Annotated in this window: 51 protein-coding genes (1 of these 51 running past the window's edge); 37 read left to right on the top strand and 14 right to left on the bottom strand. The window is 63.3% G+C overall.

The window, feature by feature from the left end; all coding sequences use genetic code 11:
- The 7 genes from hisS to DXK50_RS21665 all read left to right on the top strand — a co-directional run.
- Positions 1 to 1082, top strand: the 3' portion of a protein-coding gene (gene hisS, locus DXK50_RS21695) for a histidine--tRNA ligase (RefSeq protein ID WP_212631706.1). 205 nt of this gene lie to the left of the window's left edge; 1082 of the gene's 1287 nt are visible here — the last part of the coding sequence; its start codon lies beyond the left edge, outside the window; it ends in the stop codon at positions 1080 to 1082.
- A gap of 32 nt (positions 1083 to 1114) precedes the next feature.
- A complete protein-coding gene (locus tag DXK50_RS21690; RefSeq protein ID WP_212631705.1) occupies positions 1115 to 1753 on the top strand; it encodes a tetratricopeptide repeat protein in 639 nt (212 codons plus the stop codon).
- Positions 1746 to 2897 (top strand): outer membrane protein assembly factor BamB, encoded by a 1152-nt coding sequence (bamB, locus tag DXK50_RS21685; protein WP_212631704.1) that lies wholly within the window; start codon positions 1746 to 1748, stop codon positions 2895 to 2897. Before DXK50_RS21690 ends, bamB begins: the two co-directional genes overlap by 8 nt.
- Positions 2898 to 2995: 98 nt before the next feature.
- Positions 2996 to 4471 carry a ribosome biogenesis GTPase Der gene (der, locus tag DXK50_RS21680; RefSeq protein ID WP_212631703.1) on the top strand — a complete coding sequence of 492 codons (1476 nt, stop codon included), beginning with the start codon at positions 2996 to 2998 and terminating at the stop codon, positions 4469 to 4471.
- Between the two features lie 136 nt (positions 4472 to 4607).
- The gene (locus tag DXK50_RS21675; RefSeq protein WP_212631702.1) at positions 4608 to 5756 is read left to right on the top strand and encodes a pyridoxal phosphate-dependent aminotransferase; all 1149 of its coding nucleotides are present in this window, start codon (positions 4608 to 4610) and stop codon (positions 5754 to 5756) included.
- 87 nt (positions 5757 to 5843) lie between these two features.
- Positions 5844 to 6626, top strand: coding sequence for an amidohydrolase (locus DXK50_RS21670; protein ID WP_212631701.1), 783 nt, complete (start codon positions 5844 to 5846; stop codon positions 6624 to 6626).
- A 16-nt stretch (positions 6627 to 6642) separates the two neighbouring features.
- Complete coding sequence (locus DXK50_RS21665; RefSeq protein ID WP_212631700.1) at positions 6643 to 7098, top strand: hypothetical protein; 456 nt, start codon at positions 6643 to 6645, stop codon at positions 7096 to 7098.
- Between the two features lie 162 nt (positions 7099 to 7260).
- Here DXK50_RS21665 and leuA read toward each other — a convergent pair whose 3' ends face one another.
- From leuA to DXK50_RS21640, 5 genes are all read right to left on the bottom strand, one after another.
- A complete protein-coding gene (gene leuA / locus DXK50_RS21660; RefSeq protein WP_212631699.1) occupies positions 7261 to 8931 on the bottom strand; it encodes a 2-isopropylmalate synthase in 1671 nt (556 codons plus the stop codon).
- Between the two features lie 304 nt (positions 8932 to 9235).
- Positions 9236 to 10534, bottom strand: a complete 1299-nt coding sequence (locus DXK50_RS21655; RefSeq protein ID WP_212631698.1) for a mechanosensitive ion channel family protein — start codon at positions 10532 to 10534, stop codon at positions 9236 to 9238.
- Positions 10535 to 10666: 132 nt separating this feature from the next.
- The gene (locus DXK50_RS21650; protein WP_212631776.1) at positions 10667 to 11479 is read right to left on the bottom strand and encodes a peptidoglycan DD-metalloendopeptidase family protein; all 813 of its coding nucleotides are present in this window, start codon (positions 11477 to 11479) and stop codon (positions 10667 to 10669) included.
- A 97-nt stretch (positions 11480 to 11576) separates the two neighbouring features.
- The gene (gene xseA, locus DXK50_RS21645; protein WP_212631697.1) at positions 11577 to 12956 is read right to left on the bottom strand and encodes an exodeoxyribonuclease VII large subunit; all 1380 of its coding nucleotides are present in this window, start codon (positions 12954 to 12956) and stop codon (positions 11577 to 11579) included.
- Positions 12953 to 13870, bottom strand: a complete 918-nt coding sequence (locus DXK50_RS21640; protein WP_212631696.1) for a LysR family transcriptional regulator — start codon at positions 13868 to 13870, stop codon at positions 12953 to 12955. The genes xseA and DXK50_RS21640 overlap by 4 nt, the downstream gene beginning before the upstream one ends.
- 88 nt (positions 13871 to 13958) lie before the next feature.
- Between DXK50_RS21640 and DXK50_RS21635 the strand changes: the two genes are divergently transcribed.
- The 5 genes from DXK50_RS21635 (at position 13959) to DXK50_RS21615 (ending at position 19154) form a co-directional block, all read left to right on the top strand.
- Positions 13959 to 14426 carry a multidrug/biocide efflux PACE transporter gene (locus DXK50_RS21635; RefSeq protein ID WP_212631695.1) on the top strand — a complete coding sequence of 156 codons (468 nt, stop codon included), beginning with the start codon at positions 13959 to 13961 and terminating at the stop codon, positions 14424 to 14426.
- 55 nt (positions 14427 to 14481) lie between these two features.
- On the top strand, positions 14482 to 15036 hold the full coding sequence (locus DXK50_RS21630; RefSeq protein ID WP_212631694.1) for a sugar ABC transporter ATPase: 555 nt from the start codon (positions 14482 to 14484) through the stop codon (positions 15034 to 15036).
- Between the two features lie 169 nt (positions 15037 to 15205).
- On the top strand, positions 15206 to 16675 hold the full coding sequence (guaB, locus tag DXK50_RS21625; protein WP_161867586.1) for an IMP dehydrogenase: 1470 nt from the start codon (positions 15206 to 15208) through the stop codon (positions 16673 to 16675).
- A gap of 128 nt (positions 16676 to 16803) precedes the next feature.
- The gene (gene guaA, locus DXK50_RS21620) at positions 16804 to 18384 is read left to right on the top strand and encodes a glutamine-hydrolyzing GMP synthase (RefSeq protein WP_212631693.1); all 1581 of its coding nucleotides are present in this window, start codon (positions 16804 to 16806) and stop codon (positions 18382 to 18384) included.
- Between the two features lie 143 nt (positions 18385 to 18527).
- On the top strand, positions 18528 to 19154 hold the full coding sequence (locus tag DXK50_RS21615; protein ID WP_212631692.1) for an SET domain-containing protein: 627 nt from the start codon (positions 18528 to 18530) through the stop codon (positions 19152 to 19154).
- A gap of 58 nt (positions 19155 to 19212) precedes the next feature.
- On the opposite strand, the gene DXK50_RS21610 is transcribed toward DXK50_RS21615, so the two are convergent.
- On the bottom strand, positions 19213 to 19728 hold the full coding sequence (locus tag DXK50_RS21610; protein ID WP_212631691.1) for a hypothetical protein: 516 nt from the start codon (positions 19726 to 19728) through the stop codon (positions 19213 to 19215).
- Between the two features lie 2 nt (positions 19729 to 19730).
- The gene (locus DXK50_RS21605; RefSeq protein WP_249186964.1) at positions 19731 to 19991 is read right to left on the bottom strand and encodes a hypothetical protein; all 261 of its coding nucleotides are present in this window, start codon (positions 19989 to 19991) and stop codon (positions 19731 to 19733) included.
- A 317-nt stretch (positions 19992 to 20308) separates the two neighbouring features.
- On the opposite strand from DXK50_RS21605, the gene DXK50_RS21600 reads away from it, so the two are divergent.
- The 10 genes from DXK50_RS21600 to DXK50_RS21555 all read left to right on the top strand — a co-directional run bounded on the left by DXK50_RS21600 (position 20309) and on the right by DXK50_RS21555 (position 37031).
- A complete protein-coding gene (locus DXK50_RS21600; RefSeq protein WP_212631690.1) occupies positions 20309 to 21085 on the top strand; it encodes a response regulator transcription factor in 777 nt (258 codons plus the stop codon).
- Positions 21082 to 23406, top strand: a complete 2325-nt coding sequence (locus tag DXK50_RS21595; protein WP_212631689.1) for a hybrid sensor histidine kinase/response regulator — start codon at positions 21082 to 21084, stop codon at positions 23404 to 23406. The genes DXK50_RS21600 and DXK50_RS21595 overlap by 4 nt, the downstream gene beginning before the upstream one ends.
- On the top strand, positions 23406 to 25361 hold the full coding sequence (locus DXK50_RS21590) for a 7TM-DISM domain-containing protein (protein ID WP_212631688.1): 1956 nt from the start codon (positions 23406 to 23408) through the stop codon (positions 25359 to 25361). Before DXK50_RS21595 ends, DXK50_RS21590 begins: the two co-directional genes overlap by 1 nt.
- Positions 25358 to 27712 carry a TonB-dependent receptor gene (locus DXK50_RS21585; protein WP_249186963.1) on the top strand — a complete coding sequence of 785 codons (2355 nt, stop codon included), beginning with the start codon at positions 25358 to 25360 and terminating at the stop codon, positions 27710 to 27712. Before DXK50_RS21590 ends, DXK50_RS21585 begins: the two co-directional genes overlap by 4 nt.
- A 763-nt stretch (positions 27713 to 28475) precedes the next feature.
- Complete coding sequence (locus DXK50_RS21580; RefSeq protein ID WP_212631687.1) at positions 28476 to 32060, top strand: DUF11 domain-containing protein; 3585 nt, start codon at positions 28476 to 28478, stop codon at positions 32058 to 32060.
- A 15-nt stretch (positions 32061 to 32075) separates the two neighbouring features.
- Entirely contained in the window at positions 32076 to 32591 is a 516-nt protein-coding gene (gene xrtH / locus DXK50_RS21575) for an exosortase H (protein ID WP_212631686.1), read from the top strand.
- Complete coding sequence (locus tag DXK50_RS21570) at positions 32591 to 33208, top strand: exosortase H-associated membrane protein (protein WP_212631685.1); 618 nt, start codon at positions 32591 to 32593, stop codon at positions 33206 to 33208. The genes xrtH and DXK50_RS21570 overlap by 1 nt, the downstream gene beginning before the upstream one ends.
- Positions 33209 to 34530: 1322 nt before the next feature.
- Positions 34531 to 35901, top strand: a complete 1371-nt coding sequence (locus tag DXK50_RS21565; protein ID WP_212631684.1) for a multicopper oxidase family protein — start codon at positions 34531 to 34533, stop codon at positions 35899 to 35901.
- A 164-nt stretch (positions 35902 to 36065) separates the two neighbouring features.
- On the top strand, positions 36066 to 36542 hold the full coding sequence (gene tadA / locus DXK50_RS21560) for a tRNA adenosine(34) deaminase TadA (RefSeq protein WP_212631683.1): 477 nt from the start codon (positions 36066 to 36068) through the stop codon (positions 36540 to 36542).
- A 33-nt stretch (positions 36543 to 36575) separates the two neighbouring features.
- Positions 36576 to 37031: a hypothetical protein gene (locus DXK50_RS21555; protein WP_212631774.1), complete on the top strand. Its 456-nt coding sequence runs from the start codon at positions 36576 to 36578 to the stop codon at positions 37029 to 37031.
- Between the two features lie 4 nt (positions 37032 to 37035).
- On the opposite strand, the gene mltF is transcribed toward DXK50_RS21555, so the two are convergent.
- On the bottom strand, positions 37036 to 38502 hold the full coding sequence (gene mltF / locus DXK50_RS21550; RefSeq protein WP_161897868.1) for a membrane-bound lytic murein transglycosylase MltF: 1467 nt from the start codon (positions 38500 to 38502) through the stop codon (positions 37036 to 37038).
- Between the two features lie 167 nt (positions 38503 to 38669).
- On the opposite strand from mltF, the gene purL reads away from it, so the two are divergent.
- From purL to DXK50_RS21535, 3 genes are all read left to right on the top strand, one after another.
- The gene (purL, locus tag DXK50_RS21545) at positions 38670 to 42566 is read left to right on the top strand and encodes a phosphoribosylformylglycinamidine synthase (protein WP_212631682.1); all 3897 of its coding nucleotides are present in this window, start codon (positions 38670 to 38672) and stop codon (positions 42564 to 42566) included.
- Positions 42567 to 42823: 257 nt separating this feature from the next.
- Entirely contained in the window at positions 42824 to 43198 is a 375-nt protein-coding gene (locus DXK50_RS25300; protein ID WP_349292197.1) for a CDGSH iron-sulfur domain-containing protein, read from the top strand.
- Positions 43199 to 43353: 155 nt separating this feature from the next.
- On the top strand, positions 43354 to 43671 hold the full coding sequence (locus DXK50_RS21535) for a YqfO family protein (protein WP_212631680.1): 318 nt from the start codon (positions 43354 to 43356) through the stop codon (positions 43669 to 43671).
- A gap of 122 nt (positions 43672 to 43793) precedes the next feature.
- Here DXK50_RS21535 and DXK50_RS21530 read toward each other — a convergent pair whose 3' ends face one another.
- Positions 43794 to 44297, bottom strand: a complete 504-nt coding sequence (locus tag DXK50_RS21530) for a L,D-transpeptidase family protein (RefSeq protein ID WP_161867908.1) — start codon at positions 44295 to 44297, stop codon at positions 43794 to 43796.
- A gap of 18 nt (positions 44298 to 44315) precedes the next feature.
- On the bottom strand, positions 44316 to 44870 hold the full coding sequence (locus DXK50_RS21525) for an NUDIX hydrolase (protein ID WP_212631679.1): 555 nt from the start codon (positions 44868 to 44870) through the stop codon (positions 44316 to 44318).
- 150 nt (positions 44871 to 45020) lie between these two features.
- Between DXK50_RS21525 and DXK50_RS21520 the strand changes: the two genes are divergently transcribed.
- From DXK50_RS21520 to DXK50_RS21500, 5 genes are read left to right on the top strand one after another with little or no spacing between them, the layout of a single operon-like run.
- Positions 45021 to 45626, top strand: a complete 606-nt coding sequence (locus tag DXK50_RS21520; protein ID WP_161867917.1) for a CoA pyrophosphatase — start codon at positions 45021 to 45023, stop codon at positions 45624 to 45626.
- 21 nt (positions 45627 to 45647) lie between these two features.
- Positions 45648 to 46172 carry a gamma carbonic anhydrase family protein gene (locus DXK50_RS21515; protein ID WP_161867915.1) on the top strand — a complete coding sequence of 175 codons (525 nt, stop codon included), beginning with the start codon at positions 45648 to 45650 and terminating at the stop codon, positions 46170 to 46172.
- Complete coding sequence (locus tag DXK50_RS21510; RefSeq protein ID WP_212631678.1) at positions 46165 to 46362, top strand: DUF1289 domain-containing protein; 198 nt, start codon at positions 46165 to 46167, stop codon at positions 46360 to 46362. The genes DXK50_RS21515 and DXK50_RS21510 overlap by 8 nt, the downstream gene beginning before the upstream one ends.
- A 22-nt stretch (positions 46363 to 46384) precedes the next feature.
- Positions 46385 to 47566, top strand: coding sequence for a formate-dependent phosphoribosylglycinamide formyltransferase (gene purT / locus DXK50_RS21505; RefSeq protein WP_212631677.1), 1182 nt, complete (start codon positions 46385 to 46387; stop codon positions 47564 to 47566).
- Entirely contained in the window at positions 47563 to 48297 is a 735-nt protein-coding gene (locus DXK50_RS21500) for an SGNH/GDSL hydrolase family protein (RefSeq protein WP_212631676.1), read from the top strand. The genes purT and DXK50_RS21500 overlap by 4 nt, the downstream gene beginning before the upstream one ends.
- On the opposite strand, the gene DXK50_RS21495 is transcribed toward DXK50_RS21500, so the two are convergent.
- Positions 48269 to 49555 (bottom strand): HlyC/CorC family transporter, encoded by a 1287-nt coding sequence (locus tag DXK50_RS21495; RefSeq protein WP_161897873.1) that lies wholly within the window; start codon positions 49553 to 49555, stop codon positions 48269 to 48271. The two genes, DXK50_RS21500 and DXK50_RS21495, sit on opposite strands and share 29 nt — an antisense overlap.
- Positions 49556 to 49565: 10 nt before the next feature.
- Complete coding sequence (locus tag DXK50_RS21490; protein WP_161897874.1) at positions 49566 to 50366, bottom strand: cytochrome C assembly family protein; 801 nt, start codon at positions 50364 to 50366, stop codon at positions 49566 to 49568.
- 157 nt (positions 50367 to 50523) lie between these two features.
- Here DXK50_RS21490 and ffh point away from each other — a divergent pair, with 157 nt between their 5' ends.
- From ffh to DXK50_RS21460, 6 genes are all read left to right on the top strand, one after another.
- On the top strand, positions 50524 to 51903 hold the full coding sequence (gene ffh, locus DXK50_RS21485; protein WP_212631675.1) for a signal recognition particle protein: 1380 nt from the start codon (positions 50524 to 50526) through the stop codon (positions 51901 to 51903).
- A gap of 142 nt (positions 51904 to 52045) precedes the next feature.
- Positions 52046 to 52297: a 30S ribosomal protein S16 gene (rpsP, locus tag DXK50_RS21480; RefSeq protein WP_003246162.1), complete on the top strand. Its 252-nt coding sequence runs from the start codon at positions 52046 to 52048 to the stop codon at positions 52295 to 52297.
- 9 nt (positions 52298 to 52306) lie between these two features.
- The gene (rimM, locus tag DXK50_RS21475; protein ID WP_161897876.1) at positions 52307 to 52843 is read left to right on the top strand and encodes a ribosome maturation factor RimM; all 537 of its coding nucleotides are present in this window, start codon (positions 52307 to 52309) and stop codon (positions 52841 to 52843) included.
- 5 nt (positions 52844 to 52848) lie between these two features.
- Positions 52849 to 53592, top strand: coding sequence for a tRNA (guanosine(37)-N1)-methyltransferase TrmD (gene trmD / locus DXK50_RS21470; RefSeq protein ID WP_212631674.1), 744 nt, complete (start codon positions 52849 to 52851; stop codon positions 53590 to 53592).
- A gap of 42 nt (positions 53593 to 53634) precedes the next feature.
- Entirely contained in the window at positions 53635 to 53985 is a 351-nt protein-coding gene (rplS, locus tag DXK50_RS21465; protein WP_003246155.1) for a 50S ribosomal protein L19, read from the top strand.
- Positions 53986 to 54065: 80 nt separating this feature from the next.
- Positions 54066 to 54479 carry an acyl-CoA thioesterase gene (locus DXK50_RS21460; RefSeq protein WP_212631673.1) on the top strand — a complete coding sequence of 138 codons (414 nt, stop codon included), beginning with the start codon at positions 54066 to 54068 and terminating at the stop codon, positions 54477 to 54479.
- Positions 54480 to 54484: 5 nt separating this feature from the next.
- On the opposite strand, the gene DXK50_RS21455 is transcribed toward DXK50_RS21460, so the two are convergent.
- On the bottom strand, positions 54485 to 55165 hold the full coding sequence (locus tag DXK50_RS21455; protein ID WP_212631672.1) for a hypothetical protein: 681 nt from the start codon (positions 55163 to 55165) through the stop codon (positions 54485 to 54487).
- A 232-nt stretch (positions 55166 to 55397) separates the two neighbouring features.
- Between DXK50_RS21455 and xerD the strand changes: the two genes are divergently transcribed.
- Complete coding sequence (gene xerD, locus DXK50_RS21450; protein ID WP_161897878.1) at positions 55398 to 56294, top strand: site-specific tyrosine recombinase XerD; 897 nt, start codon at positions 55398 to 55400, stop codon at positions 56292 to 56294.
- Positions 56295 to 56385: 91 nt separating this feature from the next.
- Here xerD and DXK50_RS25230 read toward each other — a convergent pair whose 3' ends face one another.
- Positions 56386 to 56505, bottom strand: coding sequence for a DUF2790 domain-containing protein (locus tag DXK50_RS25230; protein WP_349292199.1), 120 nt, complete (start codon positions 56503 to 56505; stop codon positions 56386 to 56388).
- Positions 56506 to 56516 lie beyond the last annotated feature (11 nt).

Genomic DNA, 56516 nt, shown 5'->3' with positions numbered 1-56516 from the left:
CCTTCCTCGACCGCAACGAAGAGTCGCTGACCCTGCGCCCTGAAGGCACTGCCGGCTGCGTGCGCGCCGTGCTCGAGCATGGCCTGAGCGGCGGTGGTCAGGTGCAGAAACTGTGGTACGCCGGCCCCATGTTCCGCTACGAGAAGCCGCAGAAGGGTCGCTACCGCCAGTTCCATCAGGTCGGGGTGGAAGCCTTCAACCTGCCGGGGCCGGATGTCGACGCCGAACTGATCGTGCTCACCTGGCGTCTGTGGAAGCAGCTCGGCCTGGCCGATGCCGTGACCCTGCAGCTCAACAGTCTGGGCTCCAGCGAGGCACGCGCTGCCTATCGCGACGCTCTGGTGGCCTACCTGCAGGAGCGCTTCGACCAGCTTGACGAAGACAGTCAGCGCCGACTGACCACCAACCCGCTGCGCATCCTCGACAGCAAGAACGAGGCGACTCAGGCCGTGCTGGTCGGTGCGCCGACCTTGGGCGACTACCTCGACGAGGAGTCGCGTCTGCACTTCGAGGGCGTCAAGGCGCGTTTGGACGCTGCAGGTATTCGCTATCAGATCAACCACAAGCTGGTGCGCGGTCTGGATTACTACAACCGCACCGTGTTCGAGTGGGTCACCAACAAGCTCGGCGCTCAGGGTACGGTGTGCGCCGGTGGCCGCTACGACGGACTGGTGGCGCAGCTGGGTGGCAAGGCCACGCCGGGTGTCGGCTTCGCCATGGGCGTCGAGCGCCTGGTGCTGCTGCTGGAAACCCTGGACTTGTTGCCGGCCGAGCTCAACCGCGCCGCCGATGTCTACGTCTGCGCCTTTGGCGAGGCGGCGGAGCTGGCGGCGCTGACTCTGGTGGAGCGTCTGCGCGACGAGCTGCCGGGGCTGCGCCTGTTGCTCAATAGCGGTGGCGGCAGTTTCAAGAGCCAGTTCAAGAAGGCCGACAAGAGTGGCGCGCGCTATGCGCTGATTCTGGGGGACGACGAATTGGCAGGGCGCGTGGTAGGTTGCAAGCCGCTGCGCGACGACAGTGAACAACAAAGCGTTGCCTGGGATGCTCTGGCTGAGCATCTGGCCGCCTGCCAGCAGGCCTGAGCAGGCTCTCGATTAGGAGTACGGGGTTAGACATGCAGACCGAAGACGAACAGATCGCGCAAATCAAGGACTGGTGGGATCGCAACGGCAAGCCTTTGCTGGCCGGCGGCGTATTGGCGCTGGTGGCTGTATTCGGCTGGCAGGGCTGGCAGAAGTACCAGGACAATCAGGCGCAAGGCGCTTCGGTGCTCTACCAGCAATTGCTGGAAACCGCGCTGGATCCGGCTGGCAAGCCCGATGCCGCGAAAGTCGCCGAACTGGCCGGCAAGCTCGACAGCGAGTTTGGCGGTACTCACTATGCGCAGTATGGCAGCCTGTTCGTCGCCAAGGTCGCGGTCGAAGCCAATCGTCTCGACGATGCCGCCGCTGCTCTGCAGCGCGTACTCGACAAGCCGGCCGATGCCACGCTCGGCGAACTGGCGCGTCAGCGTCTGGCGCGTGTCCTGGCTGCTCAGGACAAGGCCGATGATGCGCTCAAGCTGCTCGATGCCAAGGTCGAGGATGCCTACCTCGCCAGCCGCGAAGAACTCAAGGGCGACCTGCTGGCTCAGCTGGGTCGCAGCGATGACGCGCACGCTGCCTACCAGAAGGCCAAGGATGCGCTGGCCGAAGACGCCGCCGTTGGCGGTCTGCAGATGAAGCTGGACGACCTGGCAAAAGGGGATGCGTGACGTGATGCGTTGGAAGAATGCCGCACTGCTGGCTCTGGCCGTTCTGGCCGTGGGTTGCAGCAGCAATAGCAAGAAGGAACTGCCGCCCGCCGAACTGGCCAAGTTCGACGCTGAAGTCGAGCTGCGCACCGAATGGAGCCGCTCCGTTGGAGATGGTCAGGGCGAAACCTTCAACATGCTGGTACCGGCCATCGATGGCGAGGTGATCTACGCCGCCGACGTCGAGGGTCTGGTCATGGCCATGGACCGCACCAGCGGCAAGGTCATCTGGCGCAAGAAGCTCGACATCCCGGTTTCCGGTGCCATCGGCGTTGGCTACGGCCAGGTACTGCTGGGTACGCTCAAGGGCGAAGTGATCGCGCTGGACGCCAGCGACGGCGAAGAGCAATGGCGTTCACGCGTGACCAGCGAAGTGCTGGCTGCGCCGGCCACCAATGGCGATATCGTCGTGGTGCAGACCCAGGACGACCGCCTGATCGCCTTCGATGCCAGCACCGGCAGCCAGCGCTGGATCGTCGAGAACACCCCGGCCGTACTGACCCTGCGTGGTACCGGCGCGCCGCTGGTGACCAACCGCCTGGTAGTCGCCGGTCTGTCCAGCGGCAAAGTGATTGCGGTCGACGCCCAGCGCGGCCTGCCGGTCTGGGAGCAGCGCGTTGCCATTCCGCAAGGTCGTTCCGAACTGGAGCGCGTGGTGGACATCGACGGCGGCCTGCTGCTGTCCGGCGGCACCGTCTACGCGGTGAGCTACCAGGGCCGTGTCGCGGCCATGGACCTTGAGTCCGGCCGCGTGCTGTGGCAGCGCGAAGCCTCCAGCTCGGTATGCGTCGCTCAGGGCTTCGGCAACGTTTACGTCAGCCATGCCAGCGGTACCGTCGAAGGTATCGACGAGCGCAGCGCCTCGGCCCTGTGGACCAATGATTCGATGGCGCGCCGTCAGCTCTCGGGCCCGGCGGTGTTCTCCAGTTATGTCGCCGTGGGTGACTTCGAGGGCTATCTGCACCTGCTGAGCCAGGTCGATGGTCGCTTCGTTGGCCGTACCCGCATCGACAGCGATGGCCTGCGCGCCCAGCCGCTGGTGGTGGGGGACTGGCTGTATGTCTACGGCAATAGCGGCAAGTTGGTGGCTTTGACCATCAAGTAAGCCGACTATGCTGCCTTAACCTGGCAGCACGCAGTATCCCGGCCGCTGCCCATGCAGCGGCCTTTGCATTTTCTGAATCAACTCAAGTGGAGAGCCTGATGGTTCCCGTAATTGCCCTGGTGGGTCGGCCGAACGTCGGCAAATCCACACTCTTCAACCGCCTGACCCGCAGCCGCGACGCCATCGTCGGCGACCTGTCCGGTCTGACCCGCGACCGCCAGTATGGCGAGGCGAAGTGGCAGGGGCGTACCTACATCGTGATCGACACCGGCGGTATTTCCGGTGACGAGGAGGGCATCGACGCGAAGATGGCCGAGCAGTCGCTGCAGGCCATCGAAGAGGCCGATGCCGTGCTGTTTTTGGTGGACGCGCGTGCCGGCATGACCGCCTCCGACCAGATGATCGGCGAGCACCTGCGCCGTCGTAACAAGCAGAGCTTCCTGGTGGTGAACAAGGTCGACAACCTCGATGTCGATCTGGCCCGCGCCGAATTCAGTCCCATGGGCCTGGGCGAGCCGCTGGCGATTGCCGGTGCCCATGGTCGCGGCATCACCCAGATGCTCGAAGTGGTGCTCGGTGCCTTCCCCAAGGATGCCGGTGAGCCGGAAGAGGGCGCCGAAGAGGAGGAGGTGCTCGAAGGCCAGGAAGCCAAGCGCATCCCCGGCCCCAGCGAGAAGGACGGCATCAAGCTGGCCATCATCGGCCGGCCGAACGTCGGCAAGTCCACCCTGGTCAACCGCATGCTTGGTGAAGAGCGGGTCATCGTCTATGACCAGGCCGGCACCACCCGTGACAGCATCTACATCCCCTTCGAGCGTGACGACGAGAAGTACACCCTGATCGACACCGCTGGTGTGCGCCGCCGCGGCAAGATCTTCGAGGCCGTGGAGAAGTTCTCCGTGGTCAAGACGCTGCAGGCCATCCAGGACTCCAACGTCGTGGTGTTCGTCATGGACGCCCGTGAGGGCGTGGTCGACCACGATCTCAACCTGCTCGGCTTCGTGCTGGAAAGTGGCCGCGCCCTGGTCATCGCCCTGAACAAGTGGGATGGCATGGATCAGGGGCAGAAGGACTACGTGAAGACCGAGCTGGAGCGCCGGCTGTTCTTCGTGGACTTCGCCGATATCCACTTCATCTCCGCCCTGCACGGCACGGGCGTCGGCCATCTGTACAAGTCGGTACAGGCCTCTTTCAAATCGGCCATCACCCGCTGGCCCACCAGCCGCCTGACGCAGATTCTCGAAGACGCCGTCAGTGACCACGCGCCGCCTCTGGTCAACGGTCGCCGCATCAAGCTGCGCTATGCCCACCTGGGCGGTGCCAACCCGCCGCTGATCGTGATCCACGGTAACCAGGTCGACGCCGTGCCGCGCGCCTACACCCGTTACCTGGAGAACACCTTCCGCCGCGTGCTGAAACTGGTGGGGACGCCGATCCGCATCGAGTACAAGGGCGGCGAAAACCCCTACGAGGGCAACAAGAACAAGCTCACCGATCGCCAGGTGAACAAGAAGCGCCGCCTGATGAGCCATCACAAGAAGGCCGAGAAGAAGCGCAAGGACAAGCGCAAGTAAGCTCCGTGTGCACGCCGGACGAGCTTCGGCGTGCGCGGCATAAGCTACCAGCTTCTTTTCATAAGGGCTGCGGGTGCCGCCCGTGGCGCCCTTCGGCTATTCTCGCGGCTTGCCTTGTTCTTCGAAGGAAGTCGCGATGCTCGTCAGCAAACTGCCCAACGTCGGCACCACCATCTTCACGCGGATGTCCCAGCTCGCGCTGGAGACTGGTGCGATCAATCTGTCTCAGGGCTTTCCCGATTTCGATGGGCCACAGGCACTACGCGAAGCCGTGGCGCGCCACGTCATGGAAGGGCGTAACCAGTATTCGCCGATGACCGGCCTGCCCGCGCTGCGCCAGCAAGTCGCGGCGAAGATCGCCCGCAGCTATGGCGTGCAGCGGGATGCCGACAGCGAGATCAGCATCACCCCCGGCGCTACCGAGGCGATCTTCTGCGCGGTGCAGGCGCTGATCCGTCCGGGTGATGAAGCCATCGTGCTCGACCCTTGCTACGACAGTTACGAGCCGTCGGTGGAGTTGGCCGGCGGGCGCTGCGTGCACGTACCCCTGGCATTACCGGACTTCGCCGTGGACTGGCAGCGCTTGAGTGATGCCATCAGCCCGCGTACCCGCCTGATCTTTCTCAACTCGCCGCACAACCCCAGTGGCGCACTGTTGACGCGCGCTGATCTGGACAAGCTGGCCGAGCTGATTCGTGGGCACGATATCCATGTGATCAGTGACGAGGTCTACGAGCACCTGATCTACGACGGCGCCCGCCATGCCAGCGTGCTGGCGCACGAGGAGCTGTATCGGCGTGCCTTCGTGGTCAGCTCCTTCGGCAAGACCTATCACGTTACCGGCTGGAAAACCGGCTATGTGGTGGCGCCGCCCGCATTGACCGCCGAATTGCGCAAGATTCACCAGTACGTCAATTTCTGTGGGGTGACGCCGCTGCAGTTCGGCCTGGCCGAGTTCATGGCTGCCTGTCCCGAGCATGTCGAGGAGTTGCCGGCTTTCTACCAGGCCAAGCGTGACCTGTTCTGCGACCTGCTGGGCGGTTCGCGTTTCACCTTCGCCCGGGCGCCGGGGACCTATTTCCAGCTGGCCGACTATTCGGCCGTTCGCCCGGATCTGGACGATGTGGCCATGGCCGAGTGGCTGACCCGCGAGCATGGCGTGGCGGCGATACCGGTATCGGTGTTCTATCAATCCGCGCCCAAGGACATGCGCCTGGTGCGCTTCTGCTTTGCCAAGCGCGAGGACACCCTGCGCCAGGCCGCCGAGAAGCTCTGTGCGGTGTGAACCCCGGGAGCGAGCTGTGCTCGCGAAGCTTTCGTGGGCGTCATTCGCGAGCAGAGGACTAGACGTCCCCCATTCTGTGAGGCCCCAATGAGCAACAGACCCGATCTTGAACTGGCGCTGATCCAGACCACCCTGGCCTGGCATGACCCGGCCACCAATCGCCATCATTTCGAGCCCTTGCTGGAGCAGGCACGTGGCGCCGATCTGGTGATCTTGCCGGAGATGTTCAGCACCGGTTTTTCCATGGAGTCGGCGGACCTGGCCGAGCCTGAGAACGGCCCGACGACGCTCTGGTTGCGGGCACAGGCGCAGGCCATCGGCGCGGTGGTCTGTGGCAGCCTGATCATCCAGGCGGCCGACGGCAGCTACCGCAATCGCCTGCTCTGGGCGCGCCCGGACGGTTCGCTGGGGCATTACGACAAACGTCATCTGTTTCGCATGGCCGGCGAGCACAAGCACTACAGCGCGGGCGACCAGCAGGTGGTGCTGGAGCTCAACGGCTGGCGCGTGCGCCCGCTGATCTGCTACGACCTGCGTTTTCCGGTGTGGAGCCGCGATGCCGCTGGCACCGATCTGCTGCTCTATACCGCGAACTGGCCTGGCGCTCGCCGCCAGCACTGGAACCGCCTGCTGCCGGCGCGAGCCATCGAGAACCTGTGCTATGTCGCGGCTGTGAACCGCGTCGGCGAGGACGGCAAGGGCCATGGTTATACTGGCGATTCCCAGGTGCTGGATTTCCAGGGCGAGACGGTCCTGGCGGCCGGCGATGGCGATGGTGTGTTTCGCGCGACGCTTTCGAGCCAGGCCCTGGCCGCCTACCGCGAGCGGTTCCCCGCGCACCTGGATGCCGACGCTTTTACCTTGAATTGATCCGGAGTGACACGACATGGACGTGCAACAAAGCAATCCCTTCCAGACACCGCAGGCCGACCTGCAGCAAGCCACCACCAATCAGCAGCCGCTTTACAGCATCGCTGGCGTCGGTCTGGCGACCTTTATCGGCACGCCGCTGGCTGGTGCCTGGCTGCTGGCGCATAACCTGCAGCTGCTCGGTCAGGCGCATCGCGTGGCCATGGTCTGGGGCATTTCCGTCGTACTGCTTTTGGTTACGCTGGTGCTGGCATTCGTGCTGCCCGAGGAGGTGCCGGCGCTACCGTTCGCTGTCGCGCAACTGATGGCGATGATCATGCTGGCAAAGAATCTGCAGGAGGCCGACCTCAAGCAACATGTCGAGGCCGGCGGTGCGTTCCTATCCAACTGGCGTGCGGCCGGTATCTGCCTGTTGTTCACCCTGGGCCTGGCTGCGCTGATGTTCGCGGTGCTGATGATTTTCGATATCTGAATGCCGCTTCCCGGATTTCATCCGGGCTACCAACGTCGGTAGGGCGGGTGCGACCCGCCGGACCCATGTGGCGGGTTTCACCCGCCCTACGCTCGAGACGGCCACGTACGCACACAAGAACGCCGGGCATTGCCCGGCGTTCTTGTGTTCAGCGCTGATGGATCAGGCCGCTTGCGACTCGGCCTGGCTCAGGGCGCGGTTCAATGCACTGAACAGGGCGCGGAAGCTGGCCGTGGTCAGGTTCTCGTCGATGCCGATGCCGTGCAGGGCGCGGCCACCGTTGACACGCAGCTCGATGTACGCCGCAGCCTTGGCGTTGGCGCCGGCGCCGATGGCGTGCTCGCTGTAGTCCATGACCTCGACAGCCACCGGCAGGGCGGCGGCCAGCGCTTCCAGCGGGCCTTTGCCAATACCGCGCCAATGATGGTGCTCACCACCTTCGACGACTTCCACGTCGACGGCGCTGGTACCGTTCTCTTCCTGCAGGCGATGACCTTTCAGAGCGTAGGGACTGCGCGCTTGCAGATACTCGGTTTCGAGCAACTGGTAAATTTGCGCTGCGGTCATCTCCAGGCCAAGGCGGTCGGTTTCACGCTGCACCACCTGGCTGAATTCGATCTGCATGCGGCGCGGCAGGCTGATGCCGTATTCCTGTTCGAGCAGGAAGGTGATGCCGCCCTTGCCGGACTGGCTGTTGACGCGGATCACCGCCTCGTAGTCGCGGCCGATGTCGGCCGGATCGATCGGCAGGTACGGCACCTCCCAAAGCGCATCTTCCTTCTGCTGGGCGAAGCCCTTGCGGATGGCATCCTGGTGCGAGCCGGAGAAGGCGGTATGCACCAGGTCGCCGACGTATGGATGGCGTGGGTGTACCGGAATCTGGTTGCAGTCCTCGACCACCTTGCGCACGGCGTCGATATCGGAGAAGTCCAACTGCGGGTCGACGCCCTGGGTGTAGAGGTTCAACGCCAGGGTCACCAGGCAGACGTTGCCGGTGCGCTCGCCGTTGCCGAACAGACAGCCCTCGACGCGGTCGGCACCGGCCATGACGGCCAGCTCCGAGGCGGCGACGCCGGTGCCGCGGTCATTATGGGTATGCACGCTGATCAGCACGCTGTCGCGCTTGCTCACATGGCGGCCGAACCATTCGATCTGGTCGGCGTAGTTGTTCGGCGTGGCGCACTCGATGGTGGCCGGCAGGTTGAGGATCAACTTGTTCGCCGGGGTCGGCTGGAACACGTCGATCACCGCGTTGCACACCTCGACGGCGAAGTCGATCTCGGTGCTGCTGAACACTTCCGGCGAATACTCGAAGCCCCACTGGGTTTCCGGTGCGGCGTCGGCCAGGCGCTTGATGGTGGTGCCGGCGGCCACGGCGATGGCTTTGACGCCGGCCTTGTCCTGGTTGAAGACGATTTTGCGGAAGCTCGGCGCGCAGGCGTTGTAGTAGTGAACGATGGCCTTCTTGGCCCCCTTGAGCGACTCGAATGTGCGCTCGATGAGGTCGTCGCGCGCCTGGGTCAGCACCTGGATGGTCACGTCGTCTGGAATGTGGCCGCCTTCGATCAGCTCACGGACGAAGTCGAAATCGGTCTGCGAGGCGGACGGGAAGCCCACTTCGATTTCCTTCAGACCGACTGCGAGCAGGCACTTGAAGAAGCGCATCTTCTTTTCGGCGTCCATCGGCTCGATCAGCGACTGGTTGCCGTCACGCAGGTCGGTGGACAGCCAGATCGGCGCCTTGTCGATGATCTTGTCCGGCCAGGTACGGTCCGGAATCTGGATCTGGGTGAAGGGGCGGTATTTCTTCGAAGGGTCTTTGAGCATGCTCATGAATCAATCCTGAACGCGAAGGCCAGACTGGCCGTGCTGAAAAATGAAAGGAGAAAAAGCAGGGAGATTCGGGGTCGGCAGACCCTAGCGCAGTCGTTGCGCGACCAGGCAGAGATTGGCGTGTTGCCGAAGGATGATGAGGGTCTGCGAGATGTTCATGAGGCCAACCCTAACTATTGAAGAAAAACCTGGCAAGCAGGCAGAGAAAATTGGTGAAAAAATGCGCCTGTAGTCGGTGAGTGGTTTTTTGTTGCGTTAATTTGATGATCGGCAGGCTTTGATTGCGCAGTGCGCTCGCGCTTTATCAAGGCCTTGGCGGGAGCACGCTGGCTCCCGCTGCGGGCTGCGCCTGGTCAGGGGCTGGGTGCAAGGCCGGACGTAGTTCGCGCATGTCCGCACCGCTTGGGTGCTGGAATACGCGCAGACCGAATTCGGGGAGGATGGCCAGCAGGTGGTCGAAGATGTCCGACTGGATGCCTTCGTAGGCGCTCCAGGCCACGGTATTGGTGAAACAGTAGATTTCCAGCGGCAGGCCGTCGGCGGTCGGGCTGAGCTGGCGCACCATCAGGGTCATGTTCTGGTGAATGTTCGGGTTGTGCCGCAGGTAGTGCTCGATGTAGGCGCGAAAACTGCCGATGTTGGTGATACGACGGGTGTTGACCACTTGCTTGCCGTGTTCGGCCAGCTTCAGGTTCCAGTCGCGCAGTTCCTGATCCTTGTGATCCAGGTATTCGTCGAGCAGCATGAAGCGCCGCAAGCGGGCGATTTCCTCATCGCTGAGAAAGTGCACGCTGGTCTGGTCCAGATACAGCGCGCGCTTGATTCTGCGGCCGCCGGATTCCTGCATGCCGCGCCAGTTCTTGAAGGGGTCGGTGATGAAGCGCTTGGTCGGAATGGTGGTGATGGTCTTGTCCCAGTTCTGCACTTTCACCGTGTGCAGGGCGATGTCGATCACGTCGCCGTCGGCGTTCAGGTTGGGCATCTCCACCCAGTCGCCGACCCGGATGATGTCGCTGGAGGAGATCTGCACGCTGGCCACCAGCGACAGCAGGGTGTCCTGAAAGATCAGCAGCAATACGGCGGCCATGGCGCCGAGGCCGGACAGCAGGATCAGTGGCGAGCGGTCGATCAGCGCGGCCACGATGAGGATCGCAGCGATGGCGAAAATGGCGATCTTGATTACCTGCAGATAGCCCTTGATCGGCTTCAGGTGTGCGCTCGGTCGACGCTGGTAAAGCGTGTTGAGAATATCCAGCAGCGCGGCGATGGCCAGGGCGATGGTCAGCACGATGAAGGCGCTGCAGACGTTGCGGGTCACCTCCACGACGGCCACGGGCATGTTCGGTACCAGCATCACGCCACTGGACAACACCAGCGCCGGCACGACGTTGGAAAGACGCTTGATGATGCCACTTTCCTTGATCCGGCCATGCTGGCCGACGGTCGTAGCACCGATCACTCGATAGATGGCGCGCACCAGAATGTGCTTGACCAGCCAGTTCGATAGCCAGGCAGCCAGGATCAGTGCGAGGGTGGCGCTGAAGGTGAGCAGTTCCGGCTGTTGCTCCAGCCACTCCGTCCAGGTATTGAGCTCATTCGGCATATCCGGCTCCGACTCGGCTGTGGCGAAATAACGATAATCTTCGTTTGCGGATTTTCGGGGGCCGTACCTTAGCAAAGTTGCCTGACGTGCCCAAAGCGGCGGGGTGGGTTTTCCCGCTGCGCAGTGATGCGCTCAGGGCTTGAACGCACCGATGAAGATCGCCGGGTCGACCCGCGCGTCGTTGAGGCTGACGTTCCAGTGCAGGTGTGGGCCGGTGGCGCGGCCAGTGGCGCCAACCTTGCCGATATGGCCACCGCGGGGAATCTCGTCGCCTAGCTTCACGTCGATTTCAGAGAGGTGACAGAACATGCTGATCAGGCCCTGGCCGTGATCGAGAAACACCGTCTTGCCATTGAAGAAGTAGTCGCCGATCAGAATCACCTTGCCGGCTGCCGGGGCCTTGATCGGCGTGCCGCGGTTGGCGGCGAAATCCAGCCCCGAGTGCGGGTTGCGTTCTTCGCCATTGAAGAAACGGCGCAGGCCGAAGGGGCTGGACAGCGGGCCGTTGACCGGTTTGTCGAACAACAGGTTGCTCGGCTGGCGTGCGCTGAACTGCCGATAGGCGCGGGTCTGCTCGGCCAGTTCGCGCTCGATGCGTGCCAGGTTCTTGGCGTTGGGCGTGACCTGTTGCTGGTTCTTGATGGTGATGCGCTGCTCGGCGTAGTGCTTGGCGCCGACCTGGAAGGTCAGGCGAGCACCGCCCTCGACCTCCACCTGCTGGGTGCCGGGCTTGACGCTTAACGGGATGCCGACAATGGCGATCCAGCGCTGGCCGTCTTCATGCACGGTGAGCACCGGCTTACCCTGATAGCGGACCTTGGGCGCCTGCGCCGGGTTACCCAGATCGACCACTGCCACACCACCCGGCACCGGCTTGTTCAGCAGGCGGGTGATGAAGCCTTCGGCATGGGCGGGCAGGGCGAGGATAAGGGTCAACAGGCTTATGCAGGGTACTCGTAGACGCGAGCGCTGCTCGCGAACGTGCAGGCTGAAAAAACTTCGCGAGCAGAGCTCGCGCCTACGCAGGGATGCTGGCATTGGCTTAATCCAGTAGCGACAGGGTCGCCGGTTGTATGTGGTTGTCTTCGACGCGCACATCCAGCTCGCCTTCGCTCAGGCGCGCCTTGAGGCGTTGACCGGGCCGGGTCTGCGCAGCGCTGCGCACGGCCTGGCCGCGCTCGTCGAGAAGGATGCTATAGCCGCGGCCAAGGGTGGCCAGTGGGCTGACGATCTGCAGCTGTGCAGCCAGTGCGCCCAGTTGCTGACGCTGGCTGCGCAGTTGTGCCTGCATGGCGCGTGGCAGGCGTGCCGCCAGGCCGTCCAGACGCTGGCGCAGCAGGGCCAGGTTACGGCCCGGATGCTGCGCAGCGAGGCGTGCGTCGAGACGGGCCAGGCGTTCGCGCTGATTGGCAAATTGTTGGCTGAACGCGCGGCGCAGACGCATATCCAGATCGTCCAGGCGCTGGGCCTGCTGACGCAGGCGCTCGCCGGGATGACGCAGGCGCCGGCTGGTGCCCTCAAGACGCAGGCGTTCGCGGGCCAGGCGGCTCTGCATATGCAAGACCAGGCGACGCTGCAGGTTGTGCAGGCGCTGCACCAGTTCGCTGCTGTCCGGAGCCAGCAGTTCGGCGGCAGCCGAGGGCGTCGGTGCCCGTACGTCTGCGACGAAGTCGGCAATCGACACATCCGTCTCGTGCCCCACGGCGCTGACGATGGGCGTAACGCAGGCCGCTACGGCACGGGCCACCGCTTCCTCGTTGAAGCACCAGAGGTCTTCCAGCGAGCCGCCGCCACGGGCCAGGATCAGCGCGTCGAAACCTTGCGCGTCGGCGCGTTGCACGGCTCGCACGATCTGTGCGGTGGCGTCGCGACCCTGCACCGCTGTAGGGATCAGGTTCAGCTCCACTTGCGGCGCCCGGCGGCGGAACACGCTGATGATGTCGCGGATTACCGCGCCCGTGGGCGAGGTGACGATGCCGATGCGCTTGGGATGGGCGGGCAGGGCGATCTTGCGCTCGGTGGAAAACAGACCCTCGGCGCCGAGCTTCTCCTTCAGCGCTTCGAAGGCCAGGCGCAGGGCGCCATCGCCGGCCGGCTCGACCGCATCGAGAATCAGCTGGTAGTCACCGCGGCCCTCGAATAGCGAAACCTTGCCGCGTACCTTAACCGCCAGGCCGTCACGCAGCGCCTGGCGCACGCGCGCGGCGTTCTGGCGGAACAGGGCGCAGCGCACCTGGGCCTGGTTGTCCTTGAGAGTGAAATAGATATGCCCCGAAGCCGGGCGGGCGAGGTTGGATATTTCGCCCTCGACCCAGATGCCGGAAAACACGTCCTCCAGCAGCAGGCGGGCGCGGTTGTTGAGCTGGCTGACGCTGAGTACCTCTCGGTCGAGGTTCAGGCGCGCGAAGGGATCGTTGATCATGGGGCTGCATGATAAGCGGAGTCGATAGCAGGCGCGACCGCGTCATCGAGCAGGCGCTCCAGCAACCAGGCGGCGACCGGGCGCAGGGCGCGCTGGCGCGACCACACCACATCGACCCGCGCGTGTCTTGGCCAGCCGGGCATTGGCAGTTCGTGCAGCAGTCCGTTGCCATGGTTGGCGACCAGCTCACGTGGCAGTTCCGCCCAACCAAAGCCGAGCGCTGCCATCTCCAGCAGCAACAGGAAATCCGGCGCAGACCAGCAGCGGCCTCCGCTGCTGGGAAGGTCGTCGGATGGCCTGTCGCTGCTGGCCACACTGGTCAGGCGCAACACGCGCCAGTTGGTCAGATCCTCGGCCGTGATCGATTGCAGCTTCGCCAGCGGATGCTCCCGTGCCACGAACAGGCCGAACTGGGTGTTGGCTGCGACGCTGGCGTGGGCGATGTCGGGAGGATAGGCCGGCTGCGCTGCCAGCAAGCCGAGATGGGCGCGACCCTGGCAAACCAGGTCCAACACGTCGGCGTGCTCGGCAATCAGGCACTCGAACTCCAGGTCGGGAAAGCGCCGGTCCAGTTCGACCAGGCGCGCCTGGTACTGCTTGGGCTGGTAGGCGTCCGACAATACAAGGGTCAGCTTCGCTTCCTGACCAGCGGCCAGGCTGGCGGCATGGCGGGCCAGGCGATCACTGGCGGCGAGCACCTCTTCGGCGCGTGCCAGCAGGCTGCTGCCGGCTTCGGTCAACTGCAGCCGCCGCGGACCGCGCTCGAACAGTTCGACGCCAAGGTCCAGCTCCAGGCGGGCCACCGCTTCGCTGATGGTTGATTGGCTCTTGCCCAAGCGCCGAGCGGCTGCGCTGAGGGAGCCGCAGCTGGCGGCCTGAGCGAAGGCCTGAAGTGATTCGGGTGAAGGATTCATATCGGCTTTACCGATGGCAGCTGGTTTGTTGATAACAGAAAAGCCGATGATCATAGCGCCGGTCACATTTCTTCACGAGGCTTTATTCATGACTGAGTCCCTGCAGCGTTCCCTTTGGGAGCGGATAGGCCACGCGCTGGCCTTCGAGTTCATTGCGGTCAGCATCTGCGCGCCGACCCTGGCCTGGCTGATGAACAAGCCGCTCGGCCAGATGGGGGCACTGACGCTGATGTTCGCCACCATCGCCATGCTCTGGAACATGCTGTTCAACTATCTGTTCGATCAGGCGCAGCGGCGTATGGGCTTTCACCGTGGAGTCAAGGCGCGGCTGTGCCACGCACTGCTGTTCGAGGCCGGGTTGATCCTGGTGCTGGTGCCGCTGGCCGCCTGGTGGCTGTCGATCAGCCTGTGGGCGGCTTTCTGGCTGGACATCGGCCTGATCCTGTTCTTCCTGCCCTATACCGTGGCATTCAACTGGGGCTATGACGTGCTGCGGGCGCGCTGGGTGGCACGTCGTGAGGCGCAGGCAAGCGCTGCGATCTGTCGCGGGGCTTGATTTGCCGGCGGCAGCGCCTAAGCTGCCGCCTTTCTTCGCCATCCGTTCGAACGTCATGACCGCGCAACTGATCCTCGTCCCGCAGATATCCACGCTTCCCGCTCACGAGCAAAAGGCCCAGGCCACGCTGCGCTGGCTGGTCAAGCGGGAGATCGTCGAGGCACTGCCGACCACCTGCGGCCAGGGCGGCAACGGCATGGCCTATGCCATAGGACCTGGCGCCCGGCGCATCGCCCAGCGTCCCGAGTTGCTGCCCTATGGCCAGCCGCATAACGGCCTGGAAATCATCACCCACCGCTGCATCTACGTGCCGACGCGCGGTTTTCTCGAAGAGGCCGGCTGCGCCGAATGCCGCAAAGAGGTGGGCGTGCCGCTGTTCGACAGCCTGGAGGAGTGGTGGCCGGGGGAGACTGACAACTTCATCTGCCCCGAGTGCGGGCATGAGGATGACATCAACGGCTTCCTGTTCCTGCAGCCTTGCGGCTTTTCCAACCTGGGCTTCATCTTCAACGGCTGGATGGACGCTGGTCTGCGCCCTGCATTCGTCGAGGAGTTCGGCGAACGGCTGGGCTTTGCAGTCAGGCAGGTACGGGTCGACGATCCGGCCTGAGCCTGCATTCCCCAGGCCGTACGGAGCCCGTCGATATCGCCGTTTCCAGCACTCGCTTGCCGAGGGGGCGTTTCGTGATATGTCTATTTGAAAGCACACTTTGCATTGAGTGCAGCAGGCGCGCTGGGTATAATGCCGCGCTTCTTATTTTCCCGCTCGGGAGCCCGCCATGCTGCGCATCAGCCAAGAAGCACTCACTTTCGACGACGTCCTGCTCATTCCCGGTTATTCCGAGGTTCTGCCCAAGGACGTCAGCCTGAAGACCCGCCTGACCCGCGGCATCGAACTGAATATCCCGCTGCTGTCCGCTGCCATGGATACGGTCACCGAAGCGCGCCTGGCCATCGCCATGGCTCAGGAAGGCGGCATCGGCATCATCCACAAGAACATGACCATCGAGCAGCAGGCTGCCGAAGTGCGCAAGGTCAAGAAGTTCGAGGCCGGCGTGGTCAAGGACCCGATCACCATCGAAGCCGACGCAACCGTGCGTGACCTGTTCGAGCTGACCCGGCAGAACAACATCTCCGGTGTTCCGGTACTTTCCAACGGTGACCTGGTGGGCATCGTCACTTCCCGCGACGTGCGCTTCGAGAACCGTCTGGACGCCCTGGTGCGTGACGTGATGACGCCGAAAGAGCGCCTGGTCACCGTCAAGGAAGGCGCCGACAAGGAAACCGTTCGCGAGCTGCTGCACAAGCACCGCATCGAGAAAGTACTGATCGTCGACGACGCTTTCACCCTCAAGGGCATGATGACCGTCAAGGACATCGAAAAAGCCAAGGCCTACCCACTGGCCAGCAAGGACGACCAGGGTCGTCTGCGCGTTGGCGCTGCCGTCGGCACCGGCGCCGACACCGGTGACCGTGTTGCCGCGCTGGTCAACGCTGGTGTCGACGTGATCATCGTCGACACCGCCCACGGCCACTCCAAGGGCGTGATCGACCGCGTACGCTGGGTCAAGGAGAATTTCCCGGAAGTTCAGGTGATCGGCGGCAACATCGCCACTGGCGCCGCTGCCAAGGCGCTGGTCGAAGCGGGTGCCGATGGCGTCAAGGTCGGCATTGGCCCGGGCTCCATCTGCACCACCCGTATCGTCGCAGGCGTCGGCGTCCCGCAAATCAGCGCCGTGGCCAATGTTGCTGCCGCGCTGGCTGGCACTGGTGTACCGCTGATCGCTGACGGTGGCATCCGTTTCTCCGGCGACCTGTCCAAGGCCATCGTCGCCGGCGCTTCCGCCGTGATGATCGGTTCCATGCTGGCCGGCACCGAAGAAGCCCCGGGCGAAGTCGAGCTGTTCCAGGGCCGTTCCTACAAGGCCTACCGCGGCATGGGCTCGCTGGGTGCCATGGCGCAGGCGCAGGGCTCGAGCGACCGCTACTTCCAGGACTCCTCGGCCGGTGCCGAGAAACTGGTGCCGGAAGGTATCGAAGGCCGCGTACCCTACAAGGGCGCGATGAGCGCCATCGTTCACCAGCTGATGGGTGGTCTGCGTGCCTCCATGGGCTATACCGGCTGCGCCACCGTCGAGGAAATGCGCACCAAGCCCGAGTTCGTACGCATCACCGGCGCCGGCATGGCCGAGTCGCACGTCCACGACGTGCAGATCACCAAAGAGGCGCCGAACTACCGGGTGGGCTAAAGACTCACGGCCTCAGGCTGCAGGCGGCAGGCTACAGGCTTGCCGCAGTGGCTTGAGGCGCTGCTTTTCCTGAAGCCTGCAGCCTGTGGCTTGCAGCCCTTTTTCAAGCTGTCTCTTCGAGGCCCACTATGTCTGTCCCTGACATTCACGCCCACCGCATCCTCATTCTGGACTTCGGCTCCCAGTACACTCAACTGATCGCCCGCCGCGTGCGCGAGATCGGCGTCTATTGCGAACTGCACCCCTGGGACATGAGCGACGAGGACATCCGCGCCTTCGCCCCGCGCGGCATCATCCTCGCCGGCGGCCCGGAGTCGGTGCACGAAGCGGGTAGCCCGCGCGCGCCGCAGGCCGTGTTCGATCTGAATGTCCCGATCCTGGGCATCTGCTATGGCATGCAGACCATGGCCGAGCAGCTCGGCGGCAAGGTGGAAGGCTCCGACCTGCGCGAGTTCGGCTACGCCCGCGTCGACGTGGTCGGCAAGAGCCAGCTGCTGACCGGCATCGAAGACCATGTCGACGCTGACGGTGTGTTCGGCCTCGACGTCTGGATGAGCCACGGTGACAAGGTTACCCGCCTGCCGGAAGGCTTCCACATCCTCGCCAGCACCCCGAGCTGCCCGATCGCCGCCATGTGCGACGACACCCGCCACTACTACGGCGTGCAGTTCCACCCGGAAGTGACCCACACCAAGCAGGGCGGTCGTATCCTTTCGCGCTTCGTGCTGGAAATCAGTGGCTGCGAGGCCCTGTGGACCCCGGCCAACATCGTCGAAGACGCCGTTGCCGCCGTACGCGCCCAGGTCGGCGACGCCAATGTGCTGCTCGGTCTGTCCGGTGGCGTTGACTCCTCGGTGGTCGCGGCGCTGCTGCACAAGGCCATCGGCGATCAGCTGACCTGCGTATTCGTCGACAACGGCCTGCTGCGCCTGCACGAGGGCGATCAGGTAATGGCCATGTTCGCCGAGAACATGGGCGTCAAGGTGATTCGCGCCAATGCCGAGGAGCAGTTCCTCTCCAACCTGGCCGGCGAAGCCGACCCGGAGAAGAAGCGCAAGATCATCGGCCGCACCTTCATCGACGTGTTCGATGCCGAGGCCAGCAAGCTGGACAACATCCAGTTCCTCGCCCAGGGCACCATCTACCCGGACGTGATCGAATCGGCCGGCGCCAAGAGCGGCAAGGCCCACGTGATCAAGAGCCACCACAACGTCGGTGGCCTGCCCGAGGAAATGAACCTCAAGCTGGTCGAGCCGCTGCGTGAACTGTTCAAGGACGAAGTGCGCAAGATCGGCCTGGAGCTGGGCCTGCCCTACGACATGGTCTACCGCCACCCGTTCCCGGGCCCGGGCCTGGGCGTGCGCATCCTCGGTGAAGTGAAAAAGGAATACGCCGACCTGCTGCGCCGCGCCGATCACATCTTCATCGAAGAGCTGCGCAAGGCCGACTGGTACCACAAGACCAGTCAGGCCTTCGTGGTGTTCCAGCCGGTGAAATCGGTCGGCGTTGTCGGTGACGGCCGCCGCTACGCCTGGGTCGTCGCCCTGCGCGCCGTGGAAACCGTGGACTTCATGACCGCTCGCTGGGCGCACCTGCCCTACGAGCTGCTGGAAACCGTCAGCGGCCGCATCATCAACGAGATCGAAGGCATCTCCCGCGTCACCTACGACGTGTCGAGCAAGCCGCCAGCGACCATCGAGTGGGAATGATGACTCTCCGAGCCTAGCTCGTGTGACGAAACCCCGGCCAAGCTGCCGGGGTTTTGTTTTTCAGGGGCAGGTGGCGCTTTTTCTGTCGTCCGCCGAGCCTGTTGGCTAGGGTTAGGCTTTTACCTGGCCAAAAGGAAGCGCCCATGTCCGTCAACTCGACACCTTTCTCGTGCTTACGTACGTTCCTGGCCGCGCTGCTGCTGGCCGTGGCTCCCAGCAGCTTGGCTCAGGATGTGATTGAGCTTTTCGGCGAGCGGGCCTACACCGGTCGAGTCGATTTCAAGGTGGCGCCTCCTTCCGGTAAGCCGGTCATGCACTACGGCAGGGGAAGCGTGTTGCTGAGCCGCAGCGCACCGGGTAAGGCGAGCCTTCAGTTGCAGGGCAAGGTCCCGGACAGTACGACGCAGACCGAACTCACCATACCCGGTATTTACGACGATGCCGGCTGGCGCAGCGAGCCGGGTGATGTGCAATTGAGCATCGCCACCAACGGGCGTGTTAGTGGTGGGGGTGTCAGTGAGGGACGTACTTTCCTCTTTTCGGGCACTTTCAACCCGACGAAGGTGCGACTGGAGGTGCGTGTCACGTCGGACCGCGAGGAGGGCGGAGTGCCTGCTGGAACCGTCCTGACGTTCGACTACAAAGTTGAACGCGAGTCTCTCAAGGCGCAGGTCGCTGAGGATGGAGAGGGGGGCTGTCGGCTGGTCATGCGACCCATCGCCAATTTTGGCGGGGGCATGACCATGGCTCAGGTGCCAGAGTGCGATTGAATGGAGCGACTCTGCCGGTGTACATGGCGAAACAAGCCTTGAACACGGCAGCAGGCAGTCAGTTCTGCAGCAGCGCCACTGTGACCAAAAGAGCGAACAGGCTCAGGCTCAGAAAACTGATCAGCAGCATGCGTCTGTCCTGACGAATCTGGCTGGTGAGTATCGCCTTGCGCTGCTGCCAGTCGCAGGCGATGGTGACCCAGCGATTTTCCAGCAACTGGCGCCAATCCTCATCGCTCAGCCAGCAGGCGACGTGGTGGGCGGGCAGATCCAGCGCGGGAAACAACTCCTCGCACGTCAGCGGGCCCAGCGATATCTGAAAGCGCTGACCATGGCGTTCGCAGTCCAGTTCGAGGCGGACCTGCGGGCGGGTATCCTGAACGTCAATGTCTTCGGGGTCGGGTGTGAAAACTTCATAGGACGTGATTTGCGCCGTGCCCGGACGCAGCAAGGCTCTGCGGATTTTTTCCCAGAGCAGGCGCGCGAGCTTGTATAGGGCCCAGGCGGAGAAGGCGAAAAGCAGCAAACTGATCAGCCACAGCAGGCCGCCGAGCAGGATGAACAGCACGATCATCATCAATATCCCGTAAGCAGCGTCGGCGCGGCTTCCCAAATGAGGTAGCCCATGATCATCAGCATGATCGCGGCGAAGGGCGATGCGGCGTTCGGGGCTTCAGGCCTGGCATCGGCCGGGTTCGCCCTGGTAACGTAGAGCATGAAGGTGCCGGCCTGCTGGTCGAGCTCGACGTGCTCGTCATTGAGCACTAGGTGCTCCACTTCGTAGGTGCGCTGATCGTACTCGTAACGCAGACGATAGGCGGGCTTGAGGCTGATCATCGTGCTCTTGTCGACGCTGATGGGCGCCTTCACAGTTGATGCGATTGACTGCTTCGGAGAAGCTGCCGGCCCTGACCAGCTGTACGTACCATACGTACCAATAGAGATCGCTCAGCATCGTGGCGGCTATGTTGGTCTGTAATTGCTGTTATCGGTGCATTGTGTTCAATTACTGTGAACGGACATTCATTCTGCTCCGCTCAGTAATGCGCTATCGTATCACCGCTCTGGACGGGCGGCTTTGCTGGAACCGACGGAGCTCTCGCCCGAGAGGATTTCTACCGGTTCCCTTGCACTTGGTAGGGAAAAAGAGTGTCATGTCTGCGAGTAAAGACGCATCCCAGAGCCCTTTGATTCTGGTCATCGATGATATGCCGGAAGCGCTGCAAGCGCTGCTGCAGCAGATCCGAGCCCAGGGCTGGCGCCTGTCACTGGCCAGCGAAGCCCGGCAGGGGCTGCAGCGTGCCCTGGCCTTGCGTCCCGATCTCATCGTGCTCGACGTGCGCATGCCGCAGATGGATGGGTTCACCCTCTGTCGTCTGCTGCGTGAGGCGCCCGCCACACGCGATACGCCGATCATTTTCCTGACTTCAGCCGGAAGCCTCGAAGAGCGCCTGGAGGGGTTGGAAATGGGCGGCGTCGACTACGTGCTCAAACCTTTCGAAACCGCCGAGGTCATGGCGCGCATTCGCATTCACCTGCAACTGTCGCGTACCGGGCAGCCGCAGGGGGCGGTCGATAATCCGCTCGAACCGGTGGATGAAGAGGTTGTGATCCTGCAGGCGGCGATGCGCCTGATCGCCCAGAATCTGGCTGATCTTCCTTCGTTGGCCGAGATCGCGCGTAAAGTCGGCACCCATGACAAGCGTCTGTCCGCGATCTTCCGTCAGCACCTGCAGACCACGGTGTTCGCCTACATCCGCGGGGCACGCCTGCGCAAGGCTCAGGAGTTGCTCGCCGCCAGCGGCATGAGCGTGCAGGACATCGCCGAGTTGGTGGGTTTTCGCAGCGCCTGCAACTTCACCACGGCCTTTCGCGAGCGCCAGGGTATCACTCCCAGTCAATTCCGCCAGCAGATGCAGGCCGCCGATTGAGTTGGTTCGGGCGCTGGGGGGTATGGGGGCTGCTGCTGCTCGCTCAGTGCCAAGTGGTAGTCGGCGCGCTGCTGGAGCCGGCATGCCTGTTGGACAGCGCGAAGCCTGTCCGGCTGCTGGAGGATCGCTCCCGCGTGCTGGACGTCGAGCAGATCGTGGCCTTGCCCGAGGCGCGTTTTCAGGTAGTCGAGCCTGGGCATTTCCCAGTCGTCTTCAGCCAGTCGGCATTCTGGCTGCGATTCGCGCTGAGCGCTCCGTCCGAAATCGCCTGCCAGGGGTGGCTGAGTGCCGGACCGCCGGGCCTGGATGAGGTCCATATCTATCTTCGCCGCGATGATGTCTGGGAGCTTGCGGAGCCGATCCGTGCATGGAGCGATCGCCAGCCGTTGCTCCCCCTGTCGCTTGGCGCTGGGGAGCGGGCCGAGGTGGTCATGCGTATCAGCAGCCAGGGCGCGCTGCGCATCGAACCGCAGGTGGCCGATGGGCTCGAGCAGGTATCGGGCGAGGAGCCTCGGGGATTGGTCGAGGGGCTGCTGCTGGGGCTCGCAGGGGTGTTGGTACCCTTCAGCCTGATCGTCAGCCTGCAGATCCGTTCACAGCTGTTGCTGCTCAGCGCCTTGGGTGGGCTGGCGGGGGGGGCGCTCGCCAGCATAGCCGATGGCTACCTGCTCTACTGGCCAGTGCTCGTTCCCTGGAAGCCTGTCCTGTCGAGCCTGCTGGGTGCGCTGACGCATTTCCTCTTCGCGGGGTACCTCATCACGCTATTCAGAGCAGCGCGGATGCCTCCTGCATGGCGCCTCGGTCTGTGTTTCGCCGCATTGTTACCCGCCGCCATGATGCTGGCAGGGCTCTGGCTGGACTATGTGCCGGTGCGCCAGGTGGCGGAGGCGTTCCATTGGATCTATTGGCTGCTGGTACCTGTATTCGCCCTGACGGCCTGGCGTCTCGGTCTGCGGCTCGACTGGTTGGCCTGGTCGGTGGCCGGGCTGTTCGTGGGGCATGGACTGGCGAGTCTGGCACTCGATGTATCGGTCCTCGACTGGCCGTTCAGCGCCGACCGCATTGGGCTCGTGGCGGTATTGCCCGGCATTTTCATGCTGGTGATGACGCTGATAAGGGAGTTCTATCGCAGCCGTCGGCGCGAGCGCTTCGCCTTGGCGCGGCTTGAGGGGCAGCAGGAGGCCGAGCGCGAGCGGCTCGAGCGTACCGTGGCCACGCGAACCGAGCAGCTGCGTCATTCCCTGCGGACCCGAAGTGCATTGCTGGCGCGCATCAGCCACGACCTGCGTTCGCCCCTGGCAGGAATCGTCGACTGCGCCCGCCTGTTGAAGCAGGAGGCGCCCGGTGAGCTTCCGGAGTACATCGAGCGCAGCGCTTGGCGGCAGCTCGATCGGATCGACGATTTGCTGGAGTTCTCTCGCGTCGAGCTGCAGCAGCAAGAGCTGGTGCTGGCGCCGGGTTACCTGTTCGGTTTCCTGAAGGACCTGGAAGAGCAGGCGAGCATTCTGTTTCATCGTGAGGATTGCCAGCTGACCTGCCGCTTCGATGGCGACCTTCCGCCCATCGTGCATGCCGATTTTCGTCGTCTGGGTCGCGTTCTGATCAACCTGCTGGAAACGGCCGCCCAGGGGCAACATGGCGGCTGTCTCCAATTATTCGTCGGGTTGGCCGCTGACTTCTGCTCCGGCGACGACGTGGTGCTGATGTTCGTCATCGCTCCGCAAAGCTGTGCTGAAGATCGAGAGCGCCCACAGCAGCCAGGTGCGTCGGCGGATGATGTGGGGCTGGCAGGTGTACGGCAGTGGCTCAGGCAGATGGGCAGCGAGCTGGTGGCGGAGCAGGGCATGCGATTCAGCTTCCGCCTGCAACTGACGACAGCGGACGAAGAGGAGCTGGACCTGCTGCTGGACGACAGCACCGGCACTCCGATACAGGGCGATGGGTTGCGCATTCTGGTCGTCGATGACGTGCTGGGCAATCGCGAGGGGATGAGCGATTTGCTTGGCGGCTACGGCTTCGACGTCTGGGTAGCGCAAGAGGGCGCCGAGGCGTTGCATCTTCTGGCGCGCGAGAGCTTCGATCTGCTCATCACCGATCAAACGATGCCGGGGCTCGACGGTTGGGCCTTGCTGGCGGTCGTGCGCGATCAATATCCGGACTTGCCGGTGCTGCTTTATTCGGCTGCGCCAGCCTCAGCGCCGGCAGGCTCTCCGCATGGCCTGGGTTTCGATGCCACGCTGCTCAAGCCGGCCGAGGGCGGCGTACTGCTGGGCATGGTGGCACGCCTGATCGGCGCGCCAGTAGCAGGGCAGGGGGCGTGATGCGTCGGCTGTTCTGGCTCGTGATGCTGGCGGCCTGGTCGACCTGGGGGGCGGCGGCCGTCGAGCGCGAAGCACAGCGCCCGGCCGGGTTGTCGGTGTACCAGGATCTTGGCCGGAGCCTTAATGTCGAGCAGGTTGCGGCCTTGCCCGACGCGGTCTTTCGCGAGTTGCCTGAGCGCCGCTTCTTCCATGAGTACAGTCACTCGGCGTTCTGGCTGCGCTTGCAGATGTCGGTCGAGCAGAGGGAGGCGCATCGACACTGGCTTTCGGTGGGGGATCCGCGCCTGAGCGACATTCAGGTCTATGTCCCCGATGGCAACGGCTGGCAGCGCATGCAGGCCGGCGCCGCACATCCACCGGAGTCATGGCCGGTAGTGGCGCGTCAGCCGCTGTTTCCGCTACAGGCCACCGAGCACGACGTGATGCTTATCCGGGTCGTCGGGGATTCGCTGCTGGTGGTCGAACCACTGCTGCGCTCCGATGGCGAGTTGCTCGCCCAGCGCCGGGCCGTTGCCGTCGCCGATGGTCTGACGCTGGGCATCGTCCTGCTGGTGGTGCCGCTCAGCCTGGTCATCGGCTTCATCATGCGTTCGGCGCTGCTGGCCGCTCATGCGGTAGCGGTGCTCAGCTACATCCTGCTGGTGTGTGTGGTGAACGGCTATCTGGTGCACTGGCCGACGCTGGTGCCCTGGACGTCCTATATCCGCGCCTTCGCCAGCCTGGTCGGCTTCGCCTGTTTTCTCGGCTACCTTCGCGTCCTGCTTCAGGTCGCGCGCCTGCCGAGCGTGTGGGCGCGCCTTTATGACGGGGTGCTGGCGGCCTATTTGGCCAGCGCCCTGTGGGTCGTGTTCGTGGATCATGTGCAGGGGCGCTTCCTCACCGAGTGGGTCATGCGGTTGGCGGCCTACGGCCTGCTGCCGTTGACCCTGCTGACAGCTTGGCGCCGCGGGTTGCCATTAGTATGGATGGCCTGGGCCGTGCCGTTCCTCTATCTGCTCCAGTTCCTGGCCCGCTATGTCTTTCAGGCCGACCACCTTCCCTGGCAGGCACGCCAGGAGTCCTACAGCATTTCGTCGACACTGCCTGGGGTCGCCTTGCTGACCTGCACACTGATGACCGAGCTATACCGCAGTCGCGCCCGTCAGCGTTGGGCGCAGCAGGAGCGGAGCCAGCGGCGCCTGGAGGCACGGGGGCGTCTGGATGCTGCCGTTGCACGTCGAACCGAGCAATTAAGGACCTCCCTGGATGCGCGCGGCGCCCTGCTGGCGCGGCTGGGGCAGGAGCTGCGCGAGCCGCTGCTGGACATCATCGGCAGCGCCCGGCGGCTGGTCGCCACGTCGTCGAGCGACTATCCGCAGCGCATCGAGCGCAATGCCCGCAGTCAGTTGGAACTGATCGAGGACTTGGCGGCCTTGGCGCATCGGGATGAGTTGCCGGGCCCCAGCCTGCGCGCGGGGTCGCTGCATGCTTTCTGGCGTGAGGTGGTCGAAGAGGCTGAGTTGCTCGCCGCGCGTCAGAACAACCGCTTGCAATGGCGCCTGGGGGCCGGTGTGCCATGCGAGGTGATGGCCGATTTCGGTCACTTGCGGCGCGTCCTGCTGAACCTTCTGGGCAACGCCGCCAAGTTCACCCGCGAGGGGAGCATCGCCCTGGGCCTGGACTGCCTGGCGTGCGATGGCCAGGGCGTGCGCCTGCGGTTCTCGGTTGAAGACACCGGGATCGGCATTCACCCCGATGATCGAGTCCGCCTTGGACAACCCTTCGTGCGTGGCCGCAACGTGGAGTGGATCGACGGCTTCGGGCTGGGCCTGGACATCGTGCGCCAGCTTCTGGAGGGCATGAACAGCGTCCTGCATCTGGCAGACGACGATGGACCCGGAAGCCGCTTCAGCTTCGAGGTCTGCCTGATGCAGACGGGTGTCCAGGATGTAGCGAGCGTGGAGGCAGGGGCATGAGGTCGCAGTGGTTGTGGGGGCTTGGGCTGCAGGGGCTGACCATCGGCATCACATTGGGAGCCACGCCCGTTCAGGGCGAGACCTGGATCCTGGACGATGTCACCGTCACCGCGCGCCAGAGACCCGAGCTGGCCCGTCAGGTGCCGGTGGCGCTGGATGCGCTGACAGGCGAGGCACTCAAGGAGCAGGGCATCGTCAGTACGGCGCAACTGGCGCAGCGTGTGCCGAGCCTGATGGTCTCGGTGCCCAACGCGCGCTATGCCAGCTATGGCATCCGTGGCCTCGGTTCGAGCTCCTACAACGATGGCCTGGATGGCAGTGTCGGGGTGTTCATGGATGGCATCTACCTGGGGCGTCAGGGCATGTCGGTCGCCGATCAGTTCGATCTGGAGCGGATCGAGGTACTGCGCGGCCCGCAGGGCACGTTATACGGCAAGAACACCACCGCCGGCGCGCTTAACCTCTACAGCCGAGCGCCCACTTTCCAACCCGAAGCCTTTGCCGAGCTGACCCTGGGTTCGGACGGCCTGCGCCGCAATCAGGGCGTGCTCTCCGGCCCGCTGGCGGACGACGTGTTGGCCGGGCGCCTGTCAGTACAGGTGTCCGAGCGCGATGCACTCAACGAGAACCGCTATTCGGGGCTTTCGACCCGTGAACAGGAGCAGCACGGACTACGAGGCCAGCTGCTCTGGCAGCCAAGCGAGATGTTCGACGCGCGCCTGATTGTCGATCATGTCCGGCGCCGGGACGATGTGGCACTGGTAGCTAGCCATTACAGCATGACCACGCGGCGGCGTGCGGCCTATGTTGGCTATCCGCTGGGGGAGCCGGATCCCCATGCCCGTCGTTTCACCCATGACCGGCCCTCGGTTGCCGATGTGCTGAGCGACGGCGTGGCACTGGAGCTGAACTGGCAGTTGGCCGGCGGTCCCACCCTCACCAGCCTTACCGGTTATCGCGACTGGCAGTACGACACCCAGGTGGATGCCGATGGCCTCGGCCTGGCCGTGGCCTGGGGCGATGCGCAGCTCGAACACCGGCAGTTCAGCCAGGAGTGGCGGCTGGCCGATTCGCCCAGCGAAGGCTTCGACTACGTGGTTGGGCTCTATTATCTGAAGCAGCATCTGGACAAGGATATCGAGTCGAACTTCGGGCCGGACGCCGCGGCCTATTTTCTCGGTGATCGGCCCGAGCTGCAGATGCCGCCCCCGTTCGGGCCGATACCTCCGGGCGCGATTCCCAGGTCCTTGCTCGACGGCTCGCGGCAGCACTTCGACGGCGAGCAGCGCAGCGATAGCCGGGCTCTTTTCAGCCAATTCACCTGGCACCTGACGCCTCGCCTGGCTGTCACTCCGGGCCTGCGCTATACCCGTGAACGCAAGGTCGCGCGCATCTCCCGGCGCGCCGAGGCGCCGCCGATGGCGCTGAATCCTCTCGATCCGTTGATGCCGCTCTGGCAGATGGGCGGTACCTTGCTGCGCCAGGTGACGCTGGGTGGCGACTACGATCGCCGCGAACGCATGGCGGAGAGCAATCTGTCCGGCCAACTGACCCTCAGCTACCAGATCAGCGAGAGCACGCTGGGTTACCTCAGCACGGCGAGAGGCTACAAGGCCGGTGGCATCAACCTGGACGTGGTCAGCCGTTACGCGCAGCCAACCTTCGATGCCGAGCGGGCGACCTCTCTGGAGATGGGACTCAAGCACGGTTTCTGGGGCGGGCGCGGCTGGATGGGTCTGACCCTTTACCAGACCGATGTGGATGACTACCAGGCACTGACCAACAGCCCGCCGGCCGACGAATTCTCGCCGCCGCTGCGAGACAACCTGATCAACGTGGGGCAGGTGAGGCTGCGCGGTGTGGAGCTCGACTTGCAGGTCCAGGCTACCGAGCGGTTGCAACTGCGCGGCGGCCTTGCCTGGAGCGACGCGCGCTACCGCGATTTCGCCGACGCTCCCTGCCCCCCTGGGGCTCCGCTCGCGAGTAGCTGCGACCTGAGCGGACAGCGGCTGTTCAATGCGCCGGAGTGGGGGAGCGTCCTGGGGCTCGACTACAACCGACCGCTGGCGGGCGGCCTGGTTCTGTTCGGCGGTGTGAACTACAGCTTTCGCAGCGGTTTCCAGGGCACGCTCGAAGGCGGAACGGGCAGCTATCAGGGGGCCTATGCGGTGACCGACATGCGAGTGGGCATGGGGCGGGCGGATCGCGCCTGGGAGGTCCAGCTCTGGGTTCGTAACCTGTTCGACGAGCGCTACATCACTGCGGTGCGCGGCCAGTTGGGTGCGGGCGATTACGGCGTCGCACTTGGCGAGCCACGGATGCTGGGAACCACATTGCGGCTGGCCTACTGATGCAGGGCCTATGCGCCGGAGCAAAACTGGGCGCTCTTCTTTTTAAGAGTTAACTATTTAATTAAGGAGAGTTTATTCATTTTGCTGCGTCCGCTCTGCTTTGCCGGGGTGGACGAGGGCTGCGCTACGCGCAAATCTCTTTCCGGCCATGCTGGCTTGTTGCCCTGGTCCACATGAAAACACTTGCAGCCTTCATTTCTGGGACAGATGGATTCTCCTTCTTTCTTTCCTTATCGCGCCCATAAAGGCACTCGTAGGGGTTGCTTGGTGGTCGCTGCGTACAGGTGCGCGGAACAGAACTCGAATGATGGCGAATCCCTTTTGGCGCGATTGGCGCCGCCGGGTTGATGTCATTGAGCGCTCGCGTCTGAAGATGGAGCCGATGATGCGCGCAACTGTCTACGGCTCTTGCGAGCGCTTGCTTCTCACCGCACTAATCTACCTGTCGCGATTCCGCTGGGCCGAGCATTCGCCTCCTACTTGGCGGACTCCTTGGCTCTCGGTGGCAAGCTAACTTCAGATTTTCCCGCGTTCTGACGTTCAATCATCGCTTTAATCCAGCGGAGCAAAAGAATCGTCCGCTACAACAAAATATTGTGTGTGAGTGTTCTGCCAAGATGCCGGCCAGTTGCTGGCAACTGCAGGCACCAACAAGCCGAATGATCGGCCTGAGCCCGCCATTTGTCAGTTCATACCGGCGCCCATGGTCTGCATGGGGCCTCTGGTTCTTTCAAATGTGCAAGTCGTGGGAGTGGGGTCGGGCATGAATGCAAAATGGATGAGCGGCATTTGTTTGGATGGTGTTCGCAGAGGGCCTGTTTCGAAAGTGTTGCTTGCACTTCCTTTGCTAGGTCTCTCCACTGTCGCATTCGCTGCGGATCTGGCGTTGGATTTCCAAGATTCGCCGAACATCGGCCCCGCCGGTGGGGTGTTCACCTACAGTCTGGGGCTGCAGAACAACGGCCCTGCCGCCGAGGGTAGCGCCACCGGCATCACCACGTCCTTCAGCATGCCCGTCACCGGCGGCGGCACCTATGGCCAGTTTTTAACCTACCGGGTAGTCGATGGGACCGGCACCTGCACCTACAATGCAGGTCCCCAGACTGTCACCTGCAATGGCCTGTCGACGCTGGCGTTCAACCAGGCGATGACGATCGAGATCGATGTACGTCTGCCGAGCGCTGGTACCTATAACAGCAATGCTTCTGCCGCCAGCATTGGCGCGACTGCCGACACCAATTTGGGCAACAATTCTGCGCCGCAAACTACTACAGCTCAAGCTGCCTCCGACCTGCAGCTTAATGCCAGTTCCAACGCAGCCCCCGGCATCCTGGCGGGTCAACCCTACGCCTACCAGCTGGAAGTCACCAACAATGGACCGGACGCCATGCCCGCCAATTCGGGAACTCGGGTGACCTTCCAGGTACCGAGCGGTGCATCTGTCACTGGACGGCCCAGCGGCAGTGGCTGGACCTGCACTCCGGACACAGGCTATCCGCTGAGCAACAATGAACTGATCACGTGCGACCGCAACCAAGCGTTGGCCATTAGTGCGACAGCGCCGGTCATCACCGTGCCCGTCGTCTCCAACACCAATGGCAACGTGTCTGCTTCCTTCCGGGTCGCTGGCCTCCAGCAGAATGGAGAACCCGTGCCGGATGGCAATGAGACCAACAACATGGATAGCGTGCCCCTGACATTTGAACCGGGCACAGACGTCAGCGTCGTCAAAGCTCGGACCACGCCGACCGGCTCCGGAGCAGTGGCGCAAGGCAGCACGGTAACCTATACCCTCACGCCTAGCCATCTGGGCGGCCAGCAGCCTGGCGGCACCATCACGGTGACCGACACTCTGGGCGCTGGACTGTCTTTCGCGGCGCCGACGGCCTTTACCGCCGGCAGCGGCTGGTCCTGCGGCACCGTCGGCAACGTGCTGACCTGTACGCGCTCCGGTTGGAACGGTGGCAACTTCAGCAACATGCCCATCATCCAGGTGCATGCTGTGGCGAATGACCTTGGCACGTTGGAAAATACCGCGGAAATCACTACGCCCGGCGACGCCAATTTCAGCAACAACATCAGCACGGTCAATATCAACTCCAGCAATGAAGCGGATATCGTCGCCACCAAGGGTGGCCCTACATACCCTGTGACCCTTGGCGAGGTTTTCAACTACACCTTGTCAGCGCGCAATAACGGGCCGCTCGCCGTGATTGCGGGGCAGACGATCCGGGTGACGGACACCCTACCGGTCGGCACTGTCCTGGCGAGCCCGCCCTCGGGGAGCGGCTGGAACTGCGCCGACAGTGACCTGGGTGCGACCCCTCCGGTAATCAACTGCACCCGCCTAGGTCCGCTGGCGGTCGGCGCCACTGCGCCCACCATCACCGTGCCGGTCCAAGTCACGACCGCAGGGACGCTGCAGAACTTCGCCTGCACCGCGTTGGAAGGTCCTGCCGTACCGGTGGACAACACCGCCAACAACTGCACTAGCCCGATATCGACCCTCGCCACAACCGAGAGGGCCGATCTGGCGATCGTAAAGACGGACGATAGCAACGGCGATCCCATTCGCACCGGCGACAACCTGACCTACACGCTGGTGGTGACCAACAATGGTCCGGATATCTCGACAAATGTGAGCGTGGCCGACAATCTCACCAACCTGCTGCCGGGAGCTGGTAACGGCGGCCTGCAGTCCGTAACCATAGTACCCGCGCCGGCCGCCACCTTTGGATGCCGTATCGGCGACTCCGGTGCCTATTCGGTGGCGCTCGGACCGCTCGATGGAGGCAGCCAAAATCTGCGCTGCAACTTGGGCGATCTGGCCAGCGGTGCCAGCTCTACTATTACCATCGTGGTCAAACCCTTGGTCGCTACCACTGCTGGTCGTACCAACACCGCAACCGTGAATTCGCCCGACGTGGGTGACGGCAACCGTGCCAACAACACCAGCACCGCCACCACCAGCAGCGTCACCGCTCTGGTCGACATCCAGGCGCTAAAAACCCGTCCGAGCCCGACCATTCCTGCAGGGGCGCCCCTGCGCTTCACCGCCTCCGTGCGCAACGCAGGTCCCTCGACGGCTAGCGGCGTCGAGCTGGTCGACACCCTGCCCAGCAATGCTCCGTTTCTCGGCTTGATCAGCAGCGACGGCGGCAATTGTGCGCCGTTACCTGCCATCGGCAGCGTGGGCCAGCCCCTTACCTGCACTTGGGCCAGCCTGCCAAACAATACCACGCGCAACGTCATCTACGAAGTACGGGCAATGACCGAGGGTGACACCATTAACAACGCGGTAACGGTATCGACCACAACCGAGGAAGACGATGTGCTTCCTAACACGGCGAATACCACCACCGCCGTGACGGCTGCCCTACTTGACATCGTGGTCAACAAGTCTGACAACCCTAACGTTGTGGCTCTGGGCGAGACCTCCACCTACACCATCACCATCGACAACGGTGGTCCCTCTGCCGGCACCGGCCTGACTCTGGTCGATACCTTCCCGGTGAATGCTCCAGACGGAAGCGCTCCTACGGCCGTTTTCAGCTACCAGGGCGGTCTGCGGGTCTACAGGGGCGTCACCGAGGTGACCGGCGACGCGGCCGAGTACAGCTGTAGCGAGCCGGCTGTCGGTGCGACCTCCGGCGTTCTGACCTGCAACTTCTCTGGCTACTTCGACGAGGGTGCCAGTCATCAGCGCAGGGTCACCTATGTGATGCGCGCAGAATCGGTCAGTGGCGTGGCCGGCGTGGCGGTGGGTAGTAGCCACAATCATGTGTCCGTCGCCGTCAACGAGACTGAGACTCAGACCGACAACAACGAAGCTATCGAGACCACCTCGGCCCGCCGTGACGACGTTTCGGTCGACCTGGGCGGTACCAAGACAGCTAGCCCCCGGGCCTTGGTGAAGGGTGAGAATGTGGTGTACACCATCGCCGTCACCAACAACGGCGGGGCCGGTGGTGCGGCGTTGGACAGCCTCGGTGCGCAACTGATCGACTCCCTGCCGGCCGGCCTGCAGTATGTGAGTTCGACCCCAGCCGGTGCGTGCAGCCACAGCGGCGGTACGGTGACTTGTCAGATCGGCACGCTGCCCACCGGCGCTAATAGGATCTTTACCATCACCGCGCGGCTGGACGAGAGTTACTCCGGTCCCACCCCGCTGGTGAACGAGGCGCACATCGATGCGCCTGGCGATACCGATCCGGGCAACAATAACCCGCGCGACGAAACGCCGGTTATCGACAAGTCGATCGGCGCGCCCACCCTGTCACAAAGTGCATTGCTGATGCTGACGCTGCTTATGTCCCTGCTGGCCTGGCGCGCACGTCACCGCGTCTGAGAGAGGTAAGGAGACGTGGCTCGGTTTCTGACGCTATTTTGCTTCATTCAGGCCGTCCTGTTTGTACTGGAGCTGACCCCTCCGGTACAACAATGGTTCGTCACTCCGTTCACCGAGCTGCTGGTGCTAATCAGCATCGGCGTACTGGCTCCGTTCGACGACGGTGCGGTCGCCAGCGGCATCTACCTATATGACATGCCGTCTGGCTTCGCCATGTCGATCGAAGCCGGCTGCAACGGAGTGGAGGCCTCTATAATCCTGCTGGCCGCCATACTGGCATTTCCCGCCACATGGCGAGCCAGGCTGATGGGTATCCTGATCGGTCTGCTGTCGATCCATGTGGTGAATATCCTGCGTATTGTCAGCCTATTCTACGTCGGCCAGTGGGATATGACCGCGTTCGATTGGGCTCATCTGTACATCTGGCAGGCGCTGATCATGCTGGACGTGTTCGTGGTGTTTCTACTATGGCTTCGCTACGTGCTCAAGAGTGGCAAGGCCACCGCAGCAGTGTTCGGCGGAGCCGCCTGATGCCGCAGGAAGGTTTCAAGGGCATCCTGTTCCCCCTACTGCTGTGGCTGCCGGTCACCTTCGCTATTTGGTACTTCTGCGGACCGTTGCTGGCGATAATGGTGGCCGGACTGCTCGACCTGCTGCTGCCCCTGCTGACCGGCGGTCGAATCACCCAAGTCGTCTCCGCGGGAGATACTATCCAAGCGGTGATCGTCCTCGATGCCGCCTCCTATAAGGGGCTTGAGGTGCCGGCGGGACAGACTGCCGAGCTGCTAATCCAGTCGCGGCCGATGATCTTCGCCTACGGTATGCCGGTGTTCTTAGCGCTTGCTTTTGCCGCGGACTCCCGTTGTGACATCTCACGCAACCTGTTGGGCTTGTGCGTCATGCTGTTGCTGCTGGTCACGGCCTTCGGCGCTGGCATGGACCTGGTCAAATCGGTATTCCTCAGCCTACCTATAGATATAACGCGCACCTCCCTCTCGCGCATGCAAGCGGACCTGATCGCGCTCGGCTACCAGTTCGGCGTGCTGATACTACCGCTGGTGGTGCCTGTGCTGCTGGGATGCTGGCTCTGCGCATCGTGGTTCCGCAGCGCACTGTTGCAGGCCGACGAGCCGGCCGGGCCGGAATAGGCAGGGCCGGTGTTGCGGCGCACTCCGCCCACGTGAACTGCCATGCGCTCACTGTTTTGGTAGGGCCGGTAGGCGCCAGTGCAGTGCGGTCCATTTTCTTAAGGCACCGCGGAAGTGGTTCGCTCCACGCTGATCGCAATAAGGAGCACCAGGCACGCGCCAAAGCCGGAGCTGCTGGGTTTTTGCGCTGCCCTGATGGGTAAGCCAACTACAGTGGAAAGGCATTACCCCGACTAGCAAAGCGCTGACGCTCGGGTCAACAAGCTGGAGCCGAAAAAGACGATCTTAAAAAAACACAGCGCTCTTAATGGCCGTGGAGGAGCATTCGCGCCGATTGGATCTGTTGTACTCAGCATTTGAAGTCACTTGCACCCTGTTGTTACGAGGGGTGTCGTAGATGCTGATCCCCAGACGTTGAACGGCTGCTTTGCGTGGTCGCCTGAGGGAACTATGTACCTAAAACCGCAGCGCTACGGCCAGCCGAAGCATCATTTTTATGATGCGTGAGTAAGGGTTTGAGGTTGGGCGACTCACGGTGCGCAAGCTGATGAGCGAGATGAAATCTCTCAGCAAACAGCCCGGCTTGTACGCTTATGAAAAGGCTACGGTCGAAAGGTCGGATATGCCAGAGCGTACTGGGTCGGGAAGTCACCGTATCCGCTCCGAAATGAGGTTTGTGGCAGCGTCATATGTGTGGGCTCTTATTATGGCGGCGGTGATTGATCTGCCCGCCGCTTAGCGGGCCGGGCGTTTTCACCCAAGCCTGATGCCGACCCGGTGGTCAAGCGCTGAACCTGCTATTTGATCCGCGCGGTCGCCTTCAGAATGTGTTCTTCTACAGCGTTTAGGGTCGCCAATATGGAAGCGAAGCGAAAGCTTCCGCCAGCAACTGTGGCACTGCCGGTTAAAGCAAAGCATGAGCCAACGCGGAAACTGCTACGACAACGTGCCAATGGAACAGCTGTTTCGCATAGTGGATGCCGAGAGTGGGTTACATGGACGCTGTGCTGGCACAGCACATTATCGGACGGTTTTTGATGCAACGGTACAACTGGCAACAGCCACATCAGTTCATTGGCTGGCTGCCGCCCGCCGTAGTGGAAGCTTAACGCAGTGGTCGGGAGTCTTTGACCCCACACCATGTCCTGATGAACGTTCCTGTGAAAAGCCCTGCGATTCTCTCCCGTTCGGTGGTTGCCCATCTGGGGTGATATCTCCCACTGGCGCCGCGGCAATATGTCTTGCTGAGGTGCTCGTCTGGCCATCCATGAAAATGAGAAGATAGTGCAGTTGAGTCTGCTAACTGATTGCCGAGGATGAAGATGTCGTTTACCCGCAGACAGGTGCTGGTCGGTTTAGCCGGGCTGGGTGTGGCCGGCCTTGGCATTGGTGGTGTGCGCTACTGGCTGGGCCGTCCGGAAAATTTCGCCACCCACGATTACGAGCTGATCGCCGCGCCGCTTGATCTGGAACTGGTATCGGGGCATGTAACGCCGGCCTGGGCCTATGGTGGTCAGGCGCCGGGCGTGGAGCTGCGTTGCCGTCAGGGCGAGCGTTTGCGCGTGCGCTTCATCAACAAGCTGGACGTGCAGAGCACCATTCACTGGCATGGCATCCGCCTGCCGCTGGAGATGGACGGTGTGCCCTATGTCTCCCAGGCACCGGTGCTGCCCGGTGAATACTTCGACTACGACTTCATCTGTCATGACGCCGGCAGCTTCTGGTACCACCCGCATACCGCCAGTGCCGAGCAACTGGGGCGTGGTCTGGTCGGGCCGCTGATCGTCGAGGAACGCGAGCCAACCGGCTTTCGCCATGAGCGCACACTGAGCCTGAAAACCTGGCATATCGACGAGCAGGGCGCCTTCACCGATTTTCTGGTGCCGCGCCAGGCCGCGCGCGAAGGTACGCGCGGACGGCTGACCACCATCAACGGCGAGCCCAACCCGACCCTCGAACTGCCGCAAGGGCAGGTGGTGCGGCTGCGTCTTATCAATGTCGACAACACCATCACCTACCGCGTCAACCTGCCGGGCGGCGAGGCTCGCATCTATGCCCTGGACGGCAATCCGGTGCAGCCGCGGCCACTGGGCAAGGAATACTGGCTGGGGCCAGGCATGCGCATCGACCTGGCGCTGAAGGTTCCAGCTGCCGGCGAGGAACTGTCCCTGCGCAACGGACCGCTGCGCCTGGCCACCTTGAAGGGTGTCGCCAGTCGCGAAGTCGCAGGCGACTGGCCGCCACCTCTGCCGGCCAACCCCCTCGCCGAACCGGATCTGGCCCGCGCCGAAACCCTGCGCTTCAACTTCGAATGGGCGGCGATGCTGTCGGGTGATGTCGAGCGTGGCGGCAGCTACAAGTACTGGCAGATCAACGGCCAGGCCTGGGATATCAACGACAAGACCTGTGCCGATCGTCCTATCGCCACGCTGAAGAAGGATGGCCACTACGTTTTCGTGCTGCGCAACATGGCGCAGTACCAGCACCCCATCCATCTGCACGGCATGACCTTCAAGGTGCTGGGTTCGGATCGGCGCAAGATCATTCCGTATTTCACCGATACCTATCTGCTGGGCAAGAACGAGACGGCGCGCATCGCTTTCGTCGCCGATAATCCCGGCGTGTGGATGTTCCATTGCCACGTGATCGACCATATGGAAACGGGGCTGATGGCGGCCATCGAAGTGGTCTGAAGCCGCAGGCTTCAGGCTGCAAGCCACAGGCAGGCGCGAAAAGCTTGACGGGCCCCGATGGAAAGGCACACTGGCGCNGCCTGAAGCCTGAAGCCTGAAGCCTGAAGCCTGAAGCCTGAAGCCTGAAGCCTGAAGCCTGAAGCCTGAAGCCTGAAGCCTGAATTATGAAAAGACCGCAGATCATCGACCGCTCGCGTGACGAGCACTTCATGCGCCTGGCGCTGGCGCAGGCGCGCCTGGGCGCTGAGCAGGGTGAAGTGCCGGTCGGTGCCGTGCTGGTGCAGGGCGGTGAGGTGGTGGGCCAGGGCTTCAACTGTCCGATCTCACGCAGTGACCCCAGCGCCCACGCCGAAATGGTGGCGATCCGCGCGGCGGCGCAAGGCGTGCAGAACTATCGGCTGCCCGGTAGCACGCTGTACGTCACCCTGGAACCCTGCAGCATGTGCGCCGGCTTGATCGTGCATGCCCGTATCGCTCGGGTGGTATTCGCCGCCAGTGAGCCGCGCGCTGGCGTGGCGATCAGCCAGGGGCAGTTCTTCGACCAGGGCTTTCTCAATCACCGCGTGCTGGTGGAGGGCGGGTTGCTGGCCGAGGAGAGCGGGGCGCTGCTAAAAGATTTCTTCAAGGCTCGGCGTGGCTGAGCGTCCTGACAAGGAGCGATCATGAACAAAGGGATGCTGGGCCTGCTCATGCTGTTGGGCTCGCCGCTTGCCGCAGCGCAGCCTGAGGTGTACCTGGTCGCCAGCGTGCAGTTGGGCGGCTCGAATCTGGCGCAGAGCATTTTTCTGCACGAGCCTCAGATCACCACGCTGGAGGAGTGCCAGGAGGCCGTACGTATCGGTCAGCGTGATCGGGACTGGCAGCGTTATCACCACATCTTCATGCGTGATCGCTTTCAGGGCTTTACCGGCCATCTGGACTACCGCTGCGTATTCACCACTCAGCGTTTCAGCGGCTGGAACGACCGCGCACGCTACAACCAACCCTACCTGATCAGTATCGATGCGCAGTCCAATCTGCAGGTCGAGCGGGTGCAAAGTCAGGCGCAGTGCGCGACGCGCTTGAAAGGGCTGCCGCCGGCGCGCCAGGCGATCAGCCGCTGCGCGGCGGGTAATCAGAACCTGTTGTAGCGCGTTACAGCGGCGGGGTTTCTTCTTCGGGTTTGCGCTTGTCGATGCCGGGCAGGTGGATACCGCTCTCGGCCACTTGCGTGCCTTCCAGCTGCGGTTGGGTCACCCAGGTGAGAATGTCGTAGTAGCGGCGGATGTTGCGTACGAAATGTACCGGCTCGCCGCCGCGGGCATAGCCGTAACGGGTCTTGCTGTACCACTGCTTCTGCGCCAGGCGCGGCAGGATCTTCTGCACGTCGGCCCACTTGTTCGGGTCCAGTCCTTCTGCTTCGGTCAGCTTGCGCGCGTCTTCCAGATGACCGCCGCCGACGTTGTAGGCGGCCAGGGCGAACCAGGTGCGGTCCGGCTCGGCGATGCTTTCCGGCAGTTGCTGGTGAATCTGGATGAAATAACGCGCCCCGCCCTCGATGCTCTGCTTGGGATCCAGCCGGTTGGACACGCCGACCGACTGAGCGGTGCGCTGGGTCAGCATCATCAGGCCGCGCACGCCGGTCTTGGAGGTGGCGTTGGGCTGCCACAGCGATTCCTGATAACCCATGGCTGCCAGCAGGCGCCAGTCCACCTGGTGGGTATGGCCGGCCTGGCGGAACATTTTCTCGTAACGCGGCAGGCGCTGCTGCAGGTGCTGGGCGAAGGTGTAGGCGCCGACGTAGCCAAGCACGTCGACATGGCCGTAGTAGCGTTCCTTGAGGCGCTGCAGGGTACCGTTGGCCTCGGAGCGCTCGAGGAAGGCGTCGATTTCTACCAGTAGGCTGTCGTCGTCACCGGCAGCCACCGCCCAGCGCATGGTATTGGTGTCGCCCAGGTCGAAGGCGACCCGCACGTTGGGAAAGTACACCTGGTTCATCGCCAGTTCGTTGGAGTCCACCAGGGTCAGATCGATCTGCCCTTCGTCGACCATGCGCAGCAGGTCGACCACCTCGACGGCGTCGGAGACTTCGAATTCCAGTTCCGGCTGTTCCAGCTTGAGGGCTTCCAGCTGTTCGGCGTGGCTGCTGCCTGCCAGTACGAGAATGCGTTTGCCGACCAGATCTTCAGGCTTGGTCGGGCGGGTTTCGCCCTGGCGATAGATGATCTGAGGCGTGACCTCCAGATAGGGAATCGAGAAGCGCGCCTGACGTTGGCGCTGTGGCGTGTCAACCAGGCCGGCTGCAGCCATGACCGGGCCATTGACGCGTCCCAGGCTGGCAAACAGATTGTCGAGGTTGTCCGCGGTTTCGATCTTCAGTTCCAGACCCAGATCGGTAGCGAAGCGCTTGGCCAGCTCGTATTCGAATCCGGTGGCGCCGTTGCGGTCCTGGAAGTAGGTGGCGGGGCTGTTACGAGTGACCACGCGCAGCTCACCCTCCGCCTTTGCCTGCTCGAGAACGCTGGGTTTGGCTTCTTCGCCACAGCCAGCAAGCATCAGGAGGGTTCCAATCGCCAACAGCCTTGTGGCGCAACGCATGCGTATCGCAGGTCGTGCAAACATCGGCGCAGTATACGCAAAGCGCAGGCAGCGCCATATCTCGACAGCGCTTCGCTTCTCTGCTAGCACGCGTTCGTCCTTTAAGCGCCTGGCTACAGGTGCCGCAGGCCGCCACTTTAGGATAGAATGCCCGGCCTCCAGCACACCCCTTCCCAGAGGCTGTTCCGACGATGTTGATCCTGCGCGGCGCTCCCGCCCTTTCCGCTTTCCGCCATGGCAAATTGCTTGAGCAACTGACCAGCAAGGTGCCGGCCGTGACCGGGCTGTACGCCGAGTTCGCGCATTTCGCCGACGTGACGGGCGTGCTCAGCGCCGATGAGGAACAAGTGCTGGCGCGACTGCTCAAGTACGGCCCGAGCGTGCCGGTGCAGGAGCCCAGCGGCAAACTGTTTCTGACCATTCCGCGTTTCGGCACCATTTCGCCCTGGTCGAGCAAGGCCAGCGACATCGCGCGCAACTGCGGTCTGGCCAAGATTCAGCGCCTGGAGCGCGGCATCGCCTATTACGTCGGCGGCGAGCTGAGCGAGGCTGACAGCGCTGCCGTCGCCGCCCTGCTGCATGACCGCATGACCCAGCTGGTGCTGAGCAACCTTGAAGATGCCGCAGCCCTGTTCAGCCATGCCCAGCCCAAGCCGCTGACCGCCGTGGACGTACTTGGCGGTGGCCGCGCCGCGCTGGAACAGGCCAACCAGGATCTGGGCCTGGCCCTGGCCGAGGACGAAATCGATTACCTGGTCAAGAGCTTCAACGACCTGGGGCGCAATCCGCACGACATCGAACTGATGATGTTCGCCCAGGCCAACTCCGAACACTGCCGCCACAAGATCTTCAATGCCAGCTGGGACATCGATGGCGAGAGCCAGGACAAGTCGCTGTTCGGCATGATCAAGAACACCTACCAGATGCACAGCGAAGGCGTGCTGTCCGCTTACAAGGACAACGCTTCGGTTATTGTCGGCAACACCGCCGGGCGCTTCTTCCCCAATCCTGAAACCCGCCAGTACGGCGCGGTGCAGGAGCCGGTGCATATCCTGATGAAGGTGGAGACGCACAACCACCCGACCGCCATCGCACCGTTCCCGGGCGCCTCCACCGGCTCCGGCGGCGAGATTCGTGACGAAGGCGCGACCGGGCGTGGCGCCAAGCCCAAGGCCGGCCTGACCGGTTTCTCGGTCTCCAACCTGAACATCCCCGACTTCCTCCAGCCCTGGGAAAAGCCCTACGGCAAGCCGGAGCGCATCGTCAGCGCCCTGGACATCATGATCGAAGGCCCGCTGGGCGGCGCCGCGTTCAACAACGAATTCGGTCGCCCCGCGCTCAACGGCTATTTCCGCACCTTCGAGCAGGCCGTCAGCAGCCCGCGCGGTGAAGAAGTGCGCGGCTACCACAAGCCGATCATGCTTGCCGGTGGTCTGGGCAACATCCGCGAAGACCACGTGCAGAAGGGCGAGATCTCGGTCGGCGCCAAGCTGATCGTGCTCGGTGGCCCGGCCATGCTCATCGGTCTGGGTGGCGGCGCCGCTTCCTCGATGGCCACCGGTGCCAGCTCGGCCGACCTGGATTTCGCCTCGGTGCAGCGCGAGAACCCGGAAATGGAACGTCGCTGCCAGGAGGTCATCGACCGCTGCTGGCAGCTGGGCGACGCCAACCCGATCAAGTTCATCCACGACGTCGGTGCCGGCGGTATCTCCAACGCCCTGCCGGAGCTGATCAACGACGGCGGCCGTGGCGGTCGCTTCGAGCTGCGCAAGGTGCCCAACGACGAGCCGGGCATGGCCCCGCACGAAATCTGGTGCAACGAGTCGCAGGAGCGCTACGTGCTGTCGGTCGATGCAGCCGACTTCGAGCGCTTCCAGGCCATCTGCGAGCGCGAGCGCTGCCCCTTCGCCGTGGTCGGCGAAGCCACCGCCGAGCCGCACCTGACCGTCACCGACAGTCACTTCAATAACACCCCGGTGGACATGCCGCTGGAAGTGCTGCTGGGCAAACCGCCGCGCATGCACCGCAGCGTGGCTCGCGAGGCGGAGCAGGGCGATGACTTCAACGCCGCCAGCGTCGATATCGAAGAAGCGCTGGGCCGCGTGCTGCGTCACCCGGCCGTGGCCAGCAAGAGCTTTTTGATCACCATCGGCGACCGCAGCATCACCGGCCTGGTGGCGCGCGACCAGATGGTCGGCCCCTGGCAGGTGCCGGTGGCCGACTGCGCCGTTACCGCCACCAGCTTCGACGTCTATACCGGCGAAGCCATGGCCATGGGCGAGCGCACGCCGCTGGCGCTGCTGGATGCGCCTGCGTCGGGCCGTATGGCCGTCGGCGAGACCATCACCAACCTGGCCGCGGCGCGTATCGGCAAGCTGTCCGACATCAAGCTGTCGGCCAACTGGATGGCCGCTGCCGGCCATCCGGGCGAAGACGCCCGCCTGTACGACACCGTCAAGGCCGTGGGCATGGAGCTGTGCCCGGCGCTGGGCATCACCATCCCGGTGGGCAAGGACTCCATGTCCATGAAGACCCGCTGGCAGGAAGAGGGTGTCGACAAGAGCGTGACCGCGCCGCTGTCGTTGGTCATCTCCGGCTTCGCCCCGGTGCAGGACATCCGTCAGACCCTGACCCCGCAACTGCGCATGGACAAGGGTGAGACCGATCTGATCCTGATCGACCTCGGCCGCGGCCAGAACCGCATGGGTGCCTCGATCCTGGCGCAGGTCTACGCGCAGATCGGCCAGCAGGTGCCGGACCTCGACGACGCCGAAGACCTCAAGGCCTTCTTCGCCGTGATCCAGGGCCTCAACGCTGACGGCCACCTGCTGGCCTACCACGACCGTTCCGATGGCGGTCTGCTGACCACCGTGCTGGAAATGGCCTTCGCCGGCCACTGCGGTCTGGCGCTGAACCTCGACGCGCTGGCTGATGACGCCTCCGAGCTGCCGGCCGTGCTGTTCAACGAGGAGCTGGGCGCGGTGATCCAGGTGCGCCAGGACGCCACCCCGGAAGTGCTGGCGCAGTTCAGCGCCGCCGGTCTGGACGACTGCGTCGCCGTGATCGGCCAGGCCGTGAACAACGGCGAGGTCAGCATCAGCTTCAATGGCGAGCCGGTGTTTGCCGGCGAGCGTCGCCTGCTGCAGCGCCAGTGGGCCGAGACCAGCTACCGCATCCAGCGCCTGCGCGACAACGCCCAGGGCGCCGACCAGGAGTTCGACCAGCTGCTGGAGGAGGACAACCCCGGCCTGTCGGTCAAGCTCGGCTTCGACGTCAACCAGGACATCGCCGCGCCCTACATCAAGAAGGGCGTGCGTCCGCAGGTGGCGATCCTGCGTGAGCAGGGCGTCAACGGCCAGGTGGAAATGGCCGCCGCGTTCGACCGCGCCGGTTTCGCCGCCATCGACGTGCATATGAGCGACATCCTGGCTGGCCGCGTCAGCCTGGAAGAATTCAAGGGCCTGGTGGCCTGCGGCGGCTTCTCCTACGGCGACGTGCTGGGCGCCGGCGAGGGCTGGGCCAAGTCGATTCTGTTCAACGCCCGTGCCCGCGACGGCTTCCAGGCCTTCTTCGAGCGCAAGGACAGCTTCGCCCTCGGTGTGTGCAACGGCTGCCAGATGATGAGCAACCTGCACGAGCTGATTCCGGGCACCGAGTTCTGGCCGCACTTCGTACGCAACCGCTCCGAGCAGTTCGAGGCGCGCGTGGCCATGGTACAGGTCCAGGAATCGGCGTCGATCTTCCTGCAGGGCATGGCCGGCTCGCGCATGCCGATCGCCATCGCCCACGGTGAAGGCCATGCCGAGTTCGAAAGCGAGGAGGCGCTGCTGGAGGCCGATCTGTCCGGCACCGTGGCCCTGCGCTACGTCGATAACCACGGCAAGGTCACCGAAGCCTACCCGGCCAACCCCAACGGGTCGCCGCGCGGCATCACCGGCCTGACCAGCCGCGACGGCCGCGTGACCATCATGATGCCGCACCCGGAGCGCGTGTTCCGCGCCGTGCAGAACTCCTGGCGCCCGGATGAGTGGCAGGAAGACGGCGGCTGGATGCGCATGTTCCGCAACGCCCGAGTTTGGGTGGATTAACAACGGCCGCGTAGCGGCCTTCTGATGACCCTCTCCCGCTCGCGGGGCGAAGAGGCGCGCTTTGGAAGCACTGCTTCCTGCGCCGATGAGCGCCTGATCGCGAAGCGATCAGGCCGGGGCGCGGAGCGGGGTGCCCGAAGGGCGGGAGAGGGAAAGCGGCCGCGCTCCGATCCAGCTTGAGCTTGTGAGTATTAGCGTCGGGGCTGGAGATGGCGTTATGGCCAACACCAAACCCTCTCCCCAGCCCCCTCCCATAGATGGGAGAGGGAGCCGATCGTGGAATAGTCCGTAGCCCGGATACAATCCGGGAAACTGCAGTCACGCCTCTCCCCGGATTCCACCCAGGCTACATGGGCCCAACGATGGCCGATGATCCTCTAAACATCCTTCCCGAAGTTCGCCTGGTCAGACCCGGTGAGACTCACCACCTGTGCCGCTGTGGTCACTCCCCTGACATGCCCAACTGCCCACCCGAGTGCGCCCAAACCCTGATCCTGCGCCCCAAACGCGAGCAGCGACTGCTGCTGTGCCGCTGTGGCCGTTCTGCAAGTCTGCCTTACTGCGATGGCAGTCATAATCCGCCAGCGCCGGGCGTGGCCGACAAGTGGCGACGTTTTTTCGGCGGTAGCTGAGAACGCAGTGCCTCAGGCCGGGGTCGAAACTGCGTGTCGCTGGGCGCAGCGTGTGGATTTGTGCGGGCGATCTCAAGACAATTAAGTGGCGTAATGACATCATATTGGCGTCATGGCTTGTCTGTTGTTCGGTTGCCCATTTTGCGGAGAACTTGATGTACAAACTGTGTTTCTACGTGCCGGAAGCCCATCTGGAACCGGTGAAGAAGGCGGTGTTCGCCGCCGGCGGCGGGCGCATCGGGCACTACGATAGGTGCTGTTGGCAGGTCCTCGGGCATGGTCAGTTCCGTGCTCTGGAAGGTAGCCAGCCGTTCATAGGGCAGGTTGGCAGCGTCGAGCAGGTTGCCGAATGGAAGGTGGAAATGGTCGTCGCCGACGAGCTGATCCACGATGCAGTCAAGGCGCTGAAGAAGACTCATCCTTACGAAACGCCGGCTTTCGACGTCTGGCGGTTGTCCGATCTGCAGTTCTGAATCGCTTCAGATAAGGCCTTCAACGCGGTCTTTGTAGGAGCCCCGCCCCGGGGCGAAGCAGTTCGGTGCTGCGCCGCCCGGTTCGCGGCGGGGCGCCGCTCCTACAGGTTGAATGCTTGGGTTCAGGGTCTGATTTCGATCAGCGTTCCATCCTTGACCAGGCTCCATACCTCGCGCATGTCGTCGTTCTTCATGGCGATGCAGCCCTCGGTCCAATCGAGGGTATGGAAGAACCACTCGGGGTATTCCTCGTCCAGCGGCGTGCCGTGGATCATGATCATGCTGCCCGGTGGTACGCCGGCTTCCTTGGCGCGAGCCAGGTCGCGGGCGTTGGGGTAGGAGATGTGCAGCGACAGCTGGTATTTGTCGCTCGGCTTGCGCCAGTCGATCCAGTAGAAGCCTTCCGGCGTGCGCAGGTCGCCTTCGCGCTGCTTGGCGCCATCGGGCTGCTTGCCGAGGGAGATGCGGTAGGACTTGATGGTTTCGCCGCGCTGCTGCAGGTGCAGTTTGCGTTCGGACTTGAGCACCAGCACCTTGTCCACGGTGCGGCTGCTTGGCGCTGGCGTGGCGCTGGCCAGGGCGTTGAAGCTGAGGGTCAGGCAAAGCAGGGGCAACAGCCAGCGCATCGGGATCGTCCGCAAGGGTCAACGGGGTGTGTAGTGTGTACGCAGCGCTTCGAGTGGCTCATTGCGTACCGGGAAGGCATTCTGCCGACGGTCGGCGAAGAAGCATTCTAAGGTACGGCCTATGGTCGGGAAAGCCAGTTCCGACCAGGGAATCTGCGATTCATCGAACAGGCGTACTTCCAGGCTCTCTTCGCCGACGGCGAAGTCCAGGTCGACCAGTTCGGCGCGAAACATCATGTACACCTGGCTGATGTGCGGCAGGTCGAACAGCGTATAGAGGCTCAGGTCACGCACCCGCGCGCAGGCTTCTTCGAGAGTTTCACGCGCTGCGGCCTGTTCGATGGTCTCGCCGTTTTCCATGAAGCCGGCCGGCAATGTCCAGTAGCCGCGGCGCGGCTCGATGGCGCGGCGGCACAGCAGCACCTGGTCGCGCCATACGGGCAGGCAGCCGGCAACGATACGCGGGTTTTCATAATGCACGGTGGCGCAGTGACCGCAAACATGGCGCATGCGGTTGTCGCCGGCCGGGATCATGCGGGTGACGGGGTTGCCGCACTGATTGCAGAATTTCATGCCCGCTCCTCTTGGTTCTGACGCTATCTTGGCGGTCCGTATGACGGTCGGCAAGCCTGCCACTGTGGCCGGTTAGTGCTGTCGCCGGGGTTGGGCGGCCGCCTGCTTTCATGCCATGATGCCAGGCAAAACAAGACTCCGAGTATGCCCATGCTGGACGAGTTGCTCCATCGCGTGCGCGGCTACAGCCCGCGCCCTCTGGAGACCGAGCGCAGCTTCCCCGAGGCGGCGGTGCTGGTCCCGATTACCCGCAGTGATGAACCTGAGCTGGTGCTGACCCTGCGCGCCAGCGGTTTGTCGACTCACGGTGGCGAGGTCGCCTTCCCCGGAGGCCGGCGTGATCCGGAAGACCGCGATCTGGTGGATACCGCACTGCGCGAGGCTGAAGAGGAGATCGGCCTGCCGCCGGGGCTGGTGGAGGTGGTCGGGCCGCTCAGCAGCCTGGTGTCACGCCACGGCATCCAGGTCACGCCTTATGTCGGAGTGGTGCCGGATTACGTCGAGTACAAGGCCAACGATGCCGAGATCGCCGCGGTGTTCTCGGTGCCGCTGGAGTTCTTCCGCAGCGACCCACGCGAGATAACCCACCGTATCGATTACCTCGGGCGCAGTTGGTACGTGCCGTCCTACACCTATGGCGAGTTCCGCATCTGGGGGCTCACGGCGATCATGGTGGTGGAACTGGTCAACCTGATCTTCGACGACGCGCAGATCGCCCTGCACCAGCCGCCCGAACACTTCATACACCTGCGCTGATAGCGCCGAGGACTGACGAGCATGAAATACCGTCTGGGAAGCTCCCGTGTCGATGCCCATCCCGATAGCTGGGTCGCGCCAAGTGCCGACCTCATCGGCAAGGTCCGCCTGGAGGCCGGTGCCAGCGTCTGGTTCGGCGCCGTGCTGCGCGGCGACAACGAACTGATCCATATCGGTGAGAACAGCAACGTTCAGGACGGCAGCGTCATGCACACCGACATGGGCTTTGCGCTGACCCTGGGCAAGGGCGTCACCGTCGGTCACAACGTGATGATGCACGGTTGCACGGTGGACGATTACAGCCTGATCGGCATCAACGCGGTGATCCTCAACGGCGCCAAGATCGGCAAGTACTGCATCATCGGCGCCAACAGCCTGATTCCCGAAGGTAAGGTGATCCCCGATGGCAGCCTGGTCATGGGCAGCCCGGGCAAGGTGGTGCGCGAACTGACCGAGCAGCAGAAGAAGATGCTCGAAGCCAGTGCCGCCCACTACGTTCATAATGCGCAACGCTATGCCCGAGAGCTGGTTGTTGACGATGAATGACGAGAAACCCGTGCGCTCGCCCTGCGTACATGTCTGTGCGCTGGACGAGCAGGACATCTGCATCGGTTGTCAGCGCACGGCTGACGAAATCACCCGCTGGGGCCGCATGGACAATGCCGAGCGTCGCGAGGTGCTGCAACTTTGCCTGGAGCGTGCCCGCGGCTGCGGCCTGCTACTGACGCCTTCCTGATTCACTGTTCGAGGAAACCCTCATGCCCCGTATTGGAACCCCTCTGTCGCCTTCCGCGACCCGCGTACTGCTGTGTGGCTGTGGCGAGCTCGGCAAGGAAGTGGTGATCGAGCTGCAGCGCCTGGGCTGCGAAGTCATCGGCGTGGATCGCTACGCCAATGCCCCTGCCATGCAGGTGGCGCACCGCAGTCACGTGATCGACATGCTCGACGGCGCGGCCCTGCGCGCAGTGATCGAGAAGGAGCAGCCGCACTACATCGTTCCTGAGATCGAGGCCATCGCCACCGCTACCCTGGTCGAGCTGGAGGCCGAAGGTTTCAACGTGGTGCCGACCGCGCGCGCCGCGCAACTGACCATGAACCGCGAGGGCATTCGTCGCCTGGCAGCCGAGACGCTCGGTCTGCCCACCTCGCCGTACCACTTCTCCGATACCTTCGAGGACTACGCCGCCGCGGTGAAGTCCGTCGGCTACCCCTGCGTGGTCAAACCGATCATGAGCTCCTCCGGCAAGGGCCAGAGCGTGCTCAAGAGCGACGCCGACCTGCAGCGTGCCTGGGACTACGCCCAGGAAGGCGGTCGTGCCGGCAAGGGGCGGGTGATCGTCGAGGGCTTCATCGATTTCGATTACGAAATCACCCTGCTGACCGTGCGTCACGCGGGTGGCACCAGTTTCTGCGCGCCGATCGGCCATCGTCAGGAGAACGGCGACTATCAGGAGTCCTGGCAGCCGCAGCCGATGAGCCCGAAGGCGCTGGCCGAGTCCGAGCGCGTGGCGTTGGCAGTGACCGAGGCGCTGGGCGGGCGGGGTCTGTTCGGTGTCGAACTGTTCGTCAAGGGCGATCAGGTGTGGTTCAGCGAAGTCTCACCGCGCCCGCATGACACCGGTCTGGTAACGCTGATCTCCCAGGAGCTTTCCGAGTTCGCCCTGCATGCGCGCGCCATTCTCGGCCTGCCGATTCCCGTGATTCGCCAGATGGGGCCGTCGGCGTCGGCGGTAATTCTGGTTGAAGGCAATTCGCAGCAGGTCAGTTTCGCCAACCTCGGTGCTGCGCTGAGCGAGGAAGACACCGCGTTGCGTCTGTTCGGCAAGCCCGAAGTCAAAGGTCAGCGGCGCATGGGCGTGGCGCTGGCACGTGACGAGTCCATCGAAGCGGCGCGCGCCAAGGCGCTGCGCAGCGCGCAAGCGGTTCGCGTCCAGCTGTGAGTCGGCATGCGCTGTGGTGGCTGGCAACCGTGCCATTGCTGCCATTGGCGCTGCCTTTGGCCTTGTATACGCGGCGTACGGCGCTGCGTATGCCAATTGCGCAGGGCGAGCCGAGTGGCATCGCTGCTGCGCATTTGCCGGGCCTGCCGCTGCGTCTGCTGTTGATCGGTGAATCCACTGTGGCAGGTGTTGGCGTCACCACCTTCGATCAGTCCCTGGCTGGTTGTCTGGCCGAAGCCCTGGCAGAGCGTGTGGGGCGGCCGGTGCGCTGGCGTGCCTGTGGCGAAAACGGCATCACCGCAGCTCAGGCGCAGGAGCGTCTGTTGCCGCTGGGGCTGGCGGAGCCTGCCGATCTGGCGCTGCTGGTATTCGGCGTCAATGACACCACGCACCTTACGGCGAGCAAACGCTGGCTGCGGGCACTTGCTGCCATGGCCGATGCGCTGGCAGCTCGAAGTTGTCGCGTGGCGTTCAGCGCGGTACCGCCGTTGCAGCATTTCAGCGCCTTGCCCTGGCTGTTGCGGCAGTTGATGGGCTGGCGCGCCAGCCTGCTGGATCGCGAGCTGCAGAGCCTGGCGCAACACCTGGGTGCGCTGCATTGCGCGCTGGACCTGCCGTTCGAGGCGCACTACCTGGCCGAGGATGGCTATCACCCGTCGGCCTTGGGTTACAGGCAGTGGGCGGCGGGTCTTGCCGATCGCCTCACTCCGTCTCTGCAGCGTCCGGTTTGATCTTTTCCACCTGCCAGACGCGCACGCTCTTTACCCGATTTTCCGCGGCCTGGAGGATCTCCAGGCGATAGGGCCCGATCTTCAGGCAGACGCTGCTGTCAGGGATGGTTTCCAGCGCTTCGGTGATCAGGCCGTTGAGGGTCTTGGGCCCGTCGCTGGGCAGGTGCCAGCCGAGGGTCTTGTTCACTTCACGAATGTAGGCGGCGCCATCGATCACCAGCGTGCCGTCTTCCTGGGGGTGGATGTCGGGGCTGCGCAGGCTGTCCTGATTGCTGAAATCGCCGACGATCTCTTCGAGAATGTCTTCCAGAGTGACGATACCGATCACGTCGCCATACTCGTCGACCACGATGCCGATGCGCCGCTTCTGCTTCTGGAAGTTGATCAGCTGGGTCGCCAGCGGCGTATTTTCCGGAATGAAATAGGGTTCGTTGCAGGCCGCCAGCAGTGCGTCCCTGGTCAGCTGGTTATGCGTCAGCAGGCGCGCGATCTGGCGCATGTGCACCACGCCCTCGATCTGGTTGATGTCGCCGCGAAACACCGGCAGGCGCGTATGTGGCGTGCTGCGTAACTGGCCGACTATGACTTCCAGGTCGTCGTCGAGGTTGATGCCGGCCACCTCGTTGCGTGGGATCATGATGTCGTCGACCGTGACCCGCTCCAGGTCGAGGATGCCGAGTAGCATGCTCTGGCGGTTCAGTGGCAGCTCCGAGCCGGACTCGCGCACCACGCTGCGCAGCTCTTCGGTGGACAGGCTGTCGCTGGCGCGCTGCGCCGGGTCGACACCGATCAGGCGCAACAGCCCGTTGCTGATCGCACCGGTCAGCCAGACCACGGGGTAGAGCATGCGCTGCAGCAGGCTCAGCACGCGGCTGGCGGGGAATGCCACCAGCTCCGGGCGCAAGGCCGCCAGAGTCTTGGGCGTGATTTCGCCGAAGATCAGCACGATGATGGTCAGGCCGGCGGTGGCGATGGCGATGCCAGCTTCGCCCCACATGTCCACGGCCAGCACGGTGGCGATGGAGGCGGCGAGAATGTTGACCACATTGTTGCCGACCAGGATGGTGCCGAGCAGGCGGTCCGGGCGGTCGAGCAGGCGGGTCACGCGTTTGGCGCCGCTGTGTCCTTCCTTGGCCAGATGCTTGAGCCGGTAGCGGTTGAGGCTGAGCATGCCGGTCTCGGAGCTGGAGAAGAACGCCGAGCACAGAATGAGAAAAATCAGCAGGCCGAGCAGGTAGCTCGAATGAAGGTCGTCCACGACGTCTGCCTCAGATGTGCAGGATGAATTCGCGCACCAGCTTGCTGCCGAAGTAGGCCAGCATCAGCAGGCAGAACCCGGCGAGGGTCCAGCGAATGGCCTTGTGACCGCGCCAGCCGAGCTGGTGGCGGCCCCACAGCAGCACTGCGAATACCACCCAGGCAAAGCACGACAGGATGGTCTTGTGCACCAGGTGCTGGGCGAACAGATCATCGATGTACAGCGCGCCGGACAGCAACGACAGCGACAGCAGCACCCAGCCGGCGAAGAGGAAGCCGAACAGCAGGCTTTCCATGGTCTGCAGCGGTGGGAAATTGCGGATCAGCCCGGACGGATGCTTGTGCTTGAGCTGGTAGTCCTGCAACAGCAACAGCACCGACTGGAACACGGCGATGGTCAGCATGCCGTAGGCCAATACCGAGAGCAGGATATGGGCGAGGATGCCGGGGTGTTCGTCGATCGGGTTGATCGTACCGCTGGGCATGAACTCGGCGGCCAGGACCGTCAGCGTGCCGAGCGGAAACAGCAACAGCAGCAGATTCTCCACCGGTATGCGCGCGCAGGCCAGCAGGATCAGGCCGATCACCGCACACGCAATCAGGCTGGCGGCATTGAAGAAGTCCAGGTTGAGGCCGTGTACGTCGTACAGCTGGAAGAACAGGCTGACGACATGCAGGCACAGGGCGAACACGCCCAGCGACGCCAGCAGGCGTTTGTCGGGAATGCTGCGCTGCGTCAGGCGCAGACCTTGGTAAGCGGCGGCGCCAGCATAGAGGAGGGCGGCGGCGAGGCTGGGCAACAGAGGGTGCATAAATCAGTGTAAGGCGAGCCCGAAAGGCGCTGAGTGTGGCACAGAAGGGCGTCAGCACGAAAGACTACCGGCGGTGTCGGCAGCTCGGTGACTCCGCTATAATCCGCCGCCTGTCGTACACCCGGCGCGCCGGGTCGCACCTATCAAAGGAACGCGCATGTTCGAAAATCTTACCGATCGCCTGTCCCAGACGCTGCGTAACGTCACGGGCAAGGCCAAGCTCACCGAAGACAACATCAAGGATACGCTGCGCGAAGTGCGCATGGCCCTGCTCGAGGCCGACGTGGCCCTGCCGGTGGTCAAGGACTTCGTCGGCAAGGTCAAGGAACGTGCCGTCGGCACTGAAGTGTCCAAGAGCCTGACGCCGGGCCAGGCGTTCGTGAAGATCGTTCGCGCCGAGCTGGAAGAGCTGATGGGCGCGGCCAACGAGGACCTGGCGCTCAATGCTGCGCCGCCTGCCGTGGTGCTGATGGCCGGCCTGCAAGGCGCGGGCAAGACCACCACCGCCGGCAAGCTGGCCAAGTTCCTCAAGGAGCGCAAGAAGAAATCGGTGCTGCTGGTGTCCGCCGACGTCTATCGCCCGGCGGCGATCAAGCAGCTGGAAACCCTGGCCGGTGACCTGGGTATCACCTTCTTCCCCTCCGATGCCAGCCAGAAGCCGGTGGATATCGCCAATGCGGCGATCCGCGAGGCCAAGCTGAAGTTCATCGACGTGGTCATCCTCGATACCGCCGGGCGCCTGGCCGTGGATGCCGAGATGATGGCCGAGATCCAGGCCCTGCATGCGGCGGTCAAGCCGGTCGAAACCCTGTTCGTGGTCGACGCCATGACCGGTCAGGACGCCGCCAACACCGCCAAGGCGTTCAGCGACGCGCTGCCGCTGACCGGTGTGGTGCTGACCAAGGTCGACGGTGATGCTCGTGGCGGTGCCGCGCTGTCGGTGCGTCATATCACCGGCAAGCCGATCAAGTTCATCGGTATGGGCGAGAAGAGCGATGCGCTCGAGCCCTTCCATCCGGATCGTATCGCCTCGCGCATCCTCGGCATGGGCGACGTGCTCAGCCTGATCGAGCAGGCCGAGCAGACCCTGGATCGCGAAAAGGCCGAGAAGCTCACCAAGAAACTGAAGAAGGGCAAGGGCTTCGACCTCGAAGACTTCCGCGACCAGCTGCAGCAGATGAAGAACATGGGCGGGCTCGGCGGCCTGATGGACAAGCTGCCGTCCATCGGTGGCGTCAACCTGTCGCAGATGGGCAACGCTCAGGGCGCGGCCGAAAAGCAGTTCAAGCAGATGGAAGCGATCATCAACTCGATGACCCCGGCCGAGCGTCGCGATCCGGACATCATCAGCGGCTCGCGCAAGCGCCGCATTGCGCTGGGCTCCGGCACTCAGGTGCAGGACATCGGCCGTCTGATCAAGCAGCACAAGCAGATGCAGAAGATGATGAAGAAATTCACCGCCAAGGGCGGCATGGCCAAGATGATGCGCGGCATGGGTGGCATGCTCCCCGGCGGCGGCGGAATGCCGAAATTCTGAAGGCCTGCGCCCCGGTCGATGGCCGCGCGGAAAAAGAGATTTGCAAACCGCCGCATAATCCTTAAAATATGCGGCCTTTCGGGCCTAGGCCCATTTTTAATGTGTGCCTCAAGTTAGCACCGACTATAGGAACGATGTTCACATGGTAACCATCCGTCTTGCTCGTGGCGGCTCCAAAAAGCGCCCCTTCTACCACCTGACCGTGACCAACAGCCGCAATGCGCGCGATGGTCGTTTCGTTGAGCGTATCGGTTTCTTCAACCCGATCGCTGCCGGTGGCGAAGTGCGTCTGTCCGTCGACCAAGAGCGTGCGACCTACTGGCTGGGCCAGGGCGCTCAGCCGTCTGAGCGTGTTGCTCAGCTGCTCAAGGAAGCTGCCAAGGCTGCTGCCTAAGCATCTTCTATGAGTACGACGCCGGCCGTCGCCGAGGATCTGATCATTCTCGGCAAGATTGTTTCGGTGCACGGCGTCAGGGGTGAAGTGAAGGTGTATTCCTTTACCGATCCCATCGATAACGTGCTCGATTACCAAAACTGGACGCTCAGGCGTGACGGTGAGGTAAAGAAAGTGGAACTGGCCAGCGGCCGCCTGCAAGGCAAGGTGCTGGTAGCCAAACTGAAAGGTCTGGATGATCGCGAAATTGCGCGTACCTACGCCGGTTTCGAGATCTGCGTGCCGCGCAGCGAGCTGCCGGACCTGGAAGAGGGCGAGTTCTACTGGTACCAGTTGCAGGGCTTGAAGGTCATCGATCAGGCGGGGCAGTTGCTCGGTGTGGTCGACCATCTGTTCGAGACCGGTGCCAACGATGTGATGGTGGTCAAGGCATGCGCAGGCAGCCTGGATGATCGCGAGCGTCTGCTGCCCTACACGGACCAGTGCGTGCTCTCGATCGATCTGGCAACTGGCGAGATGCGGGTCGACTGGGATGCGGATTTCTAAGGCTCATGCGCGTAGAAGTCATCACCCTGTTCCCGGAGATGTTCGCCGCCATCGGCGAGTACGGCATCACCAGTCGTGCGGTCAGGCAGGAGCTGCTCAAGCTCAATTGCTGGAACCCGCGGGACTATACGACGGATCGCCACCATACGGTGGATGACCGCCCCTTCGGCGGTGGTCCGGGGATGGTGATGAAGATCAAGCCTCTCGAGGATGCCCTGGCCAGCGCCAGGCAGGCCGCGGGGGAGACGGCGAAGGTGATCTACCTGTCGCCGCAGGGGCGCCGCCTGAATCAGGCTGCGGTCCGCGAGCTGGCGCAGGAGGAGGCACTGATCCTGATCGCCGGTCGTTATGAAGGCATCGACGAGCGTTTCATCGAGACGCATGTCGATGAGGAATGGTCGATTGGCGACTACGTCCTGTCCGGCGGTGAGCTGCCGGCCATGGTGCTGATCGATGCGGTAACGCGCCTTTTGCCTGGTGCATTGGGTCATGCCGATTCGGCCGAGGAGGACTCCTTTACGGGTGGCCTGCTCGACTGCCCGCACTACACCCGCCCGGAGGTGTATGCGGATAAACGTGTTCCCGAAGTGTTGCTTAGTGGCAACCACGAACACATCCGGCGCTGGCGTTTGCAGCAGTCCCTTGGTCGGACCTGGGAACGTCGCGCTGATCTTCTGGATAGCCGCTCGCTTTCTGGAGAAGAGAAGAAGCTGCTGGAGGAATACATCCGCCAGCGGGACGATAGTTAACGTATCGATGGCAGGCCGGGAGGCTTGTCTTAGGAGCGCAGCATGACCAACAAGATTATCCAGATGCTCGAAGCCGAGCAGATGAACAAAGAAATCCCGACTTTCGCCCCGGGCGACACCGTTGTCGTGCAAGTGAAAGTGAAGGAAGGCGACCGTCAGCGTCTGCAGGCCTTCGAAGGCGTCGTGATCGCCAAGCGTAACCGTGGCCTGAACAGTGCCTTCACCGTGCGCAAGATCTCCAGCGGTGTTGGCGTCGAGCGTACCTTCCAGACCTACTCGCCGCTGGTCGACAGCCTGAGCGTCAAGCGTCGCGGTGACGTACGCAAGGCCAAGCTGTACTACCTGCGCGACCTGTCCGGCAAAGCCGCGCGCATCAAGGAAAAGCTGTCCTAAGTTCGGACGCTTCTCTGGAAAAGCAGCCTACGGGCTGCTTTTTTCGTTTCTGGCGTCCAGCAATCATGAGTAGCAGTGGCATGACCCCAAGAGAGCAAGAGATTCAGCGGCGTATCGCGCTGTCGGAAACGCGCGTGACCAAGGCGGTGTTTCCACCGACCACCAATCACCACAACACGCTATTCGGCGGCACGGCGCTGGCCTGGATGGACGAGGTGTCATTCATCGCCGCAACGCGCTTCTGCCGTCTGCCGCTGGTAACGGTGTCCAGCGATCGCATCGACTTCAAGCATGCGATACCGGCCGGCTCTATCGTCGAGCTGATCGGGCGGGTGATCAAGGTCGGCAATACCAGTCTCAAGGTGGAGGTCGAGGTATTCGTCGAGGGGCTGTATCAAGAGGGGCGCGAGCGGGCGATCAGCGGTAGCTTCAGTTTCGTTGCCGTCGATGATCAGCAAAAGCCCGTGCCGGTACTGCCGGGCTTCGCTCGGTGATCGCTTCAGGGGCGCAGGCTGATTTTCAGACTGGCCTGCGACAGATCGATGTTGTGCAGGCTCAGGTTGCCGAAGCTCTGGCCGGCCGGCGCATCCTTGATGCGAATATTGTCGAAGCTAAGCTCGCCGATGGAGCTGGGCAGGTTGACGTTGAACGAGCCGTCGTTGTTCAGTGTCGAGCGCAGCTTGCCGGTGTCATAGCGCACGTCGCGCAGGCTGGTTTCGGCATCCAGATTGTCGAGCGCCGGCATCACCAGCTTGGCCAGTTGCTTGATCGTGCCCAGATCATCACCGCTTTCTGCGCGCAGCAGCAAGCCTTGCAGGGCTTCGTCCAGGCCCTGAGCGCTGACCGAGCTCATTTCGCTATCGCTGAGCGACTGCATGCCACGGGGTGTTTCGTCCTGACTGATGGTGCTTGGCGGCTGCAGCCGCTGAATGTCGGCGCTGGCCATCTGGAAAGGGGTCATCAGCGCCGCCACCAATGTGGCAGCCAGGCGCAAGGTGCTTTGTTTCTTCAGCGCCTTGCTCAGTTGCTTCTGGGTGAGCAGGCCTTGTTCTACGAGCACCTCGCCGAGGCGTTTGTGGCTGGTCAGTTGTGCCTTGATCGCCGCATCCAGTTGCGTGCTGGTAATGAGTCCCTTGTTGATCAGAATCTGGCCGAGACGCGAGTTTAGGTGTTGGGACATGAAGGTCTACCGGAGGGTGATGGCATGGTGGAATCATCGGCTCGTGATCACTGGCTGTCACCCAACCAAAGGCAGGGTTTCGCAAGGCGCCGGGTTGTGAGTCGAGACGTTTTTGCACAGCCCTTGCCCGTGCTGTTTCCTCTCTTCACATCGAGATTGGGCCGGGTGGCGTACTGGTGCGTCAGTGACGGGCTGTGGAACACTTGCCGCTCGTGTTGCCGAAGGTCAATCGATGTCTACCTTGAATCATCCTCTTATCGAGCGCTTTCTCGAGGCGCTGTGGCTGGAAAAGGGGCTCTCCGCCCACACTCAGGCTGCCTATCGCAGCGATCTGGAGCACTTCAATGCCTGGCTCGATGCGCGTGGCCTGGCGCTGCAGCACATCGGTCGCGACGCCATTCTCGATCATCTGGCCTGGCGGCTTGAACAGGGTTATCAGGCGCGCTCCACTGCGCGCTTTCTCTCGGGGTTGCGCGGTTTCTACCGTTTCCTGCTGCGTGAAATGCTGATCAGCGAAGATCCGAGCTTGCAGGTCGAGTTGCCGCAGATCGGTCGGCCACTGCCCAAGTCGTTGTCCGAAGCCGATGTCGAGGCGCTGCTGCAGGCGCCGGATCTGGATGACCCCATTGGTCTGCGTGATCGCGCGATGCTCGAAGTGCTGTATGCCTGCGGTTTGCGCGTCAGCGAGCTGGTCGGTCTGACGCTGGAGCAGGTCAATCTGCGTCAGGGCGTGTTGCGGGTGTTCGGCAAGGGTAGCAAGGAGCGTCTGGTGCCGCTGGGCGAGGAGGCCATCGCCTGGATCGAGCGTTACATGCGCGAGGCGCGCCCGTTGTTGCTGGGTGGTAAACCCAGCGATGTGCTGTTCCCCAGCCTGCGCGGCGAGCAGATGACCCGGCAGACCTTCTGGCATCGCATCAAGCACCAGGCGCAGGTCGCCGGTATCAGCAAGGCGCTGTCGCCGCATACCTTGCGCCATGCCTTCGCCACGCATCTGCTCAATCATGGCGCCGACCTGCGCGTGGTGCAGATGCTGCTGGGCCACAGCGACCTGTCTACCACGCAGATCTATACCCATATCGCCCGCGCCCGCCTGCAGGAGCTGCATGCGCAGCACCACCCGCGCGGCTGATTTTTCATAAACGAAACCCCGCCACCGTTGCCGGTGGCGGGGTTCGTTCTTTCCAGTCGCTTTTCGTCCTCCTGCCGGCGAGCCGGGATCATCAGCTCTGGCTGGTGCAGGCATCGGACAGCTGTTCGTAATCGAGAACTTCCACCTCACCCGCACTGTTGCGGTAGGTCATCTTCGCCGTGACCACTTCGCACTGGGCGCTGTTGGGCACGTCGATGGAGA

It is taken from the genome of Pseudomonas sp. KB-10, from assembly GCF_018221585.1.
GTDB classification, from domain to species: domain Bacteria; phylum Pseudomonadota; class Gammaproteobacteria; order Pseudomonadales; family Pseudomonadaceae; genus Aquipseudomonas; species Aquipseudomonas yangonensis.
The sequence above is the reverse complement of the archived record's forward strand: the minus strand, read 5'-3'. Positions and strand labels throughout refer to the sequence as shown.

What these genes read in the sequence shown, in the direction of transcription:
- DXK50_RS21690 (WP_212631705.1), top strand. Translation starts at nt 1,115, where the DNA reads ATGCAGACCGAAGACGAACAGATCGCGCAAATCAAGGACTGGTGGGAT.
- bamB (WP_212631704.1), top strand. Translation starts at nt 1,746, where the DNA reads ATGCGTGACGTGATGCGTTGGAAGAATGCCGCACTGCTGGCTCTGGCC.
- der (WP_212631703.1), top strand. Translation starts at nt 2,996, where the DNA reads ATGGTTCCCGTAATTGCCCTGGTGGGTCGGCCGAACGTCGGCAAATCC.
- DXK50_RS21675 (WP_212631702.1), top strand. Translation starts at nt 4,608, where the DNA reads ATGCTCGTCAGCAAACTGCCCAACGTCGGCACCACCATCTTCACGCGG.
- DXK50_RS21670 (WP_212631701.1), top strand. Translation starts at nt 5,844, where the DNA reads ATGAGCAACAGACCCGATCTTGAACTGGCGCTGATCCAGACCACCCTG.
- DXK50_RS21665 (WP_212631700.1), top strand. Translation starts at nt 6,643, where the DNA reads ATGGACGTGCAACAAAGCAATCCCTTCCAGACACCGCAGGCCGACCTG.
- leuA (WP_212631699.1), bottom strand. Translation starts at nt 8,931, where the DNA reads ATGAGCATGCTCAAAGACCCTTCGAAGAAATACCGCCCCTTCACCCAG.
- DXK50_RS21655 (WP_212631698.1), bottom strand. Translation starts at nt 10,534, where the DNA reads ATGCCGAATGAGCTCAATACCTGGACGGAGTGGCTGGAGCAACAGCCG.
- xseA (WP_212631697.1), bottom strand. Translation starts at nt 12,956, where the DNA reads ATGATCAACGATCCCTTCGCGCGCCTGAACCTCGACCGAGAGGTACTC.
- DXK50_RS21640 (WP_212631696.1), bottom strand. Translation starts at nt 13,870, where the DNA reads ATGAATCCTTCACCCGAATCACTTCAGGCCTTCGCTCAGGCCGCCAGC.
- DXK50_RS21635 (WP_212631695.1), top strand. Translation starts at nt 13,959, where the DNA reads ATGACTGAGTCCCTGCAGCGTTCCCTTTGGGAGCGGATAGGCCACGCG.
- DXK50_RS21630 (WP_212631694.1), top strand. Translation starts at nt 14,482, where the DNA reads ATGACCGCGCAACTGATCCTCGTCCCGCAGATATCCACGCTTCCCGCT.
- guaB (WP_161867586.1), top strand. Translation starts at nt 15,206, where the DNA reads ATGCTGCGCATCAGCCAAGAAGCACTCACTTTCGACGACGTCCTGCTC.
- guaA (WP_212631693.1), top strand. Translation starts at nt 16,804, where the DNA reads ATGTCTGTCCCTGACATTCACGCCCACCGCATCCTCATTCTGGACTTC.
- DXK50_RS21615 (WP_212631692.1), top strand. Translation starts at nt 18,528, where the DNA reads ATGTCCGTCAACTCGACACCTTTCTCGTGCTTACGTACGTTCCTGGCC.
- DXK50_RS21610 (WP_212631691.1), bottom strand. Translation starts at nt 19,728, where the DNA reads ATGATCGTGCTGTTCATCCTGCTCGGCGGCCTGCTGTGGCTGATCAGT.
- DXK50_RS21605 (WP_249186964.1), bottom strand. Translation starts at nt 19,991, where the DNA reads ATGATCAGCCTCAAGCCCGCCTATCGTCTGCGTTACGAGTACGATCAG.
- DXK50_RS21600 (WP_212631690.1), top strand. Translation starts at nt 20,309, where the DNA reads ATGTCTGCGAGTAAAGACGCATCCCAGAGCCCTTTGATTCTGGTCATC.
- DXK50_RS21590 (WP_212631688.1), top strand. Translation starts at nt 23,406, where the DNA reads ATGCGTCGGCTGTTCTGGCTCGTGATGCTGGCGGCCTGGTCGACCTGG.
- DXK50_RS21585 (WP_249186963.1), top strand. Translation starts at nt 25,358, where the DNA reads ATGAGGTCGCAGTGGTTGTGGGGGCTTGGGCTGCAGGGGCTGACCATC.
- DXK50_RS21580 (WP_212631687.1), top strand. Translation starts at nt 28,476, where the DNA reads ATGAATGCAAAATGGATGAGCGGCATTTGTTTGGATGGTGTTCGCAGA.
- DXK50_RS21570 (WP_212631685.1), top strand. Translation starts at nt 32,591, where the DNA reads ATGCCGCAGGAAGGTTTCAAGGGCATCCTGTTCCCCCTACTGCTGTGG.
- DXK50_RS21565 (WP_212631684.1), top strand. Translation starts at nt 34,531, where the DNA reads ATGTCGTTTACCCGCAGACAGGTGCTGGTCGGTTTAGCCGGGCTGGGT.
- tadA (WP_212631683.1), top strand. Translation starts at nt 36,066, where the DNA reads ATGAAAAGACCGCAGATCATCGACCGCTCGCGTGACGAGCACTTCATG.
- DXK50_RS21555 (WP_212631774.1), top strand. Translation starts at nt 36,576, where the DNA reads ATGCTGGGCCTGCTCATGCTGTTGGGCTCGCCGCTTGCCGCAGCGCAG.
- mltF (WP_161897868.1), bottom strand. Translation starts at nt 38,502, where the DNA reads ATGTTTGCACGACCTGCGATACGCATGCGTTGCGCCACAAGGCTGTTG.
- purL (WP_212631682.1), top strand. Translation starts at nt 38,670, where the DNA reads ATGTTGATCCTGCGCGGCGCTCCCGCCCTTTCCGCTTTCCGCCATGGC.
- DXK50_RS25300 (WP_349292197.1), top strand. Translation starts at nt 42,824, where the DNA reads ATGGGAGAGGGAGCCGATCGTGGAATAGTCCGTAGCCCGGATACAATC.
- DXK50_RS21535 (WP_212631680.1), top strand. Translation starts at nt 43,354, where the DNA reads ATGTACAAACTGTGTTTCTACGTGCCGGAAGCCCATCTGGAACCGGTG.
- DXK50_RS21530 (WP_161867908.1), bottom strand. Translation starts at nt 44,297, where the DNA reads ATGCGCTGGCTGTTGCCCCTGCTTTGCCTGACCCTCAGCTTCAACGCC.
- DXK50_RS21525 (WP_212631679.1), bottom strand. Translation starts at nt 44,870, where the DNA reads ATGAAATTCTGCAATCAGTGCGGCAACCCCGTCACCCGCATGATCCCG.
- DXK50_RS21520 (WP_161867917.1), top strand. Translation starts at nt 45,021, where the DNA reads ATGCTGGACGAGTTGCTCCATCGCGTGCGCGGCTACAGCCCGCGCCCT.
- DXK50_RS21515 (WP_161867915.1), top strand. Translation starts at nt 45,648, where the DNA reads ATGAAATACCGTCTGGGAAGCTCCCGTGTCGATGCCCATCCCGATAGC.
- DXK50_RS21510 (WP_212631678.1), top strand. Translation starts at nt 46,165, where the DNA reads ATGAATGACGAGAAACCCGTGCGCTCGCCCTGCGTACATGTCTGTGCG.
- purT (WP_212631677.1), top strand. Translation starts at nt 46,385, where the DNA reads ATGCCCCGTATTGGAACCCCTCTGTCGCCTTCCGCGACCCGCGTACTG.
- DXK50_RS21490 (WP_161897874.1), bottom strand. Translation starts at nt 50,366, where the DNA reads ATGCACCCTCTGTTGCCCAGCCTCGCCGCCGCCCTCCTCTATGCTGGC.
- ffh (WP_212631675.1), top strand. Translation starts at nt 50,524, where the DNA reads ATGTTCGAAAATCTTACCGATCGCCTGTCCCAGACGCTGCGTAACGTC.
- rpsP (WP_003246162.1), top strand. Translation starts at nt 52,046, where the DNA reads ATGGTAACCATCCGTCTTGCTCGTGGCGGCTCCAAAAAGCGCCCCTTC.
- rimM (WP_161897876.1), top strand. Translation starts at nt 52,307, where the DNA reads ATGAGTACGACGCCGGCCGTCGCCGAGGATCTGATCATTCTCGGCAAG.
- trmD (WP_212631674.1), top strand. Translation starts at nt 52,849, where the DNA reads ATGCGCGTAGAAGTCATCACCCTGTTCCCGGAGATGTTCGCCGCCATC.
- rplS (WP_003246155.1), top strand. Translation starts at nt 53,635, where the DNA reads ATGACCAACAAGATTATCCAGATGCTCGAAGCCGAGCAGATGAACAAA.
- DXK50_RS21460 (WP_212631673.1), top strand. Translation starts at nt 54,066, where the DNA reads ATGACCCCAAGAGAGCAAGAGATTCAGCGGCGTATCGCGCTGTCGGAA.
- DXK50_RS21455 (WP_212631672.1), bottom strand. Translation starts at nt 55,165, where the DNA reads ATGTCCCAACACCTAAACTCGCGTCTCGGCCAGATTCTGATCAACAAG.
- xerD (WP_161897878.1), top strand. Translation starts at nt 55,398, where the DNA reads ATGTCTACCTTGAATCATCCTCTTATCGAGCGCTTTCTCGAGGCGCTG.